General features: G+C 74.7%; 51 protein-coding genes and 1 pseudogene (1 of these 52 running past the window's edge). 29 read left to right on the top strand and 23 right to left on the bottom strand.

Annotation, left to right across the window (positions count from 1 at the left end; all coding sequences use genetic code 11):
- The 6 genes from ACWDRR_RS30625 to fabI form a co-directional block, all read left to right on the top strand.
- Positions 1–554, top strand: partial view of an acyl-CoA synthetase gene (locus ACWDRR_RS30625; protein WP_449775494.1) — the end only. 967 nt of this gene lie to the left of the window's left edge; only the last 554 of its 1521 coding nucleotides appear in the window; its start codon lies off the left edge, out of view; its stop codon occupies positions 552–554.
- A 130-nt stretch (positions 555–684) separates the two neighbouring features.
- Positions 685–1143, top strand: a complete 459-nt coding sequence (locus tag ACWDRR_RS30620) for a MaoC family dehydratase (protein ID WP_449775493.1) — start codon at positions 685–687, stop codon at positions 1141–1143.
- Positions 1144–1200: 57 nt separating this feature from the next.
- A complete protein-coding gene (locus ACWDRR_RS30615) occupies positions 1201–2715 on the top strand; it encodes a GMC family oxidoreductase (RefSeq protein ID WP_449775492.1) in 1515 nt (504 codons plus the stop codon).
- A gap of 14 nt (positions 2716–2729) precedes the next feature.
- Positions 2730–3527 carry a 4'-phosphopantetheinyl transferase family protein gene (locus ACWDRR_RS30610; RefSeq protein WP_449775491.1) on the top strand — a complete coding sequence of 266 codons (798 nt, stop codon included), beginning with the start codon at positions 2730–2732 and terminating at the stop codon, positions 3525–3527.
- 57 nt (positions 3528–3584) lie between these two features.
- Positions 3585–5915, top strand: a complete 2331-nt coding sequence (locus ACWDRR_RS30605) for an aminotransferase class I/II-fold pyridoxal phosphate-dependent enzyme (RefSeq protein ID WP_449775490.1) — start codon at positions 3585–3587, stop codon at positions 5913–5915.
- A 169-nt stretch (positions 5916–6084) separates the two neighbouring features.
- Positions 6085–6852: an enoyl-ACP reductase FabI gene (gene fabI, locus ACWDRR_RS30600; RefSeq protein ID WP_449775489.1), complete on the top strand. Its 768-nt coding sequence runs from the start codon at positions 6085–6087 to the stop codon at positions 6850–6852.
- Positions 6853–6925: 73 nt separating this feature from the next.
- Here the strand turns inward: fabI and ACWDRR_RS30595 are convergent, their stop codons facing one another.
- Positions 6926–7789 carry a MurR/RpiR family transcriptional regulator gene (locus tag ACWDRR_RS30595; protein WP_449775488.1) on the bottom strand — a complete coding sequence of 288 codons (864 nt, stop codon included), beginning with the start codon at positions 7787–7789 and terminating at the stop codon, positions 6926–6928.
- A gap of 53 nt (positions 7790–7842) precedes the next feature.
- Between ACWDRR_RS30595 and ACWDRR_RS30590 the strand changes: the two genes are divergently transcribed.
- Entirely contained in the window at positions 7843–8727 is an 885-nt protein-coding gene (locus ACWDRR_RS30590) for an EamA family transporter (protein ID WP_449775487.1), read from the top strand.
- Positions 8728–8770: 43 nt separating this feature from the next.
- On the opposite strand, the gene ACWDRR_RS30585 is transcribed toward ACWDRR_RS30590, so the two are convergent.
- From ACWDRR_RS30585 to ACWDRR_RS30565, 5 genes are all read right to left on the bottom strand, one after another.
- Complete coding sequence (locus tag ACWDRR_RS30585) at positions 8771–9562, bottom strand: GNAT family N-acetyltransferase (RefSeq protein ID WP_449775486.1); 792 nt, start codon at positions 9560–9562, stop codon at positions 8771–8773.
- 215 nt (positions 9563–9777) lie between these two features.
- A complete protein-coding gene (locus ACWDRR_RS30580; protein WP_449775485.1) occupies positions 9778–10872 on the bottom strand; it encodes a WD40/YVTN/BNR-like repeat-containing protein in 1095 nt (364 codons plus the stop codon).
- A gap of 168 nt (positions 10873–11040) precedes the next feature.
- A complete protein-coding gene (locus tag ACWDRR_RS30575) occupies positions 11041–12480 on the bottom strand; it encodes a dihydrolipoyl dehydrogenase family protein (RefSeq protein WP_449775484.1) in 1440 nt (479 codons plus the stop codon).
- Complete coding sequence (locus ACWDRR_RS30570; protein ID WP_449775483.1) at positions 12477–12941, bottom strand: OsmC family protein; 465 nt, start codon at positions 12939–12941, stop codon at positions 12477–12479. The genes ACWDRR_RS30575 and ACWDRR_RS30570 overlap by 4 nt, the downstream gene beginning before the upstream one ends.
- A gap of 208 nt (positions 12942–13149) precedes the next feature.
- Positions 13150–13926 (bottom strand): alpha/beta fold hydrolase, encoded by a 777-nt coding sequence (locus tag ACWDRR_RS30565; RefSeq protein ID WP_449775482.1) that lies wholly within the window; start codon positions 13924–13926, stop codon positions 13150–13152.
- A 182-nt stretch (positions 13927–14108) separates the two neighbouring features.
- Between ACWDRR_RS30565 and ACWDRR_RS30560 the strand changes: the two genes are divergently transcribed.
- Positions 14109–15068, top strand: a complete 960-nt coding sequence (locus ACWDRR_RS30560; protein WP_449775481.1) for a helix-turn-helix transcriptional regulator — start codon at positions 14109–14111, stop codon at positions 15066–15068.
- 40 nt (positions 15069–15108) lie between these two features.
- Here ACWDRR_RS30560 and ACWDRR_RS30555 read toward each other — a convergent pair whose 3' ends face one another.
- Positions 15109–16734 (bottom strand): APC family permease, encoded by a 1626-nt coding sequence (locus tag ACWDRR_RS30555; RefSeq protein WP_449775480.1) that lies wholly within the window; start codon positions 16732–16734, stop codon positions 15109–15111.
- 168 nt (positions 16735–16902) lie between these two features.
- Between ACWDRR_RS30555 and ACWDRR_RS30550 the strand changes: the two genes are divergently transcribed.
- Positions 16903–17601, top strand: a complete 699-nt coding sequence (locus ACWDRR_RS30550) for a TetR/AcrR family transcriptional regulator (RefSeq protein ID WP_449775479.1) — start codon at positions 16903–16905, stop codon at positions 17599–17601.
- A gap of 171 nt (positions 17602–17772) precedes the next feature.
- Here ACWDRR_RS30550 and trxA read toward each other — a convergent pair whose 3' ends face one another.
- Entirely contained in the window at positions 17773–18162 is a 390-nt protein-coding gene (gene trxA, locus ACWDRR_RS30545) for a thioredoxin (protein WP_449775478.1), read from the bottom strand.
- A 209-nt stretch (positions 18163–18371) separates the two neighbouring features.
- On the opposite strand from trxA, the gene ACWDRR_RS30540 reads away from it, so the two are divergent.
- Genes ACWDRR_RS30540 through ACWDRR_RS30530 form a run of 3 tightly spaced genes read left to right on the top strand, consistent with a single transcriptional unit; the run spans position 18372 to position 20335 of the window.
- Complete coding sequence (locus tag ACWDRR_RS30540; RefSeq protein WP_449775477.1) at positions 18372–18953, top strand: hypothetical protein; 582 nt, start codon at positions 18372–18374, stop codon at positions 18951–18953.
- A 9-nt stretch (positions 18954–18962) separates the two neighbouring features.
- Positions 18963–19580, top strand: coding sequence for a sigma-70 family RNA polymerase sigma factor (locus ACWDRR_RS30535; RefSeq protein WP_449775476.1), 618 nt, complete (start codon positions 18963–18965; stop codon positions 19578–19580).
- Entirely contained in the window at positions 19577–20335 is a 759-nt protein-coding gene (locus ACWDRR_RS30530; protein ID WP_449775475.1) for an anti-sigma factor family protein, read from the top strand. Before ACWDRR_RS30535 ends, ACWDRR_RS30530 begins: the two co-directional genes overlap by 4 nt.
- A 95-nt stretch (positions 20336–20430) precedes the next feature.
- On the opposite strand, the gene ACWDRR_RS30525 is transcribed toward ACWDRR_RS30530, so the two are convergent.
- The 3 genes from ACWDRR_RS30525 to ACWDRR_RS30515 all read right to left on the bottom strand — a co-directional run bounded on the left by ACWDRR_RS30525 (position 20431) and on the right by ACWDRR_RS30515 (position 22674).
- Positions 20431–21156 (bottom strand): hypothetical protein, encoded by a 726-nt coding sequence (locus tag ACWDRR_RS30525; RefSeq protein WP_449775474.1) that lies wholly within the window; start codon positions 21154–21156, stop codon positions 20431–20433.
- 85 nt (positions 21157–21241) lie between these two features.
- A complete protein-coding gene (locus ACWDRR_RS30520) occupies positions 21242–21778 on the bottom strand; it encodes a DUF1990 family protein (protein ID WP_449775473.1) in 537 nt (178 codons plus the stop codon).
- Positions 21775–22674, bottom strand: a complete 900-nt coding sequence (locus ACWDRR_RS30515) for a YndJ family protein (RefSeq protein WP_449775472.1) — start codon at positions 22672–22674, stop codon at positions 21775–21777. Before ACWDRR_RS30515 ends, ACWDRR_RS30520 begins: the two co-directional genes overlap by 4 nt.
- Before the next feature lie 156 nt (positions 22675–22830).
- Here ACWDRR_RS30515 and ACWDRR_RS30510 point away from each other — a divergent pair, with 156 nt between their 5' ends.
- The gene (locus ACWDRR_RS30510; protein ID WP_387885524.1) at positions 22831–23100 is read left to right on the top strand and encodes a DUF1876 domain-containing protein; all 270 of its coding nucleotides are present in this window, start codon (positions 22831–22833) and stop codon (positions 23098–23100) included.
- Positions 23097–23300, top strand: coding sequence for a hypothetical protein (locus tag ACWDRR_RS30505; RefSeq protein WP_449775471.1), 204 nt, complete (start codon positions 23097–23099; stop codon positions 23298–23300). The genes ACWDRR_RS30510 and ACWDRR_RS30505 overlap by 4 nt, the downstream gene beginning before the upstream one ends.
- A gap of 404 nt (positions 23301–23704) precedes the next feature.
- On the opposite strand, the gene ACWDRR_RS30500 is transcribed toward ACWDRR_RS30505, so the two are convergent.
- The 4 genes from ACWDRR_RS30500 to ACWDRR_RS30485 all read right to left on the bottom strand — a co-directional run bounded on the left by ACWDRR_RS30500 (position 23705) and on the right by ACWDRR_RS30485 (position 27665).
- A complete protein-coding gene (locus ACWDRR_RS30500) occupies positions 23705–24145 on the bottom strand; it encodes a PPOX class F420-dependent oxidoreductase (RefSeq protein ID WP_449775470.1) in 441 nt (146 codons plus the stop codon).
- A 429-nt stretch (positions 24146–24574) separates the two neighbouring features.
- A complete protein-coding gene (locus ACWDRR_RS30495) occupies positions 24575–26095 on the bottom strand; it encodes an MFS transporter (RefSeq protein ID WP_449775469.1) in 1521 nt (506 codons plus the stop codon).
- Between the two features lie 130 nt (positions 26096–26225).
- On the bottom strand, positions 26226–26891 hold the full coding sequence (locus tag ACWDRR_RS30490) for a TetR/AcrR family transcriptional regulator (protein WP_449775468.1): 666 nt from the start codon (positions 26889–26891) through the stop codon (positions 26226–26228).
- Between the two features lie 216 nt (positions 26892–27107).
- On the bottom strand, positions 27108–27665 hold the full coding sequence (locus ACWDRR_RS30485) for a GNAT family N-acetyltransferase (protein WP_449775467.1): 558 nt from the start codon (positions 27663–27665) through the stop codon (positions 27108–27110).
- 179 nt (positions 27666–27844) lie between these two features.
- Here ACWDRR_RS30485 and ACWDRR_RS30480 point away from each other — a divergent pair, with 179 nt between their 5' ends.
- From ACWDRR_RS30480 to ACWDRR_RS30455, 6 genes are all read left to right on the top strand, one after another.
- On the top strand, positions 27845–29185 hold the full coding sequence (locus ACWDRR_RS30480; RefSeq protein ID WP_449775466.1) for an ATP-grasp domain-containing protein: 1341 nt from the start codon (positions 27845–27847) through the stop codon (positions 29183–29185).
- The gene (locus ACWDRR_RS30475; protein WP_449775465.1) at positions 29182–30036 is read left to right on the top strand and encodes a Rossmann-like domain-containing protein; all 855 of its coding nucleotides are present in this window, start codon (positions 29182–29184) and stop codon (positions 30034–30036) included. The genes ACWDRR_RS30480 and ACWDRR_RS30475 overlap by 4 nt, the downstream gene beginning before the upstream one ends.
- A complete protein-coding gene (locus ACWDRR_RS30470) occupies positions 30033–31157 on the top strand; it encodes a PLP-dependent cysteine synthase family protein (protein WP_449775464.1) in 1125 nt (374 codons plus the stop codon). The genes ACWDRR_RS30475 and ACWDRR_RS30470 overlap by 4 nt, the downstream gene beginning before the upstream one ends.
- Positions 31154–32224, top strand: coding sequence for a dipeptide epimerase (locus ACWDRR_RS30465; protein ID WP_449775463.1), 1071 nt, complete (start codon positions 31154–31156; stop codon positions 32222–32224). Before ACWDRR_RS30470 ends, ACWDRR_RS30465 begins: the two co-directional genes overlap by 4 nt.
- Positions 32221–33042, top strand: a complete 822-nt coding sequence (locus ACWDRR_RS30460) for a class I SAM-dependent methyltransferase (RefSeq protein ID WP_449775462.1) — start codon at positions 32221–32223, stop codon at positions 33040–33042. Before ACWDRR_RS30465 ends, ACWDRR_RS30460 begins: the two co-directional genes overlap by 4 nt.
- A 319-nt stretch (positions 33043–33361) precedes the next feature.
- Positions 33362–34150 (top strand): VOC family protein, encoded by a 789-nt coding sequence (locus ACWDRR_RS30455; protein WP_449775461.1) that lies wholly within the window; start codon positions 33362–33364, stop codon positions 34148–34150.
- A gap of 123 nt (positions 34151–34273) precedes the next feature.
- Here ACWDRR_RS30455 and ACWDRR_RS30450 read toward each other — a convergent pair whose 3' ends face one another.
- Entirely contained in the window at positions 34274–34741 is a 468-nt protein-coding gene (locus tag ACWDRR_RS30450) for a hemerythrin domain-containing protein (RefSeq protein WP_449775460.1), read from the bottom strand.
- A gap of 182 nt (positions 34742–34923) precedes the next feature.
- Complete coding sequence (locus ACWDRR_RS30445) at positions 34924–35520, bottom strand: TIGR03086 family metal-binding protein (RefSeq protein WP_449775459.1); 597 nt, start codon at positions 35518–35520, stop codon at positions 34924–34926.
- A 224-nt stretch (positions 35521–35744) separates the two neighbouring features.
- On the opposite strand from ACWDRR_RS30445, the gene ACWDRR_RS30440 reads away from it, so the two are divergent.
- On the top strand, positions 35745–36323 hold the full coding sequence (locus tag ACWDRR_RS30440) for a DoxX family protein (protein ID WP_449775458.1): 579 nt from the start codon (positions 35745–35747) through the stop codon (positions 36321–36323).
- A gap of 350 nt (positions 36324–36673) precedes the next feature.
- A complete protein-coding gene (locus ACWDRR_RS30435) occupies positions 36674–39169 on the top strand; it encodes a collagenase (protein ID WP_449775517.1) in 2496 nt (831 codons plus the stop codon).
- A 132-nt stretch (positions 39170–39301) separates the two neighbouring features.
- On the opposite strand, the gene ACWDRR_RS30430 is transcribed toward ACWDRR_RS30435, so the two are convergent.
- Positions 39302–40063: a PP2C family protein-serine/threonine phosphatase gene (locus tag ACWDRR_RS30430; RefSeq protein ID WP_449775457.1), complete on the bottom strand. Its 762-nt coding sequence runs from the start codon at positions 40061–40063 to the stop codon at positions 39302–39304.
- Between the two features lie 220 nt (positions 40064–40283).
- On the opposite strand from ACWDRR_RS30430, the gene ACWDRR_RS30425 reads away from it, so the two are divergent.
- Positions 40284–41396, top strand: a complete 1113-nt coding sequence (locus tag ACWDRR_RS30425) for an LLM class flavin-dependent oxidoreductase (RefSeq protein WP_449775456.1) — start codon at positions 40284–40286, stop codon at positions 41394–41396.
- Entirely contained in the window at positions 41393–42016 is a 624-nt protein-coding gene (locus ACWDRR_RS30420) for an FMN reductase (protein WP_449775455.1), read from the top strand. Before ACWDRR_RS30425 ends, ACWDRR_RS30420 begins: the two co-directional genes overlap by 4 nt.
- Before the next feature lie 90 nt (positions 42017–42106).
- Here the strand turns inward: ACWDRR_RS30420 and ACWDRR_RS30415 are convergent, their stop codons facing one another.
- Positions 42107–42526, bottom strand: a complete 420-nt coding sequence (locus tag ACWDRR_RS30415) for a winged helix-turn-helix transcriptional regulator (protein ID WP_449775454.1) — start codon at positions 42524–42526, stop codon at positions 42107–42109.
- Between the two features lie 114 nt (positions 42527–42640).
- On the opposite strand from ACWDRR_RS30415, the gene ACWDRR_RS30410 reads away from it, so the two are divergent.
- The 3 genes from ACWDRR_RS30410 to ACWDRR_RS30400 all read left to right on the top strand — a co-directional run bounded on the left by ACWDRR_RS30410 (position 42641) and on the right by ACWDRR_RS30400 (position 46236).
- Positions 42641–44095 (top strand): MFS transporter, encoded by a 1455-nt coding sequence (locus ACWDRR_RS30410; protein WP_449775453.1) that lies wholly within the window; start codon positions 42641–42643, stop codon positions 44093–44095.
- A gap of 234 nt (positions 44096–44329) precedes the next feature.
- Complete coding sequence (locus ACWDRR_RS30405) at positions 44330–45442, top strand: Dyp-type peroxidase (RefSeq protein ID WP_449775452.1); 1113 nt, start codon at positions 44330–44332, stop codon at positions 45440–45442.
- Positions 45439–46236 carry a family 1 encapsulin nanocompartment shell protein gene (locus tag ACWDRR_RS30400; RefSeq protein ID WP_449775451.1) on the top strand — a complete coding sequence of 266 codons (798 nt, stop codon included), beginning with the start codon at positions 45439–45441 and terminating at the stop codon, positions 46234–46236. Before ACWDRR_RS30405 ends, ACWDRR_RS30400 begins: the two co-directional genes overlap by 4 nt.
- A 28-nt stretch (positions 46237–46264) precedes the next feature.
- Here ACWDRR_RS30400 and ACWDRR_RS30395 read toward each other — a convergent pair whose 3' ends face one another.
- The 3 genes from ACWDRR_RS30395 to ACWDRR_RS30385 form a co-directional block, all read right to left on the bottom strand.
- Positions 46265–46861, bottom strand: a complete 597-nt coding sequence (locus ACWDRR_RS30395) for an HAAS signaling domain-containing protein (protein WP_449775450.1) — start codon at positions 46859–46861, stop codon at positions 46265–46267.
- Positions 46858–47226: a PadR family transcriptional regulator gene (locus ACWDRR_RS30390; protein ID WP_449775449.1), complete on the bottom strand. Its 369-nt coding sequence runs from the start codon at positions 47224–47226 to the stop codon at positions 46858–46860. Before ACWDRR_RS30390 ends, ACWDRR_RS30395 begins: the two co-directional genes overlap by 4 nt.
- Positions 47227–47764: 538 nt before the next feature.
- Positions 47765–50809 carry a BTAD domain-containing putative transcriptional regulator gene (locus ACWDRR_RS30385; protein WP_449775448.1) on the bottom strand — a complete coding sequence of 1015 codons (3045 nt, stop codon included), beginning with the start codon at positions 50807–50809 and terminating at the stop codon, positions 47765–47767.
- Positions 50810–51138: 329 nt separating this feature from the next.
- On the opposite strand from ACWDRR_RS30385, the gene ACWDRR_RS30380 reads away from it, so the two are divergent.
- Positions 51139–53385, top strand: a complete 2247-nt coding sequence (locus ACWDRR_RS30380) for an ATP-binding protein (RefSeq protein ID WP_449775447.1) — start codon at positions 51139–51141, stop codon at positions 53383–53385.
- Between the two features lie 546 nt (positions 53386–53931).
- Here the strand turns inward: ACWDRR_RS30380 and ACWDRR_RS30375 are convergent.
- Positions 53932–55188 carry a hypothetical protein gene (locus tag ACWDRR_RS30375; RefSeq protein ID WP_449775446.1) on the bottom strand — a complete coding sequence of 419 codons (1257 nt, stop codon included), beginning with the start codon at positions 55186–55188 and terminating at the stop codon, positions 53932–53934.
- 401 nt (positions 55189–55589) lie between these two features.
- Here ACWDRR_RS30375 and ACWDRR_RS30370 point away from each other — a divergent pair.
- Positions 55590–55685, top strand: a pseudogene (locus tag ACWDRR_RS30370) (electron transfer flavoprotein subunit beta); the annotation flags it as partial.

The raw sequence follows: 55685 nt of genomic DNA, 5'->3' as shown, positions 1-55685 counted from the left end.
GGGCGGTGGCCGGGGCCGGCACGGTGGGCGGCGCCAACTTCTTCTCCGACGTCCGGGTCGTCCGCCCGGACGGCAGCCCCACCGCGGACGGCGAGCGCGGCGAAGTCCTGCTGCAGGGACCGAACGTGACCCCCGGCTACTGGGGGAACCCGGACGCCACCGAGCTGGCCCTGCGGCCGGGCGGCTGGCTGAGCACCGGCGACGTCGCGGTCCGGGAGGCGGACGGCAGCCTGCGGATCGTCGACCGCGTCAAGAACATGATCATCTCGGGTGGGGAGAACATCTACCCGGCGGAGATCGAGAACGTGCTGCACGACCACCCGGCGGTCGCCGAGTGCGCCGTGTTCGGCGTCCCCGACCCGCACTGGGGCGAGGTCGGCCGGGCCGCCGTGGTGCTGCGGGCCGGCGCCGGCGCCGACGAGGGCGAGCTGCTGGCGTTCCTGCGGCGGCAGCTCGCCGGCTACAAGGTGCCCAAGGCCGTCCGCTTCGTTCCCGCCCTGCCCCGCAACGCCCTCGGCAAGCTCCTCCGGGACCGGCTCACCGCATCGCTCTGACCCGCTCCCGCCGCCCGCCGCCCGTCGCCCCCTCAAGTACCGAGCGCAGACCGCCGATCACCGATCACCGACGACCGATCACCGACGACAGATCACCGATCACCGACCTTCGACCGGAACGGACCCCGCCATGGCTGCCCATGTGTACACGCTGGACGAGCTCAGTAGCCTCACCGACCTCGACCTCGGCCACACCGACTGGCTGGAGGTGGACCAGGAGCGGGTGGACACCTTCGCCGACGCCACCGACGACCACCAGTGGATCCACGTCAACCCGGAGAAGGCCGCCACCGGCCCCTACGGCACCACCATCGCGCACGGCTATCTGACGCTCTCCCTGGTGATCCCGCTCTTCCTCGACCTGCTGGAGGTCAAGGAGGCCGGCATGGCCGTCAACTACGGCCTGAACAAGGTCCGCTTCCCGTCCCCGGTCCGCGTCGGCGACTCGATCCGGCTGGCCGGCCGGATCGAGTCGGTGAAGGACCTCGACGGGGCCGGCGTGGAGCTGCTGCTCAACTTCACGGTCGAGATCGACGGCGTTGCCAAGCCCGCCGCGGTCGCCCAGGCCGTCTACCGTTTCTACCGCTGACCCACCCGGATCCCGGGCTGTGGCCCGGATCCGTCTGTCCACCGACCAGGAGGAACCGTGGAGCTGGATGTCGTCGTCGTCGGAGCCGGTTCGGCCGGATGCGTGCTGGCCGCCCGCCTCAGTGAGGACCCGGGCCGCAGCGTCGTCCTGCTGGAGGCCGGTCCGGACTACACCGCCGACGGGTCGTGGCCCGCCGAACTGATCGACGCCGCCACGATGCCGGCCGTCCACGACTGGGGCTACGTCGACGCCCCGCCGCCGCCGGGGTGGTCCAGGCCGCTCGGGCTGCAGCGCGGCAAGCTGGTCGGCGGCTCCTCGGCGGTGAACTACTGCATCGCCCTGCGCACCCGCCCGGCCGACCACCACGCCTGGGCGGCCCAGGGCCTGCCGCGCTGGTCCTGGGAGGAGGTGCTCCCGTTCTACCGGGAGCTGGAGGACGACCCGGAGGGCGACGCCCGCTGGCACGGGGCCGGCGGCCCCGTGCCGATCGAGCGCGGCGGGGCCGACGGGCTGACGGAGTCCCAGCGGGCGTTCCTGGCGGCCTGCCAGAGCGACGGCCACAAGCTGGTCACCGACTTCAACGCGCCCACCGCCGCGGGCGCCGGCATCGCGCCGCTCAACCAGCGGGACGGGCGGCGGCAGAGCGCGGCGCTCACCCATCTGAAGCCGGCCCTGGACCGCCCCAACCTGCAGCTGCGTGCCGACACCGAAGTCCACTCGGTGCTGGTCGAGGACGGGCGGGCGGTCGGCGTCCGGCTCGGCAGCGGCGAGGAACTGCGGGCCCGCCAGGTCGTCCTCTGCGCCGGCAGCTACAGCAGCCCGGCGATCCTCCAGCGCTCCGGCATCGGCCCCGCCGACCACCTGCGCGAGCTGGGCATCACGGTGGTCCGGGACCTCCCCGGCGTCGGCTCGGGCCTGGTCGAGCACCCCGCCTACCGGACGGTCTTCGCGGTCCGCCCCGGCGACCACCCGGACCAGCAGTGGCGCACCATGCTCTCGCTGCGCAGCACTCCCGACGCACCCGACGTCGACCTGCACATCCAGGCCCGGTCCGCGCTGCCGACGGCGAGCCGCAAGGCCCACCCGACCGGCTACGACATGGTGCTGCTGGTCGGCCTGCTGCAACCGAGGTCCGCCGGTTCGGTGCGGCTGGCCTCGCCGGACCTCGCCGACCTGCCGGTGATCGACCTCGGCTTCTACCGGGACCGGCAGGACGCCAGGGCGGTCGCCGACGGCGTCCGTACGATCCGCCGGCTCGCGCAGTCCCCGGCGCTGGCCGAGCTGTTCGCCGAGGAGCTCCGCCCGGGCCCGGCGGTCGCGGACGACGAGCTGGAGGACGCGGTGCGGGCCTTCCCGGCGATCTACAACCACCCGGTCGGCAGCTGCCGGATGGGCCCGGCCGACCGCCCGGGCGCGGTGGTGGACGAGCAGTGCCGGGTGCACGGGGTCGACGGGCTGCTGGTCGTCGACGCCTCGGTGATGCCGGTCAGCCCGCGCGCCACCACCCACCTGCCGGTGCTCATGCTGGCCGAGCGCGCCACCGCGCTCAACTGGCCGGTGTCCCGCCCGTGATACGCGCCGGCCGGGTGCCGGCCCCGGCACGGACCACCGTCCTGGTGGCACCGGCCGGGGCCGACGCCCGGCGGACGGCGCACGCCCTGCTGCTCGACGCCGCCGGGGCCCGGCTCGCGGTGCCCCGCGCGCGGCTGCGGATCGACCACGAGCCGGACGGCCGGCCGGTGCTGACCGGGGCCGGCGCGGGTCTGCACGTCTCGGTCAGCCACGGCCGCGGCGCGGTGGCGGTGGCGCTGAGCGGCCTCGGGCCGGTCGGGGTGGACGTCGAGGCGGTCCGGGCACTGCCAGCGGCCGCGCTGGCGCGCCGCTGGTTCGATCCGGCGGAGGCGGCGTGGATCGAGCGGCAGCCCGAGGAGGACCGGGCGGCCGCGTACTTCCGGCTCTGGGTGCAGAAGGAGGCGGTGGGCAAGGCGCTCGGCACGGGCCTGCGGGGCGGCGGGATGCGCCGGGCCGTCCTGCTGCCGCCGCTGGGGTGCGCGCCCCGGCTGGTGCCGCTGCCCGCCGAGCGGGGGCTGGCGGTCTGCCTGCCGGGCGGGCCGGCCCCGGCCCCGGTTCCGGTCCTCTCCCCGGTGTCGGGTCCGGCCTCCGATCGGTCCTCCGGTCCGGCGCCGGATCCGTTCTCCGGTCCGTTCTCCGGTCCGTTCTCCGGTCGGTCCTCCGGTCCGTTCTCCGATCCGGAGTTCGGTCCGGAGTTCGGTCCGGCGGAGCTCTGCCTGGCGGTGGCCGTCCGCTCGCCGTACGCCGCGGGGGCGCCGGTCGTCGTCCGGTACTGCGCCGCACCGTCCCCGGCGACCGCCGCGCCCAGCTGACCGTCCCCGACCGCTCCTGATCTCCCCCGATCTCTCCCGAGCTCCCCGGAGGTACCCATGCCACTCGATCCACAGGTCCAGGCGTTGCGCGCGGCCAGGGAAGCGGGCGGCCACCGCCAGTTGTACAGCTACACCGTGGAGGAGGCCCGCGCGGAGGACCTCGCCGCCATCCGGGCCACCGGCGGGTCCCCCGAGCCGGTCGCCGCGGTCGACGACCTCACCGTGCCGGGGCCGGGCGGCGAACTGCCGATCCGGCTCTACCGGCCGGAGGCCGACGGCCCGCTGCCCGTCCTGGTCTACTTCTTCGGCGGCGGCTGGACCCTCGGCACCATCGACACCTCGGACGCGATCTGCCGCAACCTCACCAACGCGGCCGGCTGCGCGGTGGTGGCCGTCGGCTACCGCCTCGCGCCCGAGCACAAGTTCCCGGCGGCGGTGGAGGACTGCCACGCCGCCGTCCGCTGGATCGCCCGGTACGGCGCCGCGCTCGGGCTGGACCCGGCGCGGCTGGCGGTGGGCGGCGACAGCGCCGGCGGCAACCTCGCCGCCGCCGTCACCCTGCTCGCCCGTGACCAGGCCGGCCCGGCGATCGCGGCCCAACTGCTGGTCTACCCCAATACCGACCACCTGGCCGACACCCCCTCCAGGCGCGAGAACCACGACCCGTACTTCTTCAACACCCGTTCGGTGCAGTGGTACTGGGACAACTACCTGGCGGACGCGGCGGCCGGCGGCGACCCGCTCGCCTCGCCGCTGCGCGCCGCCGACCACGGCGGTCTGCCGCCCGCGCTGGTGATCACGGCCGAGTACGACCCGATCCGCGACGAGGGCGAGGCCTACGCACACCGGCTGGCCGGGGCCGGCGTCCCGGTCGAACTCACCCGCTACCCGGGGATGGTGCACGGCTTCTTCGCGATGGGCGGCGTGCTCGACGCGGGCCGGGCGGCGCTGGCCCAGGCCGCCGGGTTCCTGCGCGACCGGCTCGCGACGCGCGCACCCGCGGCGCCCGCCGTTCCGGCTCCCGGCCCGGCCGAGGCCGACCTCGACCGCGCCGAGCCGGACCGCGTCGACCTGGACCGCGCCGACCTCGACCGCGCCGAGCTGCACCGCTCGCTCGCCGACCCGCTGCTCGACGCGATGAACTTCCTCAACGAGGTGACCGGCCGCTTCCCCGAGGCGCTCTCCTTCGCACCGGGCCGGCCGTACGAGGGCTTCTTCGACGTCGAGCAGGTCACCCGCTACCTCGCCGTCTACCTCGACCACCTGCGCCGGGAGCGCGGCTACACCGAGGAGCAGGTACGGACCGAACTCTTCCAGTACGGGCGGACCAACGGGTTCATCCACGAGCTCGTCGCCCGGACGATAGCCAATGACGAGGGCATCGTCGTGCCGCCGGAGTCCCTGGTCGTCACCGTGGGCTGCCAGGAGGGCATGCTGCTCGTGCTGCGCGCCCTGTTCGCCGGCCCGGACGACGTCCTGCTCGTCAACTCGCCCTGCTACGTGGGCGTCACGGGCGCGGCGGCGTTGCTGGACATCGCCATCGTGCCCGTTCCGGAGGGCCCGGACGGCCTGGAGCCGGCCACGGTCGCCGAGGTCGCCCGGCGGGTGCGCGCCGAGGGCCGGCGCCCCCGGGCGCTGTACCTGGTGCCCGACTTCGCCAACCCCTCCGGCGCCAGCCTGTCCGTGGACCGGCGCAAGGACCTGCTCGGCGTGGCCGAGGCGGAGGACCTGCTCGTCCTGGAGGACAACCCCTACGGCTTCTTCGTCCGCGAGGGCGAGCCGACCGCGACCCTCAAGTCCCTGGACACCGGCCGCCGGGTGATCCACCTGGGGTCGTTCGCCAAGACCGCGTTCCCCGGTGCCCGGGTCGGCTACGTGGTCGCGGACCAGGAGGTGCGGGACGCGGCCGGCCGGCGCACCCTGCTGGCCGACGAGCTGTCCAAGGTGAAGAGCATGACCACGGTGAACACCCCGGCCCTGAGCCAGGCGGTCATTGGCGGGCTGCTGATCGAGAGCGGCTTCCGGCTGCGCCGGGCGAACGCGAAGCCGATCGCCTTCTACCGGGCCAATCTCGACACCCTGCTGGCCGAGTTGGAGCGGCACTTCCCGGAGCCGGGCCGGAGCGGGGCGGGGATCGGCTGGAACCGGCCGGACGGCGGGTTCTTCCTGACCGTGACGGTCCCCTTCCCGGCCGACCGCGAGGCGCTGGAGCGCTCGGCCCGGGACTTCGGGGTGCTCTGGACCCCGATGGGCGACTTCTACCCGGACGGCGGTGGGAGCCACCAACTCCGGCTGGCCTGCAGTTATCTGACGGTGGACCAGATTCGCGAGGGGGTCGGCCGGCTCGCCGCCTTCGTGGCGGCCGAGCGCGCCGCGACCGGCCACTGAGGGGCCGACCCGCCCCCCTGCCGGTGCGCCCGCGGCGCCGGTTGCACCGCCGTACCGATGCACCGCCGTACCGATGCACCGCCGTACCGATGCACCCGTCATCCCGATCCATCGACGCAGCGAGCCGCCGGTTCCTCCCGGCGGCAGATTGGGCACAGGTCACCCGACCATGGGATCTCTCCTGCTCGGCAAGCGCATCCTCGTCACGGGCGTCATCACCGACGCCTCGATCGCCTTCCACGCCGCTCGGCTGGCCCAGGAGGAGGGCGCCGAGGTCGTGCTGACCGGCTACGGCCGGCTCAGCCTGGTCGAGCGCGTCGCCAACCGCCTCCCCAAGCCGGCGCCGGTCATCGAGCTGGACGTCACCGATGCCGAGCACCTCGCCGCACTGCCGGCCCGGGTGCGCGAGCACGTGGACGGCCTCGACGGGGTGGTCCACTCCATCGCCTTCGGCCCGGCGGGCGTGCTCGGCGGCAACTTCCTCACCGCCGAGTGGGCGGACGTGGCGACGGCCCTCCAGGTGTCCGCCTACTCCTTCAAGTCGCTGGCCACCGCCTGCCTTCCGCTGCTGGAGGGCGGCGGCGCGATGGTCGGGCTGGACTTCGACGCCGGCGTGGCCTGGCCCAGCTACGACTGGATGGGGGTGGCCAAGGCGGCCCTGGAGGCCACCTCGCGCTACCTGGCCCGCGAACTCGGCCCCCGGGACATCCGGTTCAACCTCGTCGCGGCCGGCCCGATCCGGACGGTGGCGGCGAAGTCGATCCCCGGCTTCGCCGGCTTCGAGCGGATCTGGGACGAGCGGTCGCCGCTGCGCTGGGACCTCCGGGACCCGGAGCCGGCCGCGCGGGCCGTGGTGGCGCTGCTCTCCGACTGGTTCCCGAAGACCACCGGGGAGATCGTGCACGTCGACGGCGGGGTGCACGCCGTCGGCGCCTGATCCGCCCCGGGGCGCCCGCACGCGCCGGTGCGCCCCGGCCCGGGCGCACCGCCGTGGTGCGGGCGCCCCGGTCTCAGTAGGTGTGATCGGCCGTCACGTCCGCCGAGAGGTTGAGCGCGCGCTCCGCCGCCTCGCCCCGCAGTGCCAGCAGCGTCAGCGTCAGCGCGTCGACCACCGCCAGGTGGGCGATCCGGCTGGCGGTGGTCTCCAGGCCGAAGACGAGGTCCTGCCCGCCGGCGACGAGCGTGTGGGTGGCGGCCTCGCTCAGCGGCGAGCGCGCGTAGCTGGTGAGCGCGACGACGCTCGCGCCGGCGTCCCGGGCGCGGCGGGCGGTGTCGACCACGGTCGGCGTCGCACCGGTGTGGCTGACGGCCAGGCAGGCGCCGGTGGGCCGGAGGCCGGCGGCGGCCAGCTGCGCGGTGAGCGGGTCGGCGGGGGAGTCGACCGGGATGCCGAGGGCGCGCAGGCGGTAGGCGGCGTCCAGCACGACCGCGCCGGAGAGGCCCGCGCCGACCAGCACGACCCGGTCGGCCGCGTTCAGCACCCCGGCCGCCGCCCGCAGGCTCCGTGCGGACAGGGTGGTGGCGATCCCGTCGAGCGCCTCCCGGGCGGCACGGACGGTGTCGGTCAGCGCGCGGGCGGCCGGGTCCGCCTCCGCGGACGGGTCCGGCGCGGGGGCCGGCGCCTGGCGGACCGCCGCGATCTTCAGCTCCTGGTAGCCCTTGAAACCGAGCCGCTGGCACGCCCGCACCACCGACGAGGAGGCGGTGCCGGCCAGTTCGGCGACGTCGCTCACGCTCAGGTGCACCAGATCGGCCCCCCGGTCGAGGACGACCTGGGCCACGCGTGCCTCGGTGCCGCGCAGCTCGCCGAGGCGGGCGCGGATGTGCGCGGCCAGCTGTGATTCCAGCGGCGAATATTCGGAATGCTCTTCCATGGATCCAGGGTATCGTGGAATTCGATTCCAGCCCGTCGGAGGGGAGTTTCGCCATGCCCGCAATCGCGCTCGCGCTGCCGAGCGGTGGGTCGGCGGCGGCCGTGCCGGTCGCCGTCCTCACCGCGGCCGTCCTGCACGCCGTCTGGAACGGGCTGGCGCACCGGATCCAGGACAAGCTGGCGGGGTTCGCCCTGATCAACCTCGCGTACACGGTCTGCGCGGTGGTGCTGGTCGCGCTCAATCCGCTGCCGGCCGCCGCGGCCTGGCCCTACCTGCTCGCCTCGGTGGTGCTGCAGGTGGCGTCCCAGATCCTGCTCCTGCGCGCCTACCAGCTCGGGGACTTCGGGCAGATGTACCCGATCGCGCGGGGCTCGGCGCCGCTGCTGGTGGCGGTGCTGTCCGTGACGGTGCTGGGCCAGGGCCTGGGCGGCGGGGAGCTGCTGGGGGTCCTGGTGATCTCCTGCGGCCTGATCGGGCTGGCCCTCGCCAAGGGGATACCCGGGCGGGCGCAGCTGCCCGCACTCGGCGCGGCCGCCGGCACCGGGGTGATGATCGCCTCGTACACCGTGCTGGACGGCAGCGGCGTCCGGCACGCCGGTACCGTCGGCGGCTATGTGGCCTGGCTCTTCCTGCTCCAGGGGCCGAGCCTGGCGCTGATCGCCTGGGCCCGGCGGGGCCGCGGCCTGTTCGTCGGCGTCGGCCCGGTGGTGCCGGTGGGGATCGTCGGCGGTGTGCTCTCCCTGACCGCCTACGGCCTGGTCGTCTGGGCGCAGTCCCGGGGCAGTCTGGCGGCCGTCGCGGCGCTGCGCGAGACGAGCATCGTGATCGCGGCGCTGATCGCCACGGTGGTCTTCCGCGAACGCCTCGGCCGGCTGCGGATGACGGCCAGCGCCACCGTCCTGGCCGGGATCGCCGTCCTGGAGTTCGCCCGCCCGTAGGGCCGAGGGGCCGGCCCCTCGTGCGGTCGTGCGAGCGGCGCACTCAGGGGACGACGACCGTCAGTGTGCTTCTGGTGAGCCGGAAGCCGAGCGATTCGTACAGGCGCCGTGCCGTGTTGCCCTCGGTCACGGCCAGTCCCAGCTCGGCGGTTCCACGGCCGGCGAGGTCGCCCATCACCCGGTGCATGAGGTCGCGGCCGAGCCCCGGGTAGCCGAGGTCCGGGCGTCGGAAGAGATGGGCGATCCAGGGCGTGCCGTCGAAGTCGGTCACGAGGGCCCCGGCCACGACCTGATCGTTCGCGTCCACGACCAGGGTGCTGGACGGCAGTACCGGGCCCACGACCCGACCGGCCAGCAGGGCGCGCAACTCCTCCAGCCCGTCCTGCTCGTCACGGTCGGGGCGGTGGTCGGGGTGGCCGGGGCCGAACGCCGCGCCCAGCGCCGGGGCGAGCTCCTCGGCGTCCCGGTCGCACGGCACGCTGCGGTACCCGTCCCGCAGCGGGGTCCGGGCCCAGTCGGCCCACCCGGCGGGCGGCGGATCCCCGGCGAGCTCCCGCAGCATGGCGTGACCGAGCCGGAGCGTGCGGGCCCCGCGGCGCAGCAGCCGTTCGCCGAACTCGACGTTGCCGGAGACGATCCAGCCCGACATGTCCGACAGCACGAACTCCACCGGGTCGACGGCGCTCACGGGCTCGTCGAGGCCCGCTGCGCCGGGGCTCAGCACCTCCAACAGGCTGGCCCACGGCCGCCCCTCCCGCTCACCGCGCTGGTAGCGCACCACGGGCAGGCCGTCGCCGTCGCGCCCCAGCCGCCAGTCGGGTTCCGTCTCAGCCACGCCGGTCCGTCCGATCTCCGGGAGCAGTCTGCCGCCCACCATGATCGGCGGCTGCCTGCCGCAGATCAAGGGCGCCGTCGCAGGCCTCGGCCGGCGCTCCGAGAGGCCGCCCCGGTATCGCCAGCGCCCCCGGCACCGCCGCTGCCCCGAACCGTCGGCGCCCCGGTACCGCCGACGCGCCCCCGAACCGCCGCCGCCCCGGCACCGTCGTGGCCTCAGGACACCGTCGCCGCCCGGACGCAGAGCACGTCCGGCAGGTGGGAGAGCAGCAGCCGCCAGCTCTCGCCCTCGTCGGGGCTGCCGTAGACCTCGCCGGTGCGGTTGCCGAAGTAGATGCCGGCCGGTTCGGCGTCGTCGGTGCGCAGCGCGTCGCGCAGGACGACGCCGTAGTGGTCCTCGCCCGGCAAGCCGTTCGCGAGGGGGCGCCAGCTGTCCCCGCCGTCCTCGGTGCGGAAGACACGGCAGCGGCGGCCCGGCGGGACGCGGTCGTCGGCGCCGCCGAGGGGGAAGAGGTAGGCGGTGTCGGCCCGGCGCGGGTGGGCGGCGACGGCGAAGCCGAAGTCGGCGGGCAGGCCGTCGGTGACGGGCCGCCAGCTCGCACCGGCGTCGTCGCTGCGGTACACGCCGCCGTGGTTCTGCAGGTAGAGGCGGTCCCGCCGGACGGCGTCCGGTGCGATCTTGTGCACGCACTGGCCGAACTCGGGGTACTGGCGCTCCTCCGGGAAGAACTCCGCGCGCAGCCCGGTGTTGGAGGGCTCCCAGCTCGCGCCGCCGTCCTTGCTCCGGTAGACGCCGCCGCTGGAGACGGCGACCAGCAACCGCCCGGCGTCACGCGGGTCGGTGAGGATCGTGTGCAGCCCCTGGCCGCCGTACCCGGCGCCCCACGCGGACCGCTGCGGGTGGTTCCAGAGCGGCTCGACCAGGGCGAAGGTCTCGCCGCCGTCCTCGGAGCGGAACAGGGCCGCCGGTTCGGTGCCCGCGTAGACCACACCGGGTGCCTCGTCGCCGGCCGGCTGGAGCTGCCAGACCCGGGTGAGCGAGGCGCCGGTGTGCTCGGGGAAGCGGACGGCGGGCTTCGGCGGCTCGGCCCAGCGCGCGCCGAGGTCGTCCGAGCGCCAGACCGACGGGCCCCAGTGGCTGCTGTCCGCCCCGACCAGGAGGCGGACCCGGCCGGCCCGGCGGTCGATCGAGACGGAGTAGATCGCGTTCATCGGGAAGTGCGGCCCGCTGAACTCCCAGCTCAGCCGGTCGCGGCTGCGGCCGAGAAAGAGGCCCTTCTCGGTTCCGACGGCCAACAGCACCTCGGTCATGCCAGCCACCACCCGGTCGGTGAAACGGCCCCCACCGGACACCCCTCCACCGGCCAGTCTCCCGCTGTCCGCCCGCGGCCACATCTCGCCGCGCCGGGGTCGCCGGGGTCGCCGGGGTCGCCGGGACCGCCGGGACCGCACCCGGCGGGCGGCCCCGGCACCGGGCGCTCAGCCCCGGCAGCCCTCCAGCAGGCGCAGCCACACCTCGCTGATCGTGGGGTACGCGGGCACGGCGTGCCAGAGCCGGTCGATCGGCACCTCGCCGACCACCGCGACGGTGGCCGAGTGCAGCAGCTCCGCGACCCCGGGCCCGACGAAGGAGGCGCCGACCAGCACCTCGCGGTCCAGGTCGAAGACCACCCGGGCGCGGCCCCGGTAGTCGTCGCCGTACAGCGAGGCGCCGGCGACGGCGCCGAGGTCGTGGTCGACCGACCTGACCCGCAGCCCGGCCCGCTCGGCGGCCTCCAGCGTCAGGCCGACGGCCGCCACCTCCGGCTCGGTGAAGACGACCTGCGGCGCCCCGGCACTGTCGGCGGACGCGGCGTGCGCGCCCCAGCGCGCGGTGTCCAGCGGCCGCCCCTGGGCGCGTGCGACGATCGCCGCGCCCGCGATCCGGGCCTGGTACTTGCCCTGGTGGGTGAGCAGCGCCCGGTGGTTCACGTCCCCGGCCGCGTACAGCCAGTCGCCGTCGACGCCGAGCACGGTGCAGCTGTCGTCCACGTCCATCCAGGAGCCCGGCTTCAGACCGACCTGCTCCAGCCCGACGTCGGCCGTGCGCGGGGCCCGGCCGGTGGCGTAGAGCACCTCGTCGGCGGTCAGCCGCTCACCGTCGCCCAGCACCAGCGTCACCCCGGCGCCGTCGACGCGTTCCAGCGAGGCCACCGCCGTCCCGAAGCGCAGGTCGACCCCGGCGGCCTTCAGGCCCTCCGCGACCAACTCGCCCGCGAACGGCTCCATCCGGGGCAGCAGCGCGTCGCCGCGCACCAGCAGGACGACCTCCGAGCCGAGCGCGCGCCAGGCGGTGGCCAGCTCCACGCCGACCACGCCGCCGCCGACCACGGCGAGGCGCCCGGGCACGGTGGCCGAGCCGGTCGCCTCCCGGTTGGTCCACGGCCGGGCCTCGGCCAGCCCGGGGACGCCCTCCGGCAGCACCGGCCGGCTGCCGGTGCAGACCGCGACGGCGTGCCGGGCGGTGAGCAGCCGCTCGGTGCCGTCCTCGGCCTCCACCGTGACGGTCCGTTCGCCGGCCAGCCGGCCGTGGCCGCGGACCAGGTCGATGCCGGTGTCGCGGAGCCACTGGACCTGGCCGTCGTCCCGCCAGTGCGAGGTGAAGGAGTCACGCCTGGCCAGGACGGCGGCCGGGTCCAGCGCGGCGCCGCCGACGGCCTCGCGCGCACCGGCCACGGCGCGGGCGCCGGCCAGCGCGGCCACCGGGCGCAGCAGTGCCTTGCTCGGCATGCAGGCCCAGTACGAGCACTCGCCGCCGACCAGTTCGGCCTCCACGATCACCGTGCGCAGTCCGGCGGCGGCGGTCCGGTCGGCCACGTTCTCGCCGGTCGGTCCGGCGCCCACCACGATGACGTCGTACTCCTCGGGCGTGGTGGTCATGCGCGGTCCTCCGTCGTGTCGATGGTCACCCCGGCGCGCAGGGCCAGGGTGACGGGGGTGCGTTCGCAGACGTCGAGCAGTCGGGCGCGCTGGGCGTCGTCGAGCGCGCCGGTGAGCGAGACCAGGCGCGAGACCCGGCCGCGGCTCCCGTCCGTCTCGTATCCGAGCCTGACCCGGACGGCCTCCAGCGGCCACTCCTTGCGCTCCGCGTACATCCGCAGGGTGATCGCGGTGCACGAGCCGAGCGCGGCGAGCAGCAGCGCGAACGGCTCCGGCCCGCTGTCCGAACCGCCGCGGCGCACCGGCTCGTCGGCGGTCAGCGGGTGCGTGCCGGCCTTCACGTCGACGTGGAACGGCGCGTCGGAGCTGCTGCCGGTCACCACGGCGGTGGTGACCCGCCGGAACTCCGGCGCGGCCACGGCCGCCTCGGCGCTCGTCGTGCTGGTCGGGGTCTGGCTCATGGCGGGCGGGCCTCGCTCTCGTTCGGTGTCACGGAGGGCGCCCGGGGGCACGGGCGCCGTGCCCATCCTGCGCCGCCCGGGCCGCCCTGCGCAGCCGAACACGCGGGCGAGTGCGCGGTGGGGCGGGCGGCCGGGCGTGCGGAGGAACGGACCGACGAGCGGTCGGCGGGCGCGGCGCGGCGGCGGCCCCACCGGGACCGCCGCCGGGTCACCGCGCCACGGAGCCCGTCGAGCCGTCCGGCCGGTCGACCGCCGCGAGCTCCGCCAGGACCGCCGCCGTCTCCGCCGGCCGCGAGAACATCGGCCAGTGCCCCGTCGCCAGCTCGCGCAGCTCCCACTCCGGTCCGCCGAGCTGCGAGAAGTACGGATGACCGGAGGCGATCATGGCGCGGACCTGCTCCAGCGGGAACGAGCAGGAGACCAGCGCCTTCGGCAGGGCCGCCCCGGCGCCGGTCAGCCGCAGCGGTTCGGTGAAGGAACGGACGGGCTGGTCGGTGGCACGCCCGCGGATGTCGGTCAGGGCGGCGTCGTCCAGCCCGTCCACGCCGGCACCGGAGGCGACCAGTTCCTCCCAGGACGGCATCGGGTGGCGCCAGCCGTCGACCAGGGTGGCCATGACGCGGGCCCGGTGGTCGGCCTCCCAGAGGTCGCCCAGCGCGGTCCCGTGGGGGACGGGACCGCTGTCGACGTAGACCACGCGCCGGATCCGCTCGGGCATCCGGTCGGCCACGCCGGTGACCGGGGTACTGCCGCCGCTGTGGGCGACGAGGACGACGTCCCACAGGTCCTCGCGGGTCAGCAGGCCGGTGAGGTCGGCGATGTGGGTCTCCAGGCCGACCTCCGGCCCGGCCTCGGCGGAGCGCTCGGCCATCCCGGTGAGGGTCACCGCGTGGACGGTGTGACCGGCCTCGCGCAGCGGGCGCGCGACGTCGTCCCACGCCCAGGCGCCCAGCCAGAAACCGGGGACGAGTACGAAGGTGCTCATTGGACCACTCCTTGTCCAGGGAAACCGTCAAGGACGACTCTAGGATCGGAACCGGACAGATCTCGCCCGGATTATGCTGGGACCGGCCCGACAACGGTCCGCCGGACCGGCCGGACGCCGACCGGCCTGTCGCCGCACCGGGCGCCGGACCGGGCGCCGCACCGGACGACGAAGGGGAGCCGATGAACCACCCGGTCAGTCGTGTCCTCGCCCTGCTGGAGCTGCTCCAGGCCCGGCCCGGCCTCACCGGCGCGGAGCTGGCCGCCCGCCTGGAGGTGGACGAGCGCACGGTGCGCCGGTACGCGGCCCGGCTGGCCGACCTCGGCATCCCCGTCCAGGCCGACCGGGGCCGGTACGGCGGCTACCGGCTGCGCCCCGGCTTCCGGCTGCCGCCGCTGATGCTCACCGCGGACGAGGCGGCCTCGGTGGTGCTCGGCCTGCTGGCCGGGCGCCGGTCGGGGCTCTCGGTGGGGGAGCAGGCCGCCGAATCGGCGCTCGCCAAGATCCAACGGGTGCTGCCGACGGAGCTTCGCGAGCGGGTCGCGGCGGTGGAGCAGACCCTCGGGCTGACCTCGGCACCCGCCGCGGGCCCGAGCCCGGCCGCCACCGCGCTGTTCGCACTCGCCGAGGCGGCCCGCCGCCGGCGCCGGGTCCGGCTCGCCTACCGCGACCGGCTGGGCGAGCCGAGCGAGCGCGGCTTCGACCCGTACGGGCTGGTCTTCCACTCGGGCCGCTGGTACACCACCGGGCTGGACCACCGCAGCGGTGAGCTGCGGACCTTCCGGCTCGACCGGATCGAGACCGTCGAGCCGGACGGGACCGCCTTCGAGCCGCCGGAGGGCTTCGACCCGGTCCAGCGGGTGGTGGAGTCACTGGCCTCGGTGCCGTGGACGCACGAGGTGGAGGTCGTCCTCACGACCACCCTCGCCGAGGCCCGGCAGCGCATCCCGCCCGTCGTCGGGAGGCTCACCGAGACCGACGACGGCCGCGTCCTGCTGCGCGCCCGGGCACAGAACCTCGACGGGTTCGCCGTGATGCTGGCCGGGTTGGGCCACCCGTTCACCGTCCGCCGCCCGGACGCGCTGCGCGAGGAGGTCCGGGCACTCGCCGCCCGGCTCGCCGGGTGGGCCGAGCCGGGGTAGCGCCCGCCCGGACCCGCCGGCCGGCCCGCCCGGGCACTCCTCAGTGCACGGCCGGCGCGAGTTCGTCCGTGACCGCCCGGACCTCCGCGGCTCCCTCGCGCATCAGCCGCTGCGGGCGGCGGACCAGCAGGTAGCCGAGACCCGCCAGGGTCACCAGGCCGACGCCGAGCACGGCCGCCCACACCTGGTACCAGGGCGCGCCGGGGGGCGCCAGGATGCTGCGCGGCCAGCAGATGTTGACCACCTCCAGGCCGGTCCACAGCACCGCCAGGGCGTTGACCACCGTCCCGGCACGGCCGTAGGAGACCTGGCCGGACGGCCGCCAGGCGCCGCGCAGCCGGGCGAGCAGCGCGGCCAGGCTGAGCAGGAAGAACGGCAGGAAGGTCGCGGCGGTGCCGAAGGTGATCAGGCTGCCCATCGCGGTGGACTCCAGCCCGAGCGGCAGCGCGGCCGCGCTGACCACGGTGGCCGCGACCAGCCCGCCGATCGGCGCCCGGTGCCGGTTGACCCGGCGGACGTGGCGGGCGAACGGGAAGACGTCGTCCCGGGCCAGCGAGTAGAGGCCGCGGGCGGCGCCGCCCTGCGAGGCCAGCAGGCAGGCGGTGAACGAGATCAGGACGACGACCACGAACGGCTTGGCCGACCAGTCGCCGAAGGCCGAGGTGACGGCGGTGGTGACCGGGTCGAGGTCCTCGCCGCGCACCACGGCGGCCGGGTCGGGGTGGGCGAGCTCCACGGCGACGGCGTTCAGGATCACCACGACGCCGACGCTCAGCAGCGCCCACCACATCGCCCGCGGCACCTGCCGGCCCGCGTCCTTGGTCTCCTCGGCGGTGGAGACGCACGCGTCGAAGCCGATGAACGCCCAGCCGCCGACGGCGATCACGGCCAGGAAGGCCGCTCCGGTGGAGACCCCGGCGGTGGCGGGGGCGTCCAGCAGGTCGGTGAGCAGGCCGAAGCCGTGCGCCCGGAAGAGCAGCAGCAGCGCGAAGCCCACCAGCACGGAGGCGACCGCCTCGGCGGCGATGCCCAGGGAGACGAACCGGCGCAGCACGTTGACGCCGTAGGCGTTGACCAGCGTGCAGGCGAGCAGGAACGCCGCCGAGACCAGCACCAGTTGCGCGGGCGTCGGGGTCAGTCCGAAGAGCGCGAAGAACCAGGGCGAGGCCAGATAGGCCACGGTGGTGTTGGCGAACATCACCGCGAACTGCCACATCCAGCCGGTCAGCCAGGCGAAGGTCGGCCCGGTGAGGCGCCGGCTCCACTGGTAGGCGCCGCCGGCCAGCGGCCACTGCGAGGCGAGTTCGGAGTAGACCGCCACCACCAGCATCTGGCCGAGCAGGCAGACCGGCAGTGCCCAGACCCAGGCGCCGCCGGCCACGCCGAGGCCGACCTGGCCGACGGCGTAGAGGCCGACCACCGGGGAGACGACGGCGAAGCCCATCGAGATGTTGCCGAGCACGCCGAGGCTGCGGCGCAGCTCCTGGCGGTAGCCGAGGGCGGCGAGCCGCTCGGCGTCGGTGCCGCTGCCGCTCGGGGCGCTGCCGGTGCCGAGGCCGGTACCGGTGTCGAGGCCGGTACCGGTGTCGGGCCCGGTGCCGGGTCCGGCGCCGGACGTGGTGCCGGGCGTCTCGCCGCCGCGGGCTCTCGGGAGGTTGTCGGTCATGGGGCGTCCACCTTGCCGTCGCCCGTGGTGAGCCCCTCGGACGGGCCCGCCACAGAAAACTAACTTTGTTAGTCAGGGACGGTAACCTCCCCACCAGGGGCATGGGAAGAGTCGAGACCGGGCTGTAATACCGTGGGGCGACGCAGCCGGCAGGGAGGGGCGAAGACCGTGGGACGACCGACCAGGGCACTGCTGAGCAGGGAGGTCATCGCCAGGGCCGCCCTCGACGTGGTCGACGAACACGGCTCCGACGGCCTCACCATGCGCGCCGTCGCCGACCGGCTGGGCGTGAAGGCGGCCTCGCTCTACAACCACGTGAGCGGCAAGGACGAGCTGATCGACGGGCTCGCCGAACTCGTCAACGCCGAGATCGACCTCGAACCGCTCGGCGGCGCCGGCAGCACCGACGGCACCGGCACCGACGGCACCGGCTGGCGGCCCGGCCTCACCACCTACGTACGCGGCTACCGCGGCGCCTTCCTGCGGCACCCCAACACCATCGCGCTGCTCGCCCGCCGCCGGGTCGGGGCCGAACGCCAACTGCTGGGCTACGAGGCCCTGCTCGGCGCACTGGGCCGGGCCGGCCTCGCGCCCGCCGATGCCGCCGAGACCGCGGCCGCGATCGACTACCTGGTGCTCGGCTCCGCGCTGGAGACCTTCACCGCGGGCTTCACCCGCTCCTCGGACGACTACCGGCCCCGCTACCCGGCCCTCGCCGGTGCACTGGAGGCCTCCGCCGCACGCTCCGGCGGGCCCGGCACCGAAGCGCCCGGGCTGGACGAACGCGGCTTCGAACTCGCCCTGCGCCTGCTCCTGGACGGCCTCGCGGCCCGCCTGGCCGCACAGCCCCCGGGAGACGCGGCCTGACCGCGCAGCACCAGGGACGCGCGGCCTGACCGCACAGCCCCCGGGAACGCCGACGGGCCCGGGGGCACTCGCCACCCGGGCCTACCGTCGCAAAGTCATCCGCACGGCCGGGCGTCCCGGGCCGCACCCGACCGCTCGGGTCGCCCGCGCCGCCCGACGGCCGCCCGCCGGTCAGACCTCGTGGCCGCCGTTCTGCTCCGCCGCCACCTTGCGCTTCACCTCGTCCATGTCCAGCTTGCGCGCCTGCCCGATCAGATCCTCGAAGACGGCCTCCGGCAGCGCACCCGCCTGCGAGAAGACCAGCACCCCCTCGCGGATGATCGCCAGCGTCGGGATCGACTGGATCCCGAAGGCGGCGGCCAGCTCCTGCTGCGCCTCGGTGTCGACCTTGGCGAAGACCAGGTCCGAGTGACGCTCGGCCGCCTTCTCGTACACCGGGGCGAACTGCCGGCACGGGCCGCACCAGGCCGCCCAGAAGTCGATGAAGACGAAGTCCTTGCCGTCCTGGCCAGGGACGATGTCGTCGAAGTTCTCCTTGGTCAGCTCGACCGTGTTGCTCATCTCGCGGTTCCTGCCCTTCCGGGGGTGGCGGTTCAGGCCATCTGCCCGGCACAACCGCGACCGCCCGCGCACTATTCCGAAGATTCCCGCCGGCCCGTTGAGCACTCCGGCGCCGGCGCCCGTACAGGTGGGTGTCCGCGCCAGCGCGGTACGAGAGCGCGGCCCGCGTCCAGAGGCGGCCGTGCGCGTCCACCGGGGGAGAAGAACCTATGCACAGCAACAGTCGTACCAACCGGATCGCCGTACTCGCCGCGTCCGGGATCGCGGTGGCCGCCCTGGTCGCCGGGTGCGGGTCGTCCGGCTCCGGCGGTTCGGGATCCTCGACCCCCGCCGGCTCCGGCGCCACCTCGACCGCGCCCGCGACGCCGAGCAGTCCCGGTACCTCGGACACCGCCACCCTGAAGACGGCCACCGACCCCAAGCTCGGCACCATCGTGACCGACAGCGCCGGCTTCACCCTCTACCGCTTCGACGCCGACACCGCGCAGCCCTCGATGTCCAACTGCAACGGCAGCTGCGCCTCGATCTGGCCGCCCGAGCCGGCGAACGGCTCGGTCACCGTCAAGGGCATCGACAGCAAGCTGGTCGGCACCGTCACCCGGGCCGACGGCAGCAAGCAGATCACCCTGAACGGCTGGCCGGCCTACCGCTACGCGCCCGACAAGCAGCCCGGTGACACCAAGGGCCAGGGCGTGGACGGCACCTGGTTCGCCCTGACCCCGGCCGGCGACAAGGCGGGCACCGCGAGCTCCACCCCGAGCGCGCCCGCCACCCCCGGCGGCGGCTACTGATCCGCCCCGATGACGGTCCGGACCGGATGTGGAACCCTCGACCCGGAGGTACGGGTGCGCGAAAATGGCGTCGTGACCGACGAGCACCGCGGTGGCGGTGCGGCCGCACGCGGCGGCGCAGCCCCGGACGAAGAGCTGATGCGCGCCCTGTACCACGAGCACGCGGGGCCGCTCTTCGGCTTCGTCCTCCACCTGGTCGCCGGGGACCGCCAGCGCGCCGAGGACGTGGTGCAGGAGACGCTGGTCCGCGCCTGGCGCAACATCGACCGGCTGGACCCGGCCGGCGGCTCGCTGCGGCCCTGGCTGGTGACGGTCGCGCGGCGGATCGTCATCGACGGTCACCGCAGCAGCCAGGCCCGGCCGCGCGAGGTGGACGCCTCGCCGCTGGAGCTGCTGCCCGCGGAGGACGAACTCGACCGTGCGCTGCGGCTGATGACCATCTCGGAGGCGCTCGGGGACCTCTCCGAGGCGCACCGGCAGGTCATCGTCGAGACGTACTTCAAGGGCCGCACGGTGAACGAGGCGGCCGTCGAACTCGGCGTCCCGGCCGGTACCGTACGGTCGCGGGTGTTCTACGCACTGCGCTCGCTCAAGCTCGCACTGGAGGAACGGGGAGTGACATCGTGACATCGTCCGAGCCCGGTCCGAACGGCCCCGAGCGGGACCGCGCCCCCGGCGGCGAGCACCTCGACGTCGGCGCCTACGTCCTCGGCCTGCTCGATCCGGCCGAGCGCGTCGCCTTCGCGGCGCACCTGGCCGACTGCCCGCAGTGCACCCGCGAGGTGGACGAACTCGGCTTCATGGAGCCGCTGCTGGCCGAGTACGCGTCCTCCGCCGAGGCCGCCGGGATCGACCCGGCGGGGCCCGCGCCCCGGCCCGACGGCCACCTGCTGGACCGGCTGGTCGCCGAGGTCTCCGCCGGCCGCCGCCGGGGGAAGGTCCGACGGCTGGCCCTGGTCGCCGTGGCGGCGGTCATGGTGGTGGCCGGCCCGGCCGTCACCGCCGTGGTGGTCGGCGCCGACTCCACGCCCGGCGTGGTCGCCGTCGCGTCCCAGCAGTTCAGCGCCACCGACGCGACCACCGGCGCGCACGCCGTCGTCGGCGTCGACGGCAAGGGGTGGGGCAGCCAGGTCAGCCTCGAACTCTCCAACATCCGCGGCCCGTTGAGCTGCGACCTGGTCGCCGTCTCGCACACCGGCGAGCGCCAGACGGTGACCACCTGGAGCGTCCCGGCCGCCGGCTACGGCAGCACCGGCACGACCCCGGCCGCCCTGCGGACCAGCGGTGGCACGGGCTTCGCGCCCACCGACATCGACCACTTCGAGGTCCGCACCCTGGACGGCGCCACCGTCCTGGTCACCGTCCCGGTACACCCGGCCTGACCCGCCGGCCTCGCTTCCCCGCCTCGCCGCCTCGCCGCCCTCGCCCGTCCGACGCGGCAGGGCGGCCGGAGCCCGCGGGGGAGCCCGTCGGCGCCTCAGGCGCGGTCGGTCTCGGGGAACGGCAGCCACGGTGGGTCGATGGCCATCAGCTGCTCGATCCGGGCGACCGTCGGCCCGGGCCAGTGCGGGGTCGGCGTGCTGGCCGAGGTCATGTGCTCGCGCTGCCAGAGGCGGCTCCAGGGGACGGCGACCGCCGGTACGAAGCGGTGCCACCGCCCGCACGGACACGGGCACAGCACCCGGCCGCAGCAGCGGCACAGCTCGGCGCGGCCGTGTCCGGTCAGGACCGGGACGGGCTGGCCGTCGCTCCCGCAGGACGGGCAGCCGGGCAGTGCGGCGCCGTCTTCCCGTGCGCCCTGCCGTCGGACGTATTCCGGCAGCCGCAGCGGCGGATGGACCAGCGGGTCGTGGGCCCAGACGACCGTCGGGGAGCGCCACCACGGCGAGCGCCACCAGGGCGCCGGCCCGGTCGGCGCGCGCTGTCCGGCCCGCTTCTCCGCCCGCCGCCGCGCCGCGTACCGCTCGGCCTGTTCCAGCCAGAGCAGCCGGGCCTCGTGCAACTCCTCGACCGCCCGCACCAGCGCGTCCGGATCGGCGTCCAGATCGGACGGTATGCGGGCGCTCAGCGTCAGGTGGTGGTACGTCGCCCGCAGCCCGTACGGCGCGAACCGGGTCAGGCAGGTCCGCAACGCGGCGTGCCGCCGGTGGGTGGGCAGCGAGCCGTCGTGGACGAGGGCGCGGTGGGTGAGGAAGCTGGTCACCCGCGGATGATGTCGCACCGGCGGTCCGGGCGGCCTGCCGTTTTCCGCCGCTCGGCGCGAGCCCGGGCCGGAGCGGGCGTCCGCCTCAGGAGCCCGCCGCCGCGGCGATCCGGGTCAGGGCGCGGGCGCAGCGGCGGGCGAAGAGCCGCTGGCCCAGTGGGAGGAGCGGTCCGGCCAGGTGGGCGAACCAGCGGTCCGGGCGGCTGAAGGCGTTGACGGTGAACCAGACGGCCTTGTCCGGCCCCATCTCGACCAGGAAGGTCTCCTCGCCGACCGCGAGGTGCCCGTGCCGGGTGCCGTACGCGAAGCCGTGGCGATCGGGGCCGTCCACGCTCCAGATCACCCGGCAGGGGGCGGCGGCGCGCACCGGACCGAGGCCGATCGCGCAGGTGACGGCGGTGCCGGGGGTGGCCCGGGGCGCCTCGGCGGTGATGTGGACGCCGGCGGCGCGGTGCATCCGCCAGTCGAGCACGGCGGCTCCGGCGGCGTCCAGGGCGGCGCGGCCGTGACCGATCAGGGCGCGGTGGCGGAGGTGGTTGTAGCCGGTGGGCAGCGGGCGGTCGGGGGTGGTGCTGGCGCCGGCCTCGGGGTAGTTGAGGTCGGTGACGCGGGGGTGGTTCATCGGAGGGCTTCCTCAAGGTGCTGGTGCTGGTGCTGGTGCGGAGTCGGCTTCGGGGTCGGCTTCGGGGTCGGAGCCGGGGCGAGGCGGCGCCAGGCGAGCAGGGAGCAGAGCGCGAAGCCGAGCGCGTTGCCGACGCCGTGGGTGGCGGCCATCCAGGTGAGCGTGGGGTGCGGGATGCCGGACGCCTCGCCCAGCGCCCACCAGAGGGCGAGCAGCATGGTGGCGGCGAGCACGGTGGAGGCGGTCCCGAGCAGCGCGGCGGCCGGCCGGTCGGCGGTGCGGGTGCGCAGGTCGCGCCAGGTGATCAGGCCGACCAGCCACATGCCGGTGGTGAGCACGACGGCTCCGGCGAGTTCGGCCCAGTCGTCGACGAAGTAGCCGGCCAGGACCAGCAGGGTGCCGAGCGGCACGCTGAGCGCGGCCCAGCGGGCGGCGCGGCTCGCCGGCGCGGCCCGGCAGACCAGCCCGGCGACCAGGGCGGCGGTGAATCCGGCGTAGTGGAAGTGCGGCACGGTCAGCGCCAGGATGTCGAGGTCGAAGCCGAGGAGTTCGTGGCCCGAGCGCTCCGCGACCAGCGCGAGCCCGGCCACCGAGGGGGTGCCGAGCGCGGTGAGCACGGCGATCTCGCGCGGCGCGAGCGAGCGGGTGCGGGCGAGCCGCACCGGGGCGTGGGCGGCCAGGGCGAGGGTACCGAGCGCGTAGAGTGCGGCGCAGCCGGTGGCGAGGCCGCCGCGCGGCAGCCAGAGCGAGAGGGCGCCGGGGACGGCGGCCAGTGGCCAGAGCCGGCGGACGCGGGCCAGCCCCGGTTCGTCGATCAGGGTCAGGCCGAGCGGGATCACGGCGCCCATGCCGAGCAGGACCAGCAGGTCGACCAGCTCCGTGGTGCCTCTGCCCATGGTGGCCGCACCCCTTCCTTGAACGCGTTCAAACCTTGCGCCAGTGACTGTACGCCGCGCGATTGAACGTGTTCAAGTTGGCCCTGGGCCGCCTCCTCTGGTGTTCGTGCCGGGGGCGGCGCACTCTGGAGAAGGAACCTATGGAGGTGATCGGCCATGCAGACACTCGTCGGTTGGCACATCGAGATGGAGTTCCGCGAGGAGGGGCCGCGGACGGCCGCCGCCGCTCTGCTGAGACTCGGCGACGGAACGGAACTCCGCGCCCACGGCTACACCAGCCGCCACCCGTCGGACCCGGAGCAGCTGCGGGTCGGCGAGGAGGTCGCCGCGGCCCGGGCGCTCAACGACCTCGCCTCGCAGCTCCTCACCAAGGCCCACGGTGAGATCCAGCAGGTCAGCCCGATCCCGACCCACCCGCTGTCGTGACGGCGCCGGGCGTCGGTGCCGGGCCCGCCGCCGAGGAGCCCCGGAGGGCGCGCATCCCGCTGATCTGCCCGCGGTGCGGGCGCGAGCAGCAGGTCGTCCCCGGCGGCCCCGATCGGGCGGTGCGCGTGGTGCACGTCGGGACCGGCCGCGAGGCCTGCGAGCCGGGCGACCTCGCCAAGGCCCCGGACGACGGGATCTGACCGCACCCGGGCGGGCGGTGGGCGCGGCTCTTTGCAAAGTCCCTTTGCAAAGTGCTGCGGGAGCGGAATCGGTGCCGGGGAACGGCCCCGCGCCTGGACGGGCGGTGCCGCGGCTTTGCAAAGTGACTTTGCAAAGCCGCGGGGTAAGGGCCGGAACGGGTGCCGGGAGCCACCCCCGGCGCCTCGGGTGACTGGTGACGTGGCACTTTGCAAAGTTCCTTTGCAAAGTGCCACGAGCAGAGACGGAAACGGTGCCGGGGCCCGGTCGCACGACCGGCCCCCGGCACCGCCGCCGTGCCCGGGCGAGGGGCGGCGGCCGGTTTGCCCGACCCGCCCGGCCGGTTCGCGCGCCCGCCCGCCCGGCCCGACCCGCTCGCGCGCACCCGGCCGCCCGGCCCGCCCGGTCAGTTCGGGCAGTAGGTCGTCGGCAGCCGCCACTCCGGCCCGATGAGCCGCGGCTCCACCCGGTTGAGCGTGATCCGGATGCCGACCGTCCCGGACAGGCCCAGCCGGAACCGGCTGCGGGCCAGGGCGATCAGCGCCGTCATGCCGTACTTGTTGATCAGCGCGGTGCGGTAGCCCGCCGTGGCGTCCTCGTCGCAGACCGCCGCGCGGGCGGGGAGCTGGCGGCCGGTCGGTCGCCCGTGCGCGTCACAGGGGCCCACCAGCACCTTGGGGTGGCGGCGGATGCGTTCCGCCTCGCCGGAGTGGGCGGGCGTCCAGATGCCGAGTGCCGTGCCGTCGGCCACCACCCAGGTCGCCGAGCGCAGCTGGCCGCCGTCCTCGTCGAAGGTGGTGAGCAGGAGGTATCTGGTGTCGGCGAGCTGGTCGGTACGGTCGTGCACGATGTCCTCCCTGTCCGGGGCGGGGTCTCGCGGTCCGCAGCCGCCGTGGGCGGCGGGTCGCGGGTCGGTGCGCGTGGTGCCCCGGCGGCCGGCCTCGGTGACGGTGGCCGCCGGTGATCTCCTGCGTACCCCTCGGCGGTGGGCCGGGGGATCGCGGCACCCTCGCCGTGCAGTCCACGGGGGAGCGCCGTACGGGCGCGGGTGGGCGCACCGGCCGGGTGGGCCACCTCATTCTCGTCCACCGGGGCCGGTAGTTCGAGGGGGCGGGGCCGCCCGAGTGCGGTGAGCCGGCGTGGTACGGCCGGCGCGAGCGGGGCGTGCACCCCGGGGAACTCCCCGTGCGGCGGACGCCCCCGCAACGGCGAGCGGCCCGCCCGGTGTCGAAACACCGGACGGGCCGCTACGCACCCTTGTGTGTACCCCGCGGGGTCAGTGCACCAGCACCGGCACCTCGTTGTTCTCCGCCGCACCCGAGCCCGCCGCCGCCTGGTCGGGGCGACCGGCGTTGATCAGGGCGAAGGCGATCGCGGCGGCCGCGACCAGGATGCCGAAGGACCACCAGATCGCGGTCGAGAAGCCGTGCACCATGCCCTGGAACTGCGCCGCCTGGGCGGCGGCCGGGCTGGTGGCGGCGGCCGCGTGGGAGGCCAGCCAGGTCGCCGTGGCGCTGGCCGCGATGGTGTTCAGCAGCGCGGTGCCGATGGCGCCGCCGACCTGCTGCGAGGTGTTGACCATCGCGGACGCCACACCCGCGTCGCGCGGCTCGACACCGTGCGTGGCCAGGCTCATCGCGGGCATGAACGCGGTGCCCATGCCGAGGCCCATCAGGATCAGACCGGGCAGGATCAGCGCCGGGTACGAGGTGTCCAGGCCGATCTGGGTCAGGATCAGCATGCCGACCGAGGCGACCAGGAAGCCGGGCGCCATCAGGTAGCGCGCCGGCACGCGGGTCATCAGCCGGGCGCCGATCTGGGTCGAGCCGGTGATCATGCCCGCCACCATCGGCAGGAAGGCGACGCCGGTCAGGACCGGGCTGTAGCCGAGCACGATCTGCAGGTAGTAGGTCAGGAACAGGAAGAGACCGAACATGCCGATCACGGCCAGGCCCAGCGACAGGTACACCCCGCCGCGGTTGCGGTCCAGGACGACCCGCAGCGGCAGCAGCGGGGCCTTGACCTTCATCTCGACCACGGCGAACGCGGCCAGCAGCACGGCGGCGGCGACGAACAGGCCCAGCGTGATGCCGGAGGTCCAGCCGTCCGACTCGGCGCGGGTGAAGGCGTAGACCAGGGCGACCAGGCCGGTGGTGACCAGCAGCACGCCGGGGATGTCCAGGCGGTTGCGGTTGCGGCCCTGGGCGGGCTCCCGGATCACCATGACGGCACCGACGGCGGCGACCACGGCGAACGGGATGTTGACGAAGAAGGTCCAGCGCCAGTTCATGTACTCGGTCAGCAGACCGCCGAGGATCAGGCCGATCGCGCCGCCACCACCGGCGATGGCGCCGTAGATGCCGAACGCCTTGGCGCGCTCCTTGGCCTCGGTGAACATCACGGCCAGCAGCGAGAGCGCGGCGGGCGCGAGCAGTGCGCCGAAGACGCCCTGCAGGGCGCGGGCACCGAGCAGCATGGCGGTGTTGGCGGCCGCGCCGCCCAGCGCGGAGGCGAGGGCGAAGCCGGTGAGGCCGACCACGAAGGTCCGCTTGCGGCCCCACAGGTCGGCGATCCGGCCGCCGAACAGCAGCAGGCCGCCGAAGGCCAGCGCGTAGGCGGTGATCACCCACTGGCGGTTGCCGTCGGTGATGCCGAGGTCCTTCTGGGCCGAGGGCAGGGCGATGTTCACGATGGTGGCGTCGAGGACGACCATCAGCTGGGCGAGGCCGATGAATATCAGGGCCTTCCAGCGCCGCGGATCGGGCTGGGTGGCCGGCAGGGCGTCGGTTTTTGGCATGGGGGTACTCACTTCGGGGTGCGGTGCTTACGGATCAGGAGGAAGTCGGTGGTGCGAGCGGGCACGGTCGGTCGCGGCCGCGGTGCGGCCGTGGACCGGCGGGGCCGTCGGTCAGCGCTGGGGCTGCAGGTCAGTGGTCGGGGTGGAAGTCCTCGAAGGTCGCGGCCCGGCCGGGCAGGGTCGAGCGGGCGGGCGCCCGCAGGCCGTCCAGGAACAGCTGCAGGTGGCGGTGGACGAACTCGTCCAGCAGCCGGCAGGAGGTGCCCGGCAGGGGGCGGGTGAGCTGGCTCATCGCGATGAACAGGTCACCGTGGTCGGCGTCCGCCCGCAGCTCGCCGGTCTCCTTGGCACGCGCCATGAGGCCGCCGACAGCGGCGACCAGCCGCTCACGGGCGTCCACCAGGTCCGGATCGAAGGGGTCGACGTGGCTGGTGAGGATCGGGCAGAGTGCGCCGATCTTCTCCTCGACCGTGGCGTGCGCGAACCGCTGGAGGGCGTCGAACGGGCCGGAACCCTCCGCCGTCGCCGATTCGGCGATGGCCAGGATACGGCCCTTGATGAGCAGCGCCACCTCGCGGATCAGCGCCGCGCGGTCCGGGAAGTTCCGGTACAGCGTGGCGTTGCCGACGCCGGCCCGCTTGGCGATCTCGTCGAGCGGCGCGTCCGCGCCGAGCTCGACGAAGGCGTCCCGCGCCGCCAGGAGGATCCGCTCACGGTTACGAGTCGCGTCCGCGCGCAGCTTCGGCGTCCGGACGGGCTCCGTGCTGCGGGCAGGTGCGGCGGCGGTGCTGCTCACTGCTTTGCTCCTCCCAGGGTAGCGGGGAAACTTTCCCCGCTTCGGCCTACGAAGGACCAAACGGGGAAATCCTCCCCGGAAATTCCCCCCTTGAGGTGACCTGCGTCACATCACTGCGCGCAACCCTTCGTGACGCGCCCGCTCCCACGTGCCTGACCCTCACGCGCCCGCCCCCACGCGCCCGGCCACGCGTGCCTGACCCTCACCCGCCCGCCGTCAGACCGTCGCCGGGCGGCGCAGCGGGATCTCGAAGTGGACGGTGGCCACGCCGGGCCCGTGCTCGCCGCTCGGGCGGGCGTCGTAGACCTCCTCGGCGAGGCTGCGCCAGAACGCCTCGGCGCCCGGGACCGCCGCGTTGGTGTGCAGGTAGAGCCGCCGGTAGCCGCCCTCGTTCGCGGCGAACTCGCAGGCCCGGCGCACCAGCTCGCGGGCCAGCCCGTGCCGGCGGTGCTCGGCCCGGACGTAGACCCGGACCAGTTGGGCGGTGGTCCCGCCGGGGTAGCGCTCGACGAGCTCACGCGGGTGCGGCGGGTGGGCGGGTCCGCTGGAGTGCAGCGCGGTGGTGGCGACCACCTCGCCGTGGCGGACGGCGACCAGCAGGGCGTGCCGGGGGTGGTCGAGGTAGTGCCCCTGGAGGTCGACCACGTCGGCGTGCCACGCGGGGACGTAGCCGTAGCCGAACTCGCGGTAGAAGGTGTCCAGGATCAGCCGGCGGGCGCCCGGTGCGTCCTCGGGCCGGGCATGCCTGATCCCATAGGCGTCCTGACGATCCATCAGACAACTCCACTGGTCGGAGCGGGGGTGGGTGTCCGTCACCTTACATGAAAACGAGTTTCATCTGACGCTCCGCCGGAAAGCCGGTGCCCGCGTGTTGAAAATGAAAACGAATGCCGTTACCTTCTCCCTCGGCACGTCGGACCGGCTTGCCGTGCGCGTCGTCGAGAGGGACATCCGTGGCGCATCTGCTGGTGATCGAAAGCTGGGTCGGCTCCATGAGCAGGCTGCTGCCCAGGGCCCTGGGGGAGGGCGGCCACCGCTTCACCTTCCTCACCCGCGACCTGCACCACTACCTGCGGGCGGCGCCCGCCGACGGCCCGCACCCGCTGCTCGCCGCGGCGAACGTGCTCACCGCCGACACCAACGATCCGGCCGCCCTGCTCCCGTACGCCGAGCGGCTGCACGGCGTGCTCGGCTTCGACGGAGTGGTCTCCTCCTGCGACTACTACCTGCCGCTGGTCGCCCGGGTCGCCCGCCGGCTCGGGCTGCCCGGGCCGGCGCCGGAGGCCGTCACCGCCGCCTGCCGCAAGGACCTCACCCGCCGCGTGCTCGCCGAGGCCGGTGTCCCCGGGCCCGCGTACGCGCTCTGCGCCGACCGCGAGCAGGCGTCGGCCGCCGCCCTGGTGCTCGGCTTCCCGCTGGTGGTGAAACCGGTGGACCTCTGCGCCGGGATGTTCGTCCGCGCGGTCCACGACGAGCGTGAACTCGCCGCCGCGCTCCGGGCCCTGGAGGAGTTCCCGGTCAACGCGCGCGGTCAGCGCCGGGCCCCCGTCGTCCTGCTGGAGGAGCTGCTGATCGGTCCCGAGGTCAGTGTCGAGACCGTTTGCGCCGACGGCGGAGTCCATGTCGTCGGGGTCACCGACAAGAGTGTCGGCGGCGCGCCCGCCTTCGTCGAGACCGGCCACATGTTCCCCGCCGCGCTCGACCCCGCCGACGCGGCGGCCGCCGCCGACACCGCCGTCGCCGCGCTGGCCGCGCTCGGCCTGGACCAGGTCGTCGCGCACACCGAGATCAAGCTGACCCCGGCCGGTCCCCGGGTGGTGGAGGTCAACCCGCGCCCGGCCGGCAACCGGATCACCGAGCTGGTCCGACGGGTCACCGGCGTCGACCTCGCCGCCGCCTGCGTGGACGTCGCCCTCGGCCGCCGCCCGGACGTGACCGTCCGCCCCACCGGCGTCACCAGCGCCGCGATCGCCTTCCTGGTGCCGGGGGAGGAGCAGGCCGGTCTGCTGGACGGCTTCGACGGCGAGCCGGCCGTCCGGCGCGACCCCGCCGTGGTCGAGCTGACCCTCGCCGGGCCCGGTCGTGACGTCCGGCCCGCCACCAGCAACAACGAGTACCTCGGCCATGTGATGACCACCGACACCACCGGCGCCGGCGCCCGCTGGGAGGCCGAGCGGCTGCTCGCCGGGCTGACCCCCCGCTACGCCGCCGGCGGCCCGGCCACGCCGCCCGCCCCGACGCCCGCGCCTGCCGCGCCCGCTCCGACGCCCGAGCCCGCGGCGGTGTCCGCATGACCGGCGCCACCCTCCCCGGCACGGCGCTGGACCGGATCGCCGGGCAGGCCCGCGCCGGAGCGTACGGGCCCGACCCGGCCGGGCAGCGGATCGCCCTCGCCTTCACCACCGCCCAGGCCGTGCGGCACGCCGGACGCGCCCGCGGCTACCGCAACGAGGTGCTCGGACTGCGCCTCGGCGCGGCCGTCGGCTCCTGCGCCGTCGAACCGGGCGAGCTGCCCGCCGACACGCTCACCGACTGCGTCGGCGCCCGGGTGGCCGAGCTGTTCGACCACCCGCTCGTGCCGGTCCGGGTCGCCGCGCTCGACGCCTACCTGATGCACTCCCGCCCGCACTCGCCGGCCCACGGCGCCCGCCCGGTCACCGTCCCGGCCGGCGGCTCACTGGAGAAGTCCCGGGCCCGGGCGCGCGCCGTCGTCGGGCTGCTGCCGGCCGGCCCGGTGCGCCGGGTGCTGGTCGTCGGCGTGGTCAACTCCCTCCTGGAGCAGCTCCGTTCACGCGGCCTTCCGTACCTGGCGTGCGACCTCAAGGGCGGTACCACCGAGTGGGGCGAGCCCGTCCACCCCGACGCCCTGGCCCGGCTCGACGACTGCGACGCGATCCTCGCCTCCGGCATGACCCTCGGCAACGGCACGCTCGACCCGCTGCTCGCCCACGCCCGCGCCACCGGAAAACCGCTGGTGCTCTTCGCCCAGACCGGCAGTGCCGTCCTGCCCCGGCTGCTCGGCGACGGCGTGAGTGCCGTCAGCGCCGAGCCCTACCCCTTCTTCTGGCTCGACGGCGGCCCCAGCCTGCTCCACCTGTACGGAGGGCACCGGCCGGCCGCCCGGCCGGGTGGTGGCGCCCGGTGACCGCGCTGCTCACCTCCGCCGCCCTCGGCAACCCCGACCTGCTGCCCCTGCTCGGCCGCACCCCGCTCGCCCGGATCGGCACCCCGCTGCCCCACCCGCACCCCGGCTTCTGGGCCAAGCTGGAGGGCCTCGGCGCCGGCGGGATGAAGGCGCGCTCCGCCGTCGCCATGCTCCACGGCGCCCACGAGCGCGGTGAACTCCGGCCCGGGGCCACGGTGGTGGAGTCCACCTCGGGCACCCTCGGCATCGGCCTCGCCTTCGCCGGACAGGCCCTCGGCCACCCCGTCGTACTGGTCGGCGACGCCGAACTCGAACCGTCCATGCGCCGGTTGCTGCGCTCCTACGGCACCCGGCTGGAGCTCGTCGACCGACCGGCCCGGCACGGCGGCTGGCAGGCCGCCCGGCTGGCCCGGCTGCGCGCCCTGCTCGCCCAACTCCCGGGCGCCTACTGGCCGGACCAGTACAACAACCCCGACAACGCGGCCGGCTACCGGGCGATGGCGCAGGAGATCACCGCCGAACTCGACCACCTGGACGTGCTGGTGTGCAGTGTCGGCACCGGCGGCCACAGCGCCGGGCTCGCCGAACCGCTCCGCCGCCGCTGGCCGGCCCTGCGGATCATCGGCGTCGACTCCGTCGGCTCGACCATCTTCGGCCAGCCCGCCCGACCCCGGCTGATGCGCGGGCTCGGCAGCTCGATCCACCCGCGCAACGTCGCCCACCAGGCCTTCGACGAAGTCCACTGGGTCGGCCCGGCCGAGGCGGTGGACGCCTGCCGGCGGCTGGCCCGCGGCGCCTTCGTCAGCGGCGGCTGGAGCACCGGCGCCGTCGCCCTGGTCGCCGCCTGGGCCGCCCGCGAGCAGCCGGGCGCCGCCGTCGCCACCGTCTTCCCCGACGGCCCGCACCGCTACCTGGGCACCGTCTACGACGACGCCTTCTGCCGCCGGCACGGGCTGGAGCCGGAGCGCGCCGCGCCGCGCCCGGTCGAGATCCCGCACCCGGCCGCCGTCGAGGTCACCGGCTGGGCACGCTGCCGCACGGGGCGGTCCGGCCCGGTCGGCCCCGCCGCCGCTACCGCTGTCCGGGACGGCGCCGCCGACCGCTCCGAGGAGGGCCGATGAGGCTCGATGTCCGCACCGTGCGGCTCCGGCTCGCCGAGCCGCTGCGGATCTCCCGCTCGGTGACGGTCGAGCGCGACGCCGTCCGGCTCACCGTGGGCCACGACGGCCTCACCGGCCACGGCGAGGCCGTCGCCAGCGGCTACCTGCGGCTGCCCGCCGCGCTCATCCGGCGTGAACTCGGCGAGCTGCGCCCGACCCTGGAGCGCCTCCCGGATCCCGACCAGGCGCTCGCCGAACTCCGTTCCGGCACGGCCCCGTTCAAGGAGCTGTCGGCCGGGGTGCTGGCCGCCGTCGAGGCCGCCCTGCTCGACCTGGCCGGCAAGCGGGCCGGCGAGCCCGTCCACCGGCTGCTCGGCCGGCCGGCGCCGGTGGCCGCCGCCACCGCCCGCACCATCGGCATCGAGCCGCCCGCCCGGGCCGCCGGACAGGCCGCCCGGCTCGCCGCCGCCGGATTCACCGTGCTCAAGGTCAAGGCCGGCTCCGTCGACCCGGCGGACGACCTCGCCCGGGTCCACGCCGTTCGCGAGGCCGCCCCCGGTGCCCGGCTGCTGCTCGACCCCAACGGCGCCTGGACCGGGGAACTGGCCCACCGGCTCCTCCCGGCCTTCGCCGCCGCCGGTGTCGAGGCCGTCGAGCAGCCGATCGCCCCCGGCGACCCGGACGCGCTCGCCGCCGTCGCCGAACGCTCGCCGATCCCGGTGATCGCCGACGAGGACGCCGTCGGCTACGAGGACGCCTGCCGGCTCGCCGGGCGCGTCCACGGCGTCAACCTGAAGCTCGCCAAGTGCGGCGGCGTCCACCAGGTGCTGCGCATCCGAGCGGCGCTCCGGGGCAGCGGCACCGAGCTGATGCTCGGCTGCCTCGTCGCCAGCTCGCTCGGCATCGCCCCGGCCGTCCACCTCGCCGACCGGGCCCGCTGGATCGACCTGGACGGGCACCTGCTGCTCGCCCACGACCCCTGGCAGGGCATCGGCGGCGCCGACGGCACCGTCCGCACCCCGGACCGGGCCGGACTCGGCGTCCTCCCCGCCCCCGCCGCCCGCCCACTCCCCGGTGAGGCCCGATGACCGGTCACAATCTGCTCACCGACACCCCGGAACTCTACGAACTCCGCTTCCCCGACCCGGGGTTCATCGCCGCCCGGTGGGCCGAATCGGTGCTCCGCGGGTACCGCGCCGGGCCCGACGTGCTCGACCTCGGCTGCGGCACCGGCCGGGACGCCGGCTGGCTGCACCGCGCCGCCGGGCGCACGGTGACCGGCCTCGACGTCTCGGAGGCGATGATCCGGTACGCCCGCGTCCACCACCCCGGGCCCGACTACCGCGTCGGCGACATGCGGACCTTCCACCTCCCCGGCCGGTTCGACGCCGTCCTCTGCCTGGACAGCGCACTCCTCTACTGCCACACCAACGAGGACCTCGACGCGCTGTTCGGCAGGCTCCGGCGCCGGCTGCGCCCGGGCGGCCTGCTGGTCGCCGAGATGCGCAACGGCGCCTTCTTCCTCGGCCGCACCGAACTCCTCGACGCCCCGCGCACCGACAGCGTCACCCATGACGGCGTCACCCGCACCTCGCACACCGTGCTCCGGATCGACCACGCCGCCCAACTCCTGCGCCGCACCCGGACCTGGACCGGCGACGACGGTTCCCCGCCGGTCGAGCAGCACTCCGCCTGGCGGCTGCTCTTCCCGCAGGAGCTGCGCCACCTGCTCGCCGCCCACGGCTTCACCGTCCTCGACCTCTACGACCGGCCCGGCCCGCGCACCGAACCGCCCTGGACCGAAGGCGACCGGCCCGCCGACACCGCCGCCGAGGACCGCCTCCACCTGGTCGCCCGCCTCGAAGGCCCGCCCCGGACCGACTCCCGCGCGGGGAGGGGAAGGTGACCGGCCGACCGCCCGCCGCCCGCCGGTGACACGCGCACCACTCGGGTCGACGTGCCGACTCCACGGGCCCGGGCGCGGTCGACGCGGCACCCGGCCGGACACCCGGGCCCGCACACGGAGGGCCCCCGCCGGGCCACGCCGCCCCCGCCCCGGCCGCGCCCGGCCCCGCCCGCGCGCCCGCGGGGCACCGCGAGCGCTGCCCCCTGCGCGCCGTGCCGCGCCCGGGTCGGCATGTCGGCCTAGGCTGAAGTCGCCCGGGCGGCCGGTTGGCCGTGGGCGTCGGGAGGGGCCCGGCGGACGGGCGGCGAGGAGGTGCGCGATGGGCAGCGGTGAGACCGCCAGGGTGCGCTGCGTGGCGGCCGTTCCGTGCTGGGTGAGCCTGATGGCGCGCGATCTCGACGCGGCGAAGGCGTTCTACGGGCCGTTGCTGGGCTGGGAGTTCGAGCCCGGACCGGACCGTTTCGGCCCGTACGTGCACGCGGTGGCCGGCGGCGAGGCGGTGGCCGGGCTGGGCGTCGGCGGCAGCGGCTGGCAGATGCCCGTGGCGTGGACCAGCTACTTCGGGACGGAGAGCGCCGATGCCGCCGCGGACGCCGTCCGCGAGCGCGGCGCGACCCTGGCGGTGGGCCCGCTGGCCTTCGACGCCGGCCGGGTGGCGTTCGCCGCGGACCCGGCGGGCGCGGTGTTCGGGATCTGGGAGGGCCCGCTGGGCCGGGCCCGGCGCCTGGACCTGCCGGGCGCGCCGGTCTGGATCGAGCTGCGCACCCCGGACCCGTTCGCGGCCGCGCTCTTCTACGGCGAGGTGTTCCGCTGGGACGGCCGCGACCCGGAGCGCTTCGAGGTGCGCTGGGAGCACGACCGGGTGGTGCTGCGGGCCGAGGGCCACAGCGTGGCCGCGCTGGCCAGGGAGCAGGCGGGCGGCCCGACCGGCCTGTCACCGCACTGGGAGGTCTCCTTCTCGGTGCCGGACACCGACGCGGCGCTGACCCGGGCCGAGGAGCTGGGCGGCTCGGCCGTCGGGCCGGCCTTCGACTCGCCGTACGGGCGGGTGGCCCGCCTCCAGGACCCGGAGGGCGGGCGCTTCGCGGTGATCAGCCCCAAGGCCTGAGGCCCGGGCCCCACGCCCCGCGCCCCGCGCCCCACGCCCCGCGCCCCGCGCCCCGGGCCCGGGCCCGGGCCCCACGCCCCGGGCCCGCTGCCCGACCCGGTCGGCCCCACCTCGGCGCCGGCCCTAGGACCCCTGCTCCGCGACCTCCTGCCGGTCCCGTTCGGCCCGCAGCCGCTCGCCGAGCGCGGCCCGGGCGGCGGCGGGCAGCGCCTTGCGGGCGAGCGGGAAGACCTGCTCCTCCTCCACCGCCAGATGCCGGCGGACGGTGTCCGCGAGCCCCCGGTACAGCGTGGCGAACGCCGGCTCGCCGGGGCTCACCCCCTGCAGGTCGGAGAGGTACTGGCCGATCGCGAGGTGGTCGTGGATGCTCGTGAACACCAGCGCCCCGCCGTCCGGCACGTCGTGCTGGACGAGCGGGAAGAGGTGTTCCTCCTCGGCGGAGCAGTGGGCGAACAGCAGGTCGGTCAGTTGCCCGACCAGCTCGCCGCGCTCGGGCGCACCGTCCGGCGCGGCCTCGATCCGGGCGAGCAGCTCCGTCGCCGCCCGGTGGTCGGCGGTGAACTCGCCGAGGATGTCAGGCCTGCGGCTCATGGCGCGCCCGCCTCTCGTCCGGTGGTGCCCCCCGACACCTCCAGTATCCGGCGTCGGGCACCCGGACCGGCGGGTCGGACCGGATCGCCGCCCGGTCACCCGAGGTCACCCCGGGTAGCGGCGGCCCCCGGGCGGAGCCCCGGCCCGGTCCCCGGTGGTCGGCGCCGTCGGACGCGGTGGACTCAGGGGCGGTCGCGGCGCCCGGCGAGGGCGAGCAGCCTGGCCTGCGGGTCCGCTTCGTCCGGCACCGGCACCGGCGGGTCGAACAGGCCGCTGCCCGAGAGGTCCCCGTAGCCCGCCATCTCGCCGAGCGCGAAGTCGACCAGTCCGGCCGGCAGCCGGGTGCGGTGGCCGATCCCCTCGGCGAGGTCCCAGGTGTGCACGACGGCGTCGGTGGTGAGCTGGTCCAGGTAGTACTGCGCGGAGACGTCGCCGAACGAGAGGTGGACGGTCAGCTCGGTGGCGCCGGGCACCTCGAACGCGGCGCGGGCGGCCTCGGCGGCCGCCGTCCAGGCGGCGGCCGGGTCGGTGCCGAGGACATCGCCGTCGAAGCGCCCGCCGACCTCCGCGACGGTCGAGCCCATCAGCAGCTCGGGGACCCAGAGCTGCTCGCCGGTGAGGTGGTTGACCACGTCCCGCACCGACCAGTCGGTGCACGGGGTGGGTGCGTCCCACTGGTCGGGCGCGACCAGCAGGACGCGCTCGCCGAACGCGGCCAGTGCGTCGGCGTAGGGCGTGCCGGGCCGCGCCGGCCGCCGGTGTTCGCTTCGGTGAGCCATGCCTCCACCCTGCCCCCGCGCTCCCCGGCCCGCGACTCGCCGGCACGCCCCGGCCGACCGGTCCGCGTGCACGCCTCCTCACTCCCCGCAGTCGCGGCGGTTGTTCAAATTCGAACTTCCAGGTACGGTCGAACGACGGCCGGTTCGAATTTGAACGACTGCTCCGCCCCGAATCGTCCGTGACCCCCTCTGCTCTCGACCGACCCCGACTGATGGAGACGCGCATGCCGAGCACCAGCCCGAGCACGACCGCCCCCACCACCGCCACCGCCACCGCCCTCCCGGGCCGGGCCGCCCCCGAGCCGTCGGCGACGTCGCCGCACGCCTACGACGCCGGCCTGCTCCTGCTGCGCCTCGCCCTCGGCCTCACCATGGCCGCGCACGGAAGCCAGAAGCTCTTCGGCTGGTTCGGCGGCGGCGGCCTCGACGGCACCGGTCAGTTCTTCACCATGAGCGGCTATCCGGCCGGCGACGCCATGGCCGTGGTCGCCGGTCTCACCGAGACCTTCGGCGGCCTCGCGCTGGCCGTCGGCCTGCTGACCCCGCTGGCCGCCGCCGCCATCCTCGGCACCATGGTCAACGCGCTCGCCGTCACCTGGGGCGGCGGCTTCTTCGCGCCCAAGGGCAGCGAGTACGAGCTGCTGCTGACCGCCGGCGCCGCCGCGCTCGCGCTGACCGGGCCCGGCCGCTACGCCGTGGACCGCTTCCTGCCCGTCCTGCGCGCGCACCGCCTGGCGTACGGCGCGGCCGCGGTCGCGGTCGGCCTGGTGACCGCGGGCGTCATCCTGCTGCTGCGCAAGTGACCGGCCCGGGCCGGGCGCGCGCTGCACGACCGGTCATCTCGTAACGGACGAACGGCCGTTGCCCCGAGGAGTCGATTCCTCGGGGCAACGGCCGTTCGGCGTCCCGGGCCGAGGATGTCCCGCGTCCCGGGGGCTTCACACGTCATGTGATGTATGCCATTGTACATGTCACACTCCCCACCGTGTGCACGACGGAGCCGCCCTGCGGCGCCGTCGCAACGGTCCTCACTCCCGCTACGGCCGCATCCCCCAAGCGCGGCCGACCAAGGCCCGGAGGCCCCCACGTGAGAACCGCACGACCCCTGTCGCAACTTCCGCAACTGGCGAGGTTGCTGACGATCGCCCTGGCGATGCTCCTGGCGCTCGGCCTGTTCACCCCGCGCGGCCAGGCCGCCCCCGTCCCGGCCCCGCCGCAGCCCGGCGGCACCGCGGCCGCGACCCCCGCCGGCCCGGCCCCCCAGCCCGGCATCGGCGCCGCCCCCGAGGACGGCGGCAAGAACCGGCAGGTGCCGGCCAGCGACCGTGCCCCGCTCTCGGCCACCGCGCCCACCGACACCACCGGGTCGGCCAAGTCCGCCAAGTCCGCCGGGCAGCCATCGGCGGCCGCAACGGACGCGGCCTGCACCATCGGTGACTTCACCAGCCGCACCGGCAGCGCGCTGGTCCAGCAGATCAAGTCCGCCGAGGTCGGCTGCGTCAACCAGCTGTTCAACCTCACCGGCACCGACGCCAACAAGGCGTTCCGCGAGGCCCAGATGGCCACCGTGGCCGACGCCCTGCGCGACGCCGCCGCGTCCTACCCGGGCAACAACACCACGTCCACCCAGCAGTTGGTGCTCTACCTGCGCGCCGGCTACTTCGTGCAGTGGTACCACTCCGCCGACGTCGGCACCTACGGCACCACCCTGCAGACCGCGATCCGCGGCGGGCTGGACGCCTTCTTCGGCAACTCCCACTCCCGTGACGTCAGTTCCGACAACGCCGGGACGCTGGGCGAGGCCGTCGTGCTGATCGACAGCGCGCAGGAGAACGCCCGCTACCTGTACGTCGTCAAGCGCATGCTGGCCGACTACAACAGCGCCACCCACAACCCGGCCGGCCTGGGGAACGCGCTCAACGGCGTGTTCACCGTGCTGTGGCGCGGTCACCAGAGCCCCGAGTTCGTCACCGCCGTCCAGGCCGACCCGAGCGTGCTGGACTCGCTGTACAGCTTCGCCTCCGCCAACAACGCCCAACTCGGCGGTGACTACAGCTTCCTGGTCTACAACGCCGCCCGCGAGCTGGGCCGCTTCCTCCAGTACGCCCCGCTGCAGGCCAAGGACCGCCCGCTGCTCAAGGGCCTGGCCGACCAGTCCTCGGTCGGCGGCCGCACCGCCTACCAGTGGGCCGCCGTCGCCGAGATGGCCACCTCCTACGACGCCGCCAACTGCTCGTACTACGGCACCTGCGACGCCGCCAACCGCCTCAAGGCGGCCAACCTGACGGTCAACTACACCTGCAGCCCGAGCATCAAGATCATCGCCCAGGCGCTGGACGCCACCCAGCTGTCCACCGCCTGCACCAGCCTGACCGGCCAGGACGCGTTCTTCCACGCGGTGGTCCGGGACGGCGGCGCGGTGGCCGACGACCGGAACACCACCATCGAGGTCGTGGTCTTCCACGGGCGCTTCGACTACGGGGTGTTCGCCGCGATGATCTACGGCATCAACACCAACAACGGCGGCATGTACCTGGAGGGCAACCCGGCCGCGGCCGGCAACCAGCCGCGCTTCCTCGCCTACGAGGCCGAGTGGGTGCGTCCGGACTTCCAGGTCTGGAACCTCAACCACGAGTACACGCACTACCTCGACGGCCGGTTCGACATGTTCGGCGACTTCAACGCCGGGATGACCACGCCGACGGTCTGGTGGGTCGAGGGCTTCGCCGAGTACATCTCGTACTCCTACCGCAAGGTGTCGTACGACGCGGCGATCGCCGCCGCCGGCCTGCACACCTACAGCCTGAGCACCCTCTTCGACACCACCTACGACAACGCCGACCAGACCCGCGTCTACAACTGGGGCTACCTGGCCGTCCGTTACATGCTGGAGAAGCACCGCGCGGACATGGACGCGGTGCTCGCCAAGTACCGCGCCGGGGACTGGAACGGCGCCCGCAGCTACCTGACGTCCACCATCGGCACCCGCTACAACGCCGACTTCGACGCCTGGCTGACCGCCTGCAACACCGGCGCCTGCGGCACCGGCACCGACCCGGGCGGCACCAACCAGGCCCCCACGGCGGCCTTCACCACCGCGATCGGCGAGCTGGCCGTCACCTTCGTCGACCGCTCCACCGACAAGGACGGCACGATCGCCTCCCGCGCCTGGAACTTCGGTGACGGCACCGGCTCCACCGCCGCCAACCCGACCAAGACCTACGGCGCGGACGGCACCTACACCGTCACCCTGACCGTGACCGACGACAAGGGCGCCACCGCGAGCACCAGCAAGACGGTCACCGTGGCGCGGTTCCCGGAGTGCGCGGCCGCCGACACCCGGGTGCTCGACCGGAACTGCCGGCGCAGCAACGTGGCGGCGACCACCGGCAACTACGCCCACTTCTACCTGTACATCCCGGCCGGGACGAAGCAGCTGAAGCTCACCAGCACGGGCGGCACCGGCAATGCCGACCTGTACTTCAACTCCGCGTCCTGGGCGTACACCAACGCCTACACGGCCCGCTCGGTGAACGCCTCCAACAACACGGAGACGCTCACCATCGACAACCCGCCCGCGGGTTACGTGTACGCCAGCCTGTACGCCCAGCAGGGCTTCGGCGGGGCGAACATCAAGGCCGAGTTCTGACGGTCCGACCGACCGGAGGCCCCGGCGGAGCGCGTGCGGCGCTCCGCCGGGGCCTCCCGCGTCCGACCGCGGGCCGCCGGGGCCGTCCGCCGGCCGCCGCGTCCACCCGGCCGTTGCGCGGGCCCGCCGGGCCTATCCGCCGATCCGGACCAGCGCCACCGTGATGTTGTCCGGCCCGCCCGCCTCGATCGCCGCCTTCCACAGCTCGAACACGGCCCGCCCGTCGGCCCGTTCCGAGCCCTCGTGGGAGCGTGCCAGCAGTGCGGACAGTTCCTCCTCCGGTACCGGATCGGTCAGCCCGTCGCTGCACACCAGGTACCGGTCGCCGACGGCCGGCGGCACGGCGCGCACATGGGGTTCGACGAAGGTCAGGCCGAGCGAGCCGCCGAGCGACTGGGTGATCAGCGAGGTGGTCCGCCGCCCGGGCGCCGGCGGCGGGCTGTCGTCCACGCTGACCCGGCGCAGCCCGTCCGCCGTCACCCGGTAGACGCGGCTGTCGCCGACGTTGAAGGCGATCACCTGCTCCGGGAGCAGCACCACGCCCGCCACCGTGGTGCCCATCGCGGCCAGCTCCGGGTCGTCGGCCGCCGCGGCGTAGACCGCCCGGTTGCAGGACTGCAGGGCCTCCCGGACGGCCTCCTCGCCGTCCAGGCCCGGCCCGAGGGCGGCCAGCCGCCGGGCCACCAGTGCACTCGCCACCTCGCCCCCCGGGTGGCCGCCGAGCCCGTCCGCCACCGCGACCACGCACGGCTGCGCGGCCGGGAAGAGCAGGGTCTGCGGATTGCCGGTCACGGTCGCGCAGAGTGTCCACGGCCCGACCGTCAGGCTGTCCTCGTTGTGTTCGCGCACCAGGCCCTCGTGGCTCAGCGCGCTCACCGCGATGTAGGCCGCCATCGGCTCGCCGTCCTTCCGGGACTCCGGGTCGGCCGTGCTTGCTCCTCCCATTGTCGCGCTCGGCGGGTCCGGCAACGACCAGTGGGCGCGCCCGCCGTGCGGCCGTGGGCGGCGTGCCGGGCGGGCGGGGAATACCGGGGGAGCGGCCGGTGCTAAGATGGTTGAAACTTTGACGATCGGATCCCGGGCCCCGGGATCGAGCAGGAGTGTGGTGAACAGCATGCAGTTCGGAATCTTCACCGTCGGCGACGTCACCCCCGACCCGACCACCGGCCGCACCCCGACCGAGCACGAGCGGATCAAGGCGATGGTGGCCATCGCCCGCAAGGCCGAGGAGGTCGGCCTGGACGTCTTCGCGACCGGCGAGCACCACAACCCGCCGTTCGTCCCGTCCTCGCCGACGACCATGCTCGGCTACATAGCCGCGCAGACCGAGCGCATCATTCTCTCCACCTCGACCACGCTGATCACCACCAACGACCCGGTGAAGATCGCCGAGGACTTCGCGATGCTCCAGCACCTCGCGGACGGCCGGGTCGACCTCATGATGGGCCGCGGCAACACCGGCCCGGTGTACCCGTGGTTCGGCAAGGACATCCGCCAGGGCATCCCGCTGGCGATCGAGAACTACGCGCTGCTCCACCAGCTCTGGCGCGAGGACGTGGTGGACTGGTCGGGCCGCTTCCGCACCCCGCTGCAGTCCTTCACCTCCACCCCGCGCCCGCTGGACGGCGTCGCCCCGTTCGTCTGGCACGGCTCGATCCGCAGCCCGGAGATCGCCGAGCAGGCCGCCTACTACGGTGACGGCTTCTTCGCGAACAACATCTTCTGGCCCAAGGAGCACTTCCAGAAGCTGATCGACCTCTACCGCGAGCGTTACGCCCACTACGGGCACGGCACGGCGGAGCAGGCCTACGTCGGCCTCGGCGGGCAGCTGTTCATGCGGAAGAACTCGCAGGACGCGGTGCGCGAGTTCCGCCCGTACTTCGACAACGCGCCGGTGTACGGGCACGGGCCCTCGCTGGAGGAGTTCACCGAGCAGACCCCGCTCACCGTGGGCAGCCCGCAGGAGGTCGTCGAGAAGACGCTGACCTTCCGCGAGTCGTTCGGCGACTACCAGCGCCAGCTCTTCCTGATGGACCACGCCGGCCTGCCGCTGAAGACGGTGCTGGAGCAGCTGGACCTGCTGGGCGAGGAGGTCGTGCCGGTGCTGCGCGCGGAGTTCGCCAAGGGCCGCCCGGCCGGCGTCCCGGACGGGCCGACGCACGGGTCCCGGGTCGCGGCCGAACTCGCCGCCCGGCAGCAGGAGGAGACGACGGAGGTGACCAAGTGAGCACGTACCGGCTGGTGGTGGTCGCGGCGGGGCTGAGCAAGCCGTCCTCGACGCGCCTGTTGGCCGACCGGCTGGCCGAGTCGACGGTCCGTCACCTCGGCCTGACCGGCGGCTCGGTGGACGTCACGGTGGTCGAGCTGCGGGACCTCGCCGTCGACATCGCGCACAACTTCGTGACCGGGTTCCCGGGCGCGGCGCTGCGCGAGGCGGTCGAGGCGGTGACGCACGCGGACGGTCTGATCGCCGTGACGCCGATCTTCACCGCCTCCTACAGCGGCCTGTTCAAGTCCTTCTTCGACGTGATCGACCACGACGCCCTCGCCGGCAAGCCGGTGCTGATCGCCGCCACCGGTGGTACGCCCCGGCACTCGCTCGCCCTGGAGCACGCCGTCCGGCCGCTCTTCGGCTACCTGCGCTCGGTGGTCGTCCCCACCGCGGTGTACGCGGCCACGGACGACTGGGGTACGGCGGGGGACGGGCACACCGACGGCCTGCCGGGCCGGATCGACCGGGCGGCCGGTGAGCTGGCCGCCCTGGTGGCGGGGCGCGGCCCGGCGGCGGTGGCGGAGCCGGTGGCCGTGGTGCCGTTCGCGGAGCAGCTGGCGGCCCTGCGGGTCTGACGGCGCGGCCGCGCGCCCGGGCGGGCAGGCGGAAGCGGGAGCGGGGGGCGGGCCGGGCGGCCCGCCCCTCACCCGTGTGCGGGCCCGGTGTCAGGCCTCGCGGGCGTCGTACGCGGCCCGCGCCGAGGCGATCTCCCGCTGGTGCGTCTCCGTCCAGTGGACCAGCGACTGGATGGTGGCGTGCAGCGTCCGCCCGAGCGGTGTCAGCGCGTAGTCCACCCGGGGCGGGACGACGGGGTGGACGGTCCGGGACACCAGGCCGTCCCGCTCCAGCTGGCGCAGCGTCACGGTCAGCATCCGCTGGCTGACGCCGTCGATCGCGCGCCGCAGCTCGGTGAAGCGCAGGGAGCGGCGGTCGAGCAGTGCGATGACCAGCAGCGACCACTTGTCGGCGACCCGGTCGAGGATCTGCCGCACCTCGCAGTCCTCCCGGGTGTCCCACTGCAGCACGTCGTAGCCGTCCTCGGTACCCGTGCAGTGCGTCGGTGACTTCAAAGTGCCTTCTTCCATACCTCCTGATGCTGCCCCAGGATGACGAGTGGTTACAAGAGGGAACCGACCGGCCGAACCGGAACCGTGTCGTGGGTGCCCCTCGCCTCCCCGTCCTTCGCCAGGAGACCTCACATGTCCGTGTCATCAGCCGTGCCCTCGACCGCCGCGCCCGGGGCCCCGCCGCGCCCGGGCGGCCGGGACGCCGCCGTGCTCCTCGTCCTCTGCGGCGCGATCTTCCTGGAGGGCATCGACGTCGCCATGCTGAACGTGGCGCTGCCGTCGATCCGCGCCGACCTGGGCCTGTCCACCGGCTCGCTCAGCTGGGTGCTGAGCGCCTACGTCCTCGGCTACGGCGGGTTCATGCTGCTCGGCGGCCGCACGGCCGACCTGCTGGGCCGGCGCCGGATGTTCCTGCTCTGGCTCACCGTCTTCGTCCTCTTCTCCGGCCTCGGGGGGCTGGCCACCGAGGGGTGGGTGCTGATCCTGGCCCGGTTCGTGACCGGGCTCTCGGCGGCCTTCATGACCCCGGCCGGGCTGGCGGTCATCACCACCGCGTTCGCCGAGGGCCCCCGGCGCAACCGCGCCCTGCTGGTGTACGCGGGCACGGCGGCGGCCGGCTTCTCGCTCGGCCTGGTGGCCGGCGGGCTGCTGACGGCGGTCGGCTGGCGCTGGGTGTTCTTCGCCCCGGTGGTGCTGGCGGGCGCCCTGCTGCTGGCGGCCCTGCCGCTGATCCCGCGCGACGAGCCGCCCGTGCGACGGTCCGGCGAGCGCTTCGACCTGGCCGGGGCCGTCACCGTGACCGGCGCCATGCTGCTGCTGGTCTACACGGTGGTCCGGCTCGGCGAACCGGGGGCCGCGGCGGGCTGGACGACCGCCACCCTGGCCGGCGGGCTGGCCCTGCTGGCGGCCTTCGTGGCCGTCGAGCGGCGCTCGGCCTCGCCGCTGGTCCGGCTCGGCCTGCTGCGTTCGGGTGCGCTGGTGCGGGCCAACCTCGGCGCGATGCTCTTCGCCGGCTCCTTCTTCGGCTTCCAGTTCGTCGTCACCCTCTACCTGCAGGACCTGCGCGGCTGGTCCCCGCTGCAGACCGGCCTGGCCCTGCTCGCGGTCGGGGTGGACGCGGTGCTGGCGCCCACCCTCACGCCGAGGCTGGTGGAGCGGTTCGGCAACGCCCGGGTGATCCTCGGCGGCTTCTGCCTGGCGGCGCTCTCCTACGCGTTGTTCCTGCCGGTGGGGCTGGACTGGACCTACCCGATGATGTTCCCGACCATGATCCTGACCGGGCTGGCCTTCGCCCTCGCGTACGGGCCGCTGACCATCGCCGCCACCGAGGGGATCGAGGAGCAGGAGCAGGGCCTGGCCGGCGGGCTGCTCAACACCTCGTTCCAGTTCGGCGCGGCGCTCGGTCTCTCGGTGGTGACGGCGGTGAACCTGGCGGCGACCGGCGCCGGCGGCGGTGCGCAGACGGGGCTGGACGGCTTCCGGGCGGCGCTGGTGGTGCCGGTGGCGGCGGTCCTGCTGGGCGCGCTGGTGACCGCGGCGGGTCTGGTGCGCGGGCGCCCGGCGGCCGGCCGTGCGGCGTCCGGGTGAGCTCCTGACGCCCCGCCACCCGTTCGGCCCTCGGCGGACTCCCGCACCGGGGGCCGAACGGGTGCGTGTCGGCTGTGCTCAATTGTCCGGTATGCGGTGTAATCGTACACATGATCAGATCAATGCCGGTCCGTCATGCCCCGAGCGCCGAGACGATCCGCCGCACCGCCCACCCGGCCACCGACCCCCGGACCGAGCCGGAAGCCACCCGGGAGTCCTGACGTGGAGCCCGCCATGCCGCCCGAGAGCCGGAGCGCGCCCGCCGAGGAGCCGCAGGCCGTCCTCACCCCGCTGACCAGCGCCGCGATCTTCCTCGTGCTCACCATCGACCCCGGCGGCGAACAGGCCGTCCGCGACCTGCTGCCCGACCTCGCCGGACTGCGCCGCTCGGTCGGCTTCCGCGCCCCCGAGGCCGGGCTGACCTGCGTCACCGGCATCGGCTCCGACGCCTGGGACCGCCTCTTCGCCGGCCCCAGGCCCGCCGGACTCCACCCCTTCCGCGAGGTGGTGGGCGCCCGCCACCGGGCCCCGGCCACCCCCGGCGACCTGCTGCTCCACCTGCGGGCCGGCCGGCTGGACCTCTGCTTCGAACTGGCCGGCCAACTCACCCGGCGCCTCGCCGGCGCGGCCACCGTCGTGGACTCCGTCCACGGCTTCCGCTACTTCGACGACCGCGACCTGCTGGGCTTCGTGGACGGCACCGAGAACCCCGAGGGGCGCGCGGCCGCGGCCGCCGTCGTGATCGGCGCGGAGGACGCGCCGTTCGCCGGCGGCAGCTACGTCATCGTCCAGAAGTACCTGCACGACCTCACCGCCTGGAACACCCTCCCGGTCGAGCAGCAGGAACGGGCCGTCGGCCGCACCAAGCTCACCGACATCGAACTCGACGACGCCACCAAGCCCGCCGACTCGCACGTCGCCCTCACCACGGTCACCGGTCCGGACGGCGAGGAGCAGCAGATCATGCGCTTCAACATGGCGTTCGGATCCTTCGACGGGGGAGGCGAGTTCGGGACGTACTTCATCGGATACGCGCGCACCCCCGAGGTGACGGAGGAGATGCTGCGCAACATGTTCGTCGGCCGCCCGCCCGGCAGCCACGACCGGCTGCTCGACTTCTCCACCGCGGTGACCGGGACGCTCTTCCACGTCCCGACCGCCGACTTCCTCGACGACCCGCCGGCCGCGCCCGCGCCCGCCGGCGCGGCCGCCGTGACCACCACCACCGGCAGTGACACCGTCACCGCCGCCGCCTCGACCGTCGCCGCTGCTTCCGCCGCCGTCTCCGGCAGCGCCGCCGACGGCTCGCTCGGCATCGGCAGCCTGAAAGGGACCCCTTCGTCATGAGCAATCTGCACCGCGACCTGGCCCCCGTCTCCACCGCGGCCTGGGAGGAGATCGAGGAGGAGGCCCGGCAGACCTTCAAGCTCCACGTCGCGGGCCGCCGGGTGGTGGATGTGAGCGGCCCCGAGGGCGCCACCCTCGCCGCCGTCGGCACCGGCCACCTGACCGGCATCGCCCCGCCCGCCGACGGCGTACTCGCCCACGCCCGCGACTCCCAGCCCGTCGTCGAGCTGCGGGTGCCCTTCACCGTCAGCCGCACCGCCGTCGACGACGTCGAGCGCGGCTCCCGCGACTCCGACTGGCAGCCGGTCAAGGACGCGGCCCGCACCATCGCCCTCGCCGAGGACCGCGCCGTCTTCGAGGGCTACCGGGCCGCCGCCATCGAGGGCATCCGCGCCGGTGCGAGCAACCCCGCGATCCAACTCCCCGCGGACGTCCGCGAGTACCCGAACACCGTCAGCCGGGCGCTCTCCGCCCTGCGCCTCGCCGGTGTCGGCGGGCCCTACGCCCTGCTCCTCGGCGCCGACGCCTTCACCGCCGTCAGCGAGACCAGCGACCACGGCTACCCCGTGGCGGCGCACATCGCCCGCCTGCTCGACGGCGAGATCATCTGGGCCCCCGCCATCGAGGGCGCCTTCCTGCTGTCGGCGCGAGGGGGCGACTTCGAACTCGTGCTCGGCCAGGACCTCTCGGTCGGCTACCTCTCCCACGACGCCGACTCGGTCGACCTCTACCTGCAGGAGTCGCTGACCTTCCGCCTGTACACCGCCGAGGCCGCCGTCGCGCTGGGCGGGTAGCGCCCGTCGCCCCGGCGGGGCAGCGACCCTAGCGCTGCCGGGCCCGGAGCCGTGCCGCCGACCGGGCGAGCCGGACGGCACCCACCGTCGGGAGGGGCAGGGCCAGCAGGACGGCGACCATCAGCCCGATCGGGCTCAGGCCGCCGAGCGCCACCGAGAGCAGGACGGCGAGCACCGGGACGGCGACGAGCGGCGAGAACATGAGCAGCGTCGCCTCCCCCTTCTCCCGCCGCGACCACTGGCGGGACCTCCACAGCCGGACGAGCGCGACGACCGTGACGACCGGCGCCAGGAGCGGCCCGACCGCCGGGACGAGGGCGGCCGGCAGCTGTGCGGCGATGAGCACGGCGGTGACCGCGGTGCGCCGGCCGCTCTCCGGCACCGGCTGGTCGCCCGGCTCCTCGGCCAGCGCGGCCGCCGCGATCTCCCCGGGCGTCCCCAGCTGGTCCAGGACCCGGCGCACACCGCTCTCGTCGAAGCCGCCGGCCTCCGCCAGCGCGACCTCGATGTGCTCGCTCAGGTCCGCCAGCAGCTCCCGGCGGCGGGCCTCGGGAAGCGCGGCGGTCCGCTCCTCGACCGAGGAGAGGTAGACCCGCACGAGCGGGTGGGCGAGGGTGTCGTTCACGTCGTCTCTCCAGGGGTGAGGAAGTGGTCGACGGCGGCGCGGAAGGGCGGCCAGTTCGTGGCGAACTCCTCCAGCGCGCTCCGGCCGGCGTCGGTCAGCGTGTAGTACCTGCGCGGCGGTCCGCTCTCGGACTCCTGCAGGTGGGTGTCGGCGAGCCCGGTCCGCCGCAGGCGTGACAGCAGGGGGTAGATCGTGCCCTGGCTGGTGGCCATGACCTCGACCCGGGCCAGCTCCGCCAGCAGCTCCACGCCGTAGCGGGGACCGTCCCGCAGCAGAGCCAGGACGCAGTACTCCAGCACCCCCTTGCGGAGCTGGCTCGCCACGCGACCGTCCGCCTCGGGGATGCTTGCATTGCCATCTACCATGCAAAGCAAGGTAGCACGGGACGTGTGGATGTCACGGCAGATCCACTGGCGGGGTTCCCGGCCGGGCAGCCGCGGCCGGCGGCGGGGATGGAGCCGGGGCGGGGGCTTCACGCGCCCGGCGGCGGCTCGCGCTGGACGGCCCGGGGTGGTCACGGGCCGGTGGTTCGGCGGCGCTGCCGGCCCCCGGAGTCGGGGCCGGCAGCGCCGTGGCTTCAGCACCAGATGGGCATCCACCAGAAGAATCCGGAGTCGCCGGGCCGAGCGGTGTTCGTGCCCGGTGCGACGATGTGGGGGCCGGCGGGCTTGGCTATGTCGTTCACTATGTGCTGTCTCCGGGGATCAGAAACGACTCGGAGCACGGCCAATGCCGTGCTCGTCGGTCTTCCTATCAGAGTCGAACCCCGGACATCAAATCCCTGTTTGATTCACTGGCATGTGTACGGTACTGCGCCGCAATCGAAGCCATTTGGTGTCCGATGGATAGCGGTGCAGTCAAAATCGGTCGGCCACTGGCGGCGGAGTGCGAGGCAATCGGAATTCAGTGTTCCGGTTCCGGTCGGAGATGCAGTTCCATCAGCGCTTCTCGGGCGAGGGCCCGCTCATCGGCGGCTCCGACGCGTTCGGCGAGGGCGAACGAGGCCGTCAGATGGTCGAACGCCGCGTCGCCCAGGCCGAGTGCGGTCTCGCAGCGCCCGAGGCCGCGCAGGGCGGCGGCCTCCTCCCGGGCTGCGCCGATGGAGCGGGCCAGCTCAAGGGCGATGGTGTGCTGGTCGTGGGCCTCGGCGGTCCGGCCGGCGCCCCGGAGGGCGTCACCCAACCCGTTCAGGGCATCGGCCTCGTGCCGTATGGCGCCGACCGACCGGAACGTGGTCAAGGCCGACCGGTAGAGCGTCAGAGCCTGGCCGAATTCTTTCGGAATGCCGAGCGCGGCGGCCAGGTTGAGCTTCACCACGGCGAGGTCGAAATGCGACATGAAACCCTCCCCGATGGCGAGGATGCGCTCGAACGTGGCACGCGCGGAGGCCAGGTTCCGGGCGCCCAGATGAAGGTCTCCGATGTTGTTGAGGATGCGCAGTTCGAATGTCTTGTCATTGAATCTGCGGGCGAGCGGGAGGGCGCTGTTGTAGGCGGAGAGAGCCGAATCGGAATTGCCGAGCGAGCTTTGCACGATGCCGATGTTGGCGAGGCACCGAGCGGAATTCCAGTCGTCGCCGGCCGCTCGCCGGATGCGCAGGGACTCCTCCTGATGGGCGAGTGCCCGGTCGAGGGAGCTCTGATGCCAGAGGAGCCGTCCGAGGATGCCGAGCGCGTCGGCGGTGGCATCCGCGTCCCCTTCCTGGCGGGCGAGGGCGAGGCCCCGTTCCACGGCCTCCACCGCCGACGGGTAGCGGGAGGCATTGGCGAGCGTCGCGCCCAGGTTGATCAGCGCCCGTGCCTCGCACCGGTCGTTCGACACCGAACGCCAGTACGTGACGGCTGCCTGGTGCATGCCGTGCGCCTCGTTCCAGTAGGCCTCTCCGTCCAGGTGGCCCGCCAGGACGTGCGACAGCCAGGCGCTGGTCTCGCCGAGTCCGATCTGCCGGGCGTGCGCCACCAAGGCCGTCAAGCCGCTGTGTTCGGCGTCCAGCCAGGCCCGGGCGGCCTTGGCGGAGGTCAGGTCGAGATCGCCCAACAGCTCTTCCGAGTGGATGAGTTGATCGAGCGGCGGCAGGGGGAGACGTGATCTGCGGGGATACAGCAGACCGTCCGCACGGTCGGCGGCCTCCAGGGTGAAGCCGAGCAGGCGGCGCATTGCCGAATCCTGATCGGTTCCACCCTCCGCGAGGGCCAGGACAACCGCGTACTCCCGCAGGAGATCATGGAGTTGATAGCGCTCCGGAACGACTTCCTGGAGCAGGTGGCAATGCAGGAGCGCTTCGAGAATGTGATCCGTGACGTCGATCGTCCGACCGATGAGCGCCGCGGCCGTGTGCAGTCCGATATCCGGTCCCGGATACAACCCCAGTAAACGGAAGGCTCGTTGTTGTTCGGCCGGCAGGGACTGGTAGGAGACCTCGAACGCCCGGGCGATGCTCTCCGAGCCGTGGCGGATCTCGGCGAGCCGGCCGGTCTTGCGGGAGAGGCGTTGGGCCAGGTGCTCCAAGGTCCAGGAGGGGCGGGCCTTGAAGCGGCTGGCGGCGATCTCGATGGCGAGCGGGAGCAGTCCGCACCGGTCGACGATCTCGGCGACCCGGCCGAGGTCGTCCGCACGCTCGGGCCCGACGACCTCGACGAAGAGGGCGACGGCGTCGTCGACCGTCAGGACATCGAGGAAGACCGGTCTGGAGCCGGGGAGTTCGGCCAGTCGGTGGCGACTTGTGACGAGGACCAGCGAGGTGGGCAGCGGCGGCAGGAGCGGTCGGATCTGGGCGGCGCCCGAGGCGTCGTCGAGGACGACGACGGCGCGTTGCGAGGCCAGCGTCTCGGCGCACAGGCCGAAGATCTCCTCGGTGTCGAGCGGGATCGCCGTGGCGGGCACGCCGAGGCGTCTCAGCAGCATGGTCCCGGCCGCCTCGGTGGCGAGCGGACGCTGGTTGCCGGCGTGGGCGCGAAGGTTCAGGTAGACGTGCCCGTCGGGGAACCGCTCGCGCATCAGGTCGGCGGCGTGCAGGGCGAGTGTGGTCTTCCCGACCCCGGCCATGCCGAGGATCGAGGAGACCGTCATGATGCCGCCGCTCTGCAGGTCGGTGGTCGGGCCGGCCAGCAGCCGCCGGAGCTCGTCCTCCCGGCCGACCATGTGCCGCTGTCCGGGGCCCGCACCCGGCCCGGCCGGCCGACGGCCGGCCCGGGCCCGCACCGGGCCCGGCCCGGCGAGCAGGTCCGCCGAGGGCGCTCCGTTCAGGATCCGCTCGTGCAGGCGCGCCAGTTCGGCGCCCGGGGCGGTGCCGAGTTCGGCCCGCAGGAGGCGGACGACGGCCGGGTACACGGCGAGCGCCTCGGCCTGCCGTCCGGCGCCGTGGAGGGCGGCCATCAGGTGGGCGGCGAGGCGTTCGTCGGTGGGGCGCCCCTCGTGCAGCACGGTGAGTTCGGGGATCAGGTCGGTGAAGCGGCCGAGCCGCAGTTCGACCTCGACGCGCAGCAGGGTGGTGGCGAGGCGCTGGTCGGCCATGGTGGTGCGGGTGCTCTGCGCCCAGGTGCCGGGGACGCCGGCCAGGGGCTCGCCGCGCCAGAGCTCCTCGGCGCGGCTGAGCACGGTCCGGGCCTGGTGGTCCTCGCCGTTGTCGGCGAGCAGGCGGGCCTGGCGGGAAAGGTCGAGATAGCGGTGCCAGTCGATCTGTTGTGGATCCGTTCGCAGAGTGTATGTGTGCGATTGGCTGTCGACCGACGGGATCTCGTGGGGGTTGCGCAGCCCTTCGGCTTCGACGGCCAGGCGCAGCGTGCTCCGAATGTGTGAAATATGGCTGTAGATGCTGGCCACGGCGCTCGGCGGCGGCTCCTCGTCCCAGAGCCGGTAGGCCAGCGACTGGTGGGAGAGCGGGCGGCCGACGTCCAGTGCCAGAGCCGCGAGGAGCCGTCGCCGCTTGTCCGAGCGGATCGACAACATCCTTCCGTTTACCGTTAGTTCAACTGAACCCAGGAGATGGAACTCCACGGTGACGCCCCCCGCCGGTTGGCTACCAGCTTGCTGTGTCGCAGGTGAGCATCGCATGCCTTCGGGGGCCGTTGCCATACCACCTGCCTTCTTTTGCAAGTGGTGCTTCGGGCATATTCTCGATATGACTGTGAATCATGTGGTATCGGCCGCACGGTAATTGATCACACGGAATTGATCACACTTCACGGCCCTGCCACTCGGACGCGTCGGTCTGCGGGTAGGGGGAGCCAGTGGAGCCACGGACGGGAACGGCCGGCAGGGGTGCGCCGCCGGGCCGGGTGAACTCGGTCACCGGTGGGCGGGTGGAGGGTTCGGTGGTGCAGGCGGCGGCGATCCACGGCGGCGTGCACCTGTACGCGCCCGCCGCTGCGGCCGTCGCCCTCCCGGTGCCGCGCCAACTGCCGCCGGTGCCACGCCGACTGGTCGGCCGGGAGGACGATCTCGCGGCGCTGGACCGGTCGTTGGGCGATGTACCGCAGACGGCGGACGTCACCCTGGTGGTGACCGGTCCGGCCGGGGTGGGCAAGACCGCGCTGGCCGCCCAGTGGCTGCGCGGCCTGGCGGGGCGGTTCCCGGACGGCCAGCTCTACGCCGACCTGCGCGGGCACGCCCCGGGCGGGCCCGCGGATCCGGCCGAGGCGCTGGGAGCCTTCCTCCGGGCCTTCGGGATCGCACCGGTGCCGGGTGATCTGGCGGAGGGGGCGGCGCTCTGGCGGTCGCTGGCGGCGGAGCGCCGGATCGCGGTGCTGCTGGACAACGCCTCGACCTCCGCGCAGGTCCGGCCGCTGCTGCCGGGGTCGGAGCACGCCCTGGTGGTGGTGACGAGCCGGCGCCGGCTGACCGGGCTGGGGATAGACGGCGCCGTCTTCCGGCCGCTGGGGCTGCTGCCGGACGAGGCGTCCGCGCGCCTGCTCTCCCAGCGGGTGGGCGAGGAGCGGGTGGCCCGCGAACGGGCCGCCGCCGCCGAGGTGGTGGAGCGCTGCGCCGGGCTGCCGCTGGCGGTCTGCCTGGCCGCGGCCCGGATCGCGGCGCGTCCGGTCCAGGCGCTCTCCGTCACCGCCGAGGCGCTCGGGCACGAGGCCGACCGGCTGGCGGCACTGGATGTGGAGGGGGAGACGGTGCGCAACGTCCTGGACGCGTCCTTCGAGGTGCTGGAGGCCGACGCGGCCCGGCTCTACCGGCTGCTGGGCCTGCTGCCGTTCCCGGTCTTCACCCCGGACGTCGTCCGCGTGGTGGGGGGCGTCCCCGCGGGCGAGGCGGAGCGGCTGCTGGACGGGCTGATCGACGTCCACCTGCTGGAGGAGGTGAGCGGCGGATTCCGCTTCCACGACCTGGTGAAGCTGCATGCGCGGGCCTGTGCGGAAACGGTCCGCCTGGCGCCGGAGGGCCTGGCCGCCGCGGGCCGGGTGCTCGACTGGTACCTCGCCTCCGCCACCGCCGCCGAGGCGCTCGTGACCCCGACCCACCGGACGCTGCGCCGCGACTACGGGGGCGGACAGCCGGTCGGTGCCCGGGAGTTCGGCGACGAGGCCGAGGCGCTCGGCTGGCTGGACGGGGAGACGGCCCGGCTGGCCGCCGCGCTGCGCTGGGCCGCGCAGACCGACCGGCCGGCACTGGTCTGGCAACTGGCCGACGCCATGTGGCCGTTGTTCCTGCGGCTGCGCCCGGCCCGGCTCTGGGTCGAGGCGCACCGGCTCGGCCTGGTGGCCGCCCGGACGGCCGGCCACCGGGACGGGGAGCTGCGGATGCTGACCTCCGGCGGCAACGGCCTGCGCAACGCGGGCGAGGACGAGGAGGCGGCGCAGTGGTTCGCCGAGGCACTGGGGCTGGCCCGGGCGGCGGCGGACCGGCTCGGGCAGGCGGACGCGCTCTACGGGCTGAGCCAGACGCATCGAACGGCGGGCCGGCTCGCCGAGGCCGCCGACTGCCTGCACGAGGTGGTCGGGCTGCGGGAGGCGGAGGGCTATCCGCGCGGCGCCGCGCTCGCCCGGCTGGCGCTCGGCGACGTCCTGCTCGCGTCCGGTCGCGCGGCGCGGGCCGTCGAGGTGATCACCGCGGCGCACCGCGAGCTGACCGAGGTCCGGGCCCCGTACGAGGCGGCCCGGGCGCTCGCCTTCCTCGGGCAGGCGCACACCGTGCTCGGCGCGTACGCCCGCGCCGAGCGGTGCTACGCGCAGGCGCTCGCGGAGTTCCGCTCCGGCCGTGCCCGGCGCTGGGAGGCCCGGGTGCTGGAACTCGGTGGTGAGCTGGCCCGGTCGGACGGCCGGGCCGGCGAGGCGGCGGAGCGGTTCCGGGCCTCGCTGGCCCTCTACCGGGAGCTCGGCGCGCCCGATGCGGCCAGGGTGGTCGGCCGCATCGGGGCGCTGGAGAGCGGCTCCGGCCTCACCCCCCGACCGGGCGGGGTGCCGGTACCGGGCGGGGAGCCGGTACCAGGTGGTGCGACGCAGCCGGGTGGTGCGACGGAGCCGGGCGGGCCGCCGCCGACGGCGCCGGCAGACGGTGCGACGGCCGCCGCGGACGGCTGAGCACGCCGTCGAGCACCTCGTCACAGGAGGACGCCGAGGCGGCCACCGCGGTGATCTCGGCCAGGGCGCGCCCCGCCGCCAGCCAGGCGTGCGCCAGCGAGCCGACGGCCGGCCGCTGCCGCGGCGGGCGGGGGCCGCCCGTGCCCGCCCGCAGCCGCAGCGCGAGCCGCCCCCCGGTGCGGGCCAGCACGAGCACCGCCCCGGCGCCGCAGTCGGCGGTGGCCACCGCGCAGCCGGGGTGGGCCCGCAGGACCTCGGCGAGCCGGTCGAGCGCCCGGTGGGCGTTCTGCGGGGCGAGGGCGCCGAGGTGGAGGACGTCGGCGTGGTGGCGCCACCGGGGCGCGTCCGGCCCGGTCAGGTCGAGTGCCAGGTGCTCGTCGACGAAGACCGGGCGCGGGCGCCCGTCGCCCGCGCCCGCCGGCGGGCGGCTCGCCAGCAGAGCCCGGCGGACGCCCGCGGGGGAGTGGATCCGGGCCTCGAACAGGGTGGCGGGCAGGCCGTCCGAGGGCGCCGGGGCGAGTCGCACGGTGTGCAGGGCGGCCACCGTCACGCCCGCCCGGAGGTGAGCGGGAGCGGCGCCGACGGGCCGTCGAGCGGGCGGTCGAGCGGGGCGGGCAGTGCCAGTGCGGGCGGCTCCGGCTCGTGCGCGGGCTGGCCCAGGCCGAGGATCCGGTAGAGCAGCCGCCGCATGTTGCGGTCGAACCGGCCGGGCTCGGAGGTGATCCGGTCGGCGATGGCGCGGTACTCCTCGGGCCGGTACTGCTCGGCCGCGTAGGCGAGCTGGCCGGTCAGCGGGTGGCCGGGGGCGAGTGCGGGCGCGGTGCGGGCGAGCAGCGCGCCCGGCGAGCGCGGGTTGACGTCGCGGTGCGGGTACTCGGCGAGCAGGATCGGTGCGCCGGTCATCGAGCCGTAGAGGGTGACCGAGCCGTGGTCGCCGATGATGAAGTCGGCGGCGACCAGCAGCGGCCGCCAGTCCGCCTCGGGCGGGAGCACCGTCACGGCTCCCCGCGCGGTGGCCGTCGCCCAGGAGCGGACCTGCCAGTGGCCGTGCGCGGCGGCCACGTTCGGGTGGACCAGCAGCGCCGTCCGGTAGCCGTGCCGGGGCAGCTCGGCGGCGAGCCGGGGCAGGACGGCGTCCAGCCGGGTGAACAGCGACCCGGATCCCCAGGTGGAGCAGACCAGCACCAGCCGCTCGCCGGGCCGCAGCCCGAGCGCGGCCCGGTAGTGCGCGCGGGCGGGCAGCGCGGCGGCGATCCGGTCGTAGCAGGCGTCGCCGACCACCTCCGCGATCGGCAGCGCCTCCGGGCAGCCGCGGCCCAGCTCGGCCAGGTCGTCCCGGTGCGCCAGGGCGTACGCCTCCGGTACGAGGCGGCCGTTCCAGGTCACGTACTCGGCCCCGAGCCCGCTGACGGAGCGTTCGCCGTCTCCGCCGCCCGCCGGGGAGAGCTTGATGTGCCCGGCGCCGTGCGGCAGCCGGACCAGCGGGCCGCGCAGGTGCTCCAGCCCCTGCGAGCCGGCGGCGAGCACCAGGTCGAACTCGCGCCGGACGGCCTCCGCCCACGGCAGCACGGGGGCGCCGAGCAGCCGGATGTGCGCCTGCGCGCCCCCGTTGAACGCGTGCGGCGCCACCGTGAACTGCACGTTCACCCGGAGGTCGGAGCCGAGCAGCGAGTAGATGTCGTGCAGCCGCTGGCCGTACACCGCGGTGTGCACGACCACCAGCACCTCCTTGCAGTCCGACAGCGTCGCCCAGGGCCGGTGGCCGCCGGGCGTGGTCCCCTGTTTCCCGTGCACCAAGGTCATGCCGATCCCCCTCCTTGATCCCGGTCCGGGGCCGCCGGATCGGTGGCCCCGGCGGGGGTCTGCCCGGGCGGTCTGGCGGATTCCATGACGAGTCCTGGACGATGCTTGCGGAAACCTTGCGGCCGCCCGGACACCGCCTCGGCACCGGCCCGGACACCGCCTCGGCACCGGCCCGGGGCCCGCCGGCGACGGCCGAAGGGTACTGAGTTCCTTTACGCGGGGTACTGAGTGCCGTATTCTCTGAGGCGAGCCTCTGACGCCAGTCGAAGAGAGCCGACACGGCATGCCGGTCCAGGTGGCGCCCGCTCCGCGCGGGGCGTGGCCGGGCCGGACTTGGCACTCAGTACCCTGGGCATGACCTGAGGCCATGGACCAGTGCACCCGTATCAGGAGAACCGCTCATGAGCTTGAGGATCGTTGTCTGTGTGAAGCACGTGCCGGACGCGACGGGTGACCGTCGGTTCGCGGACGACCACACCACCGACCGGGAGGGTGTG

The sequence above is a fragment of the Kitasatospora sp. NPDC003701 genome, from assembly GCF_053587085.1.
Note: the sequence above shows the minus strand (reverse complement) of the source record. Positions and strands in the feature narration are given on the sequence as shown.

Bases quoted from the DNA above. Each gene is read 5' to 3' on its own strand.
- ACWDRR_RS30495 (WP_449775469.1), bottom strand. From the start codon at position 26,095: ATGCCAAAAACCGACGCCCTGCCGGCCACCCAGCCCGATCCGCGGCGC.
- ACWDRR_RS30445 (WP_449775459.1), bottom strand. From the start codon at position 35,520: ATGGCTCACCGAAGCGAACACCGGCGGCCGGCGCGGCCCGGCACGCCC.
- ACWDRR_RS30385 (WP_449775448.1), bottom strand. From the start codon at position 50,809: ATGTTGTCGATCCGCTCGGACAAGCGGCGACGGCTCCTCGCGGCTCTG.
- ACWDRR_RS30535 (WP_449775476.1), top strand. From the start codon at position 18,963: ATGACGGTCCGGACCGGATGTGGAACCCTCGACCCGGAGGTACGGGTG.
- ACWDRR_RS30580 (WP_449775485.1), bottom strand. From the start codon at position 10,872: ATGACCGAGGTGCTGTTGGCCGTCGGAACCGAGAAGGGCCTCTTTCTC.
- ACWDRR_RS30595 (WP_449775488.1), bottom strand. From the start codon at position 7,789: ATGGAAGAGCATTCCGAATATTCGCCGCTGGAATCACAGCTGGCCGCG.
- ACWDRR_RS30485 (WP_449775467.1), bottom strand. From the start codon at position 27,665: ATGGATCGTCAGGACGCCTATGGGATCAGGCATGCCCGGCCCGAGGAC.
- ACWDRR_RS30465 (WP_449775463.1), top strand. From the start codon at position 31,154: ATGAGGCTCGATGTCCGCACCGTGCGGCTCCGGCTCGCCGAGCCGCTG.
- ACWDRR_RS30575 (WP_449775484.1), bottom strand. From the start codon at position 12,480: ATGACCACCACGCCCGAGGAGTACGACGTCATCGTGGTGGGCGCCGGA.
- ACWDRR_RS30570 (WP_449775483.1), bottom strand. From the start codon at position 12,941: ATGAGCCAGACCCCGACCAGCACGACGAGCGCCGAGGCGGCCGTGGCC.
- ACWDRR_RS30390 (WP_449775449.1), bottom strand. From the start codon at position 47,226: ATGGTAGATGGCAATGCAAGCATCCCCGAGGCGGACGGTCGCGTGGCG.
- ACWDRR_RS30410 (WP_449775453.1), top strand. From the start codon at position 42,641: ATGTCCGTGTCATCAGCCGTGCCCTCGACCGCCGCGCCCGGGGCCCCG.
- ACWDRR_RS30425 (WP_449775456.1), top strand. From the start codon at position 40,284: ATGCAGTTCGGAATCTTCACCGTCGGCGACGTCACCCCCGACCCGACC.
- ACWDRR_RS30435 (WP_449775517.1), top strand. From the start codon at position 36,674: ATGCTCCTGGCGCTCGGCCTGTTCACCCCGCGCGGCCAGGCCGCCCCC.
- ACWDRR_RS30375 (WP_449775446.1), bottom strand. From the start codon at position 55,188: ATGACCTTGGTGCACGGGAAACAGGGGACCACGCCCGGCGGCCACCGG.
- ACWDRR_RS30515 (WP_449775472.1), bottom strand. From the start codon at position 22,674: ATGGGCAGAGGCACCACGGAGCTGGTCGACCTGCTGGTCCTGCTCGGC.
- ACWDRR_RS30590 (WP_449775487.1), top strand. From the start codon at position 7,843: ATGCCCGCAATCGCGCTCGCGCTGCCGAGCGGTGGGTCGGCGGCGGCC.
- ACWDRR_RS30460 (WP_449775462.1), top strand. From the start codon at position 32,221: ATGACCGGTCACAATCTGCTCACCGACACCCCGGAACTCTACGAACTC.
- ACWDRR_RS30520 (WP_449775473.1), bottom strand. From the start codon at position 21,778: ATGAACCACCCCCGCGTCACCGACCTCAACTACCCCGAGGCCGGCGCC.
- ACWDRR_RS30565 (WP_449775482.1), bottom strand. From the start codon at position 13,926: ATGAGCACCTTCGTACTCGTCCCCGGTTTCTGGCTGGGCGCCTGGGCG.
- ACWDRR_RS30510 (WP_387885524.1), top strand. From the start codon at position 22,831: ATGCAGACACTCGTCGGTTGGCACATCGAGATGGAGTTCCGCGAGGAG.
- ACWDRR_RS30450 (WP_449775460.1), bottom strand. From the start codon at position 34,741: ATGAGCCGCAGGCCTGACATCCTCGGCGAGTTCACCGCCGACCACCGG.
- ACWDRR_RS30430 (WP_449775457.1), bottom strand. From the start codon at position 40,063: ATGGCGGCCTACATCGCGGTGAGCGCGCTGAGCCACGAGGGCCTGGTG.
- ACWDRR_RS30540 (WP_449775477.1), top strand. From the start codon at position 18,372: ATGCACAGCAACAGTCGTACCAACCGGATCGCCGTACTCGCCGCGTCC.
- ACWDRR_RS30605 (WP_449775490.1), top strand. From the start codon at position 3,585: ATGCCACTCGATCCACAGGTCCAGGCGTTGCGCGCGGCCAGGGAAGCG.
- ACWDRR_RS30405 (WP_449775452.1), top strand. From the start codon at position 44,330: ATGCCGCCCGAGAGCCGGAGCGCGCCCGCCGAGGAGCCGCAGGCCGTC.
- ACWDRR_RS30440 (WP_449775458.1), top strand. From the start codon at position 35,745: ATGCCGAGCACCAGCCCGAGCACGACCGCCCCCACCACCGCCACCGCC.
- ACWDRR_RS30620 (WP_449775493.1), top strand. From the start codon at position 685: ATGGCTGCCCATGTGTACACGCTGGACGAGCTCAGTAGCCTCACCGAC.
- trxA (WP_449775478.1), bottom strand. From the start codon at position 18,162: ATGAGCAACACGGTCGAGCTGACCAAGGAGAACTTCGACGACATCGTC.
- ACWDRR_RS30555 (WP_449775480.1), bottom strand. From the start codon at position 16,734: ATGACCGACAACCTCCCGAGAGCCCGCGGCGGCGAGACGCCCGGCACC.
- ACWDRR_RS30400 (WP_449775451.1), top strand. From the start codon at position 45,439: ATGAGCAATCTGCACCGCGACCTGGCCCCCGTCTCCACCGCGGCCTGG.
- fabI (WP_449775489.1), top strand. From the start codon at position 6,085: ATGGGATCTCTCCTGCTCGGCAAGCGCATCCTCGTCACGGGCGTCATC.
- ACWDRR_RS30415 (WP_449775454.1), bottom strand. From the start codon at position 42,526: ATGGAAGAAGGCACTTTGAAGTCACCGACGCACTGCACGGGTACCGAG.
- ACWDRR_RS30560 (WP_449775481.1), top strand. From the start codon at position 14,109: ATGAACCACCCGGTCAGTCGTGTCCTCGCCCTGCTGGAGCTGCTCCAG.
- ACWDRR_RS30455 (WP_449775461.1), top strand. From the start codon at position 33,362: ATGGGCAGCGGTGAGACCGCCAGGGTGCGCTGCGTGGCGGCCGTTCCG.
- ACWDRR_RS30475 (WP_449775465.1), top strand. From the start codon at position 29,182: ATGACCGGCGCCACCCTCCCCGGCACGGCGCTGGACCGGATCGCCGGG.